At 36.0% G+C, this 57,671-nt stretch carries 53 protein-coding genes and 1 tRNA gene (2 of these 54 running past the window's edge); 11 read left to right on the forward strand and 43 right to left on the reverse strand.

Annotated elements, in window-relative coordinates:
* From NTY12_02935 to NTY12_03015, 17 genes are all read right to left on the reverse strand, one after another.
* Window positions 1-639, reverse strand: partial view of an alanine--tRNA ligase-related protein gene (locus tag NTY12_02935; protein ID MCX6792957.1) — the 5' end (the start) only. 1,218 nt of this gene lie to the left of the window's left edge; 639 of the gene's 1,857 nt are visible here — the first part of the coding sequence; the start codon lies at window positions 637-639; the stop codon falls past the left edge of the window.
* A 10-nt stretch (window positions 640-649) separates the two neighbouring features.
* Window positions 650-1,234, reverse strand: a complete 585-nt coding sequence (locus NTY12_02940; GenBank protein MCX6792958.1) for a thermonuclease family protein — start codon at window positions 1,232-1,234, stop codon at window positions 650-652.
* A 370-nt stretch (window positions 1,235-1,604) separates the two neighbouring features.
* Window positions 1,605-2,750, reverse strand: coding sequence for a tRNA guanosine(34) transglycosylase Tgt (tgt, locus tag NTY12_02945; GenBank protein ID MCX6792959.1), 1,146 nt, complete (start codon window positions 2,748-2,750; stop codon window positions 1,605-1,607).
* A 218-nt stretch (window positions 2,751-2,968) separates the two neighbouring features.
* Window positions 2,969-3,397, reverse strand: a complete 429-nt coding sequence (locus tag NTY12_02950; protein ID MCX6792960.1) for a hypothetical protein — start codon at window positions 3,395-3,397, stop codon at window positions 2,969-2,971.
* Window positions 3,398-3,440: 43 nt separating this feature from the next.
* Window positions 3,441-5,387, reverse strand: a complete 1,947-nt coding sequence (locus NTY12_02955) for a hypothetical protein (protein ID MCX6792961.1) — start codon at window positions 5,385-5,387, stop codon at window positions 3,441-3,443.
* 27 nt (window positions 5,388-5,414) lie between these two features.
* Window positions 5,415-7,844, reverse strand: a complete 2,430-nt coding sequence (locus tag NTY12_02960; protein ID MCX6792962.1) for a DUF4012 domain-containing protein — start codon at window positions 7,842-7,844, stop codon at window positions 5,415-5,417.
* Window positions 7,825-9,015, reverse strand: coding sequence for a glycosyltransferase family 1 protein (locus NTY12_02965; GenBank protein ID MCX6792963.1), 1,191 nt, complete (start codon window positions 9,013-9,015; stop codon window positions 7,825-7,827). Before NTY12_02965 ends, NTY12_02960 begins: the two co-directional genes overlap by 20 nt.
* A 113-nt stretch (window positions 9,016-9,128) precedes the next feature.
* Complete coding sequence (locus NTY12_02970) at window positions 9,129-9,608, reverse strand: hypothetical protein (protein MCX6792964.1); 480 nt, start codon at window positions 9,606-9,608, stop codon at window positions 9,129-9,131.
* 521 nt (window positions 9,609-10,129) lie between these two features.
* Window positions 10,130-11,212 (reverse strand): prepilin-type N-terminal cleavage/methylation domain-containing protein, encoded by a 1,083-nt coding sequence (locus NTY12_02975; protein ID MCX6792965.1) that lies wholly within the window; start codon window positions 11,210-11,212, stop codon window positions 10,130-10,132.
* Window positions 11,193-12,287 (reverse strand): prepilin-type N-terminal cleavage/methylation domain-containing protein, encoded by a 1,095-nt coding sequence (locus NTY12_02980; protein MCX6792966.1) that lies wholly within the window; start codon window positions 12,285-12,287, stop codon window positions 11,193-11,195. Before NTY12_02980 ends, NTY12_02975 begins: the two co-directional genes overlap by 20 nt.
* The gene (locus NTY12_02985; protein ID MCX6792967.1) at window positions 12,274-13,332 is read right to left on the reverse strand and encodes a prepilin-type N-terminal cleavage/methylation domain-containing protein; all 1,059 of its coding nucleotides are present in this window, start codon (window positions 13,330-13,332) and stop codon (window positions 12,274-12,276) included. Before NTY12_02985 ends, NTY12_02980 begins: the two co-directional genes overlap by 14 nt.
* 2 nt (window positions 13,333-13,334) lie before the next feature.
* Window positions 13,335-14,372: a prepilin-type N-terminal cleavage/methylation domain-containing protein gene (locus tag NTY12_02990; GenBank protein ID MCX6792968.1), complete on the reverse strand. Its 1,038-nt coding sequence runs from the start codon at window positions 14,370-14,372 to the stop codon at window positions 13,335-13,337.
* 2 nt (window positions 14,373-14,374) lie between these two features.
* On the reverse strand, window positions 14,375-15,412 hold the full coding sequence (locus NTY12_02995) for a prepilin-type N-terminal cleavage/methylation domain-containing protein (protein ID MCX6792969.1): 1,038 nt from the start codon (window positions 15,410-15,412) through the stop codon (window positions 14,375-14,377).
* A 2-nt stretch (window positions 15,413-15,414) separates the two neighbouring features.
* Window positions 15,415-16,485, reverse strand: coding sequence for a prepilin-type N-terminal cleavage/methylation domain-containing protein (locus NTY12_03000; protein MCX6792970.1), 1,071 nt, complete (start codon window positions 16,483-16,485; stop codon window positions 15,415-15,417).
* A gap of 107 nt (window positions 16,486-16,592) precedes the next feature.
* Window positions 16,593-18,347 (reverse strand): glycosyltransferase family 39 protein, encoded by a 1,755-nt coding sequence (locus NTY12_03005; GenBank protein MCX6792971.1) that lies wholly within the window; start codon window positions 18,345-18,347, stop codon window positions 16,593-16,595.
* Between the two features lie 92 nt (window positions 18,348-18,439).
* Window positions 18,440-19,042, reverse strand: a complete 603-nt coding sequence (locus NTY12_03010) for a hypothetical protein (GenBank protein MCX6792972.1) — start codon at window positions 19,040-19,042, stop codon at window positions 18,440-18,442.
* Window positions 19,039-19,338, reverse strand: coding sequence for a Smr/MutS family protein (locus NTY12_03015; protein ID MCX6792973.1), 300 nt, complete (start codon window positions 19,336-19,338; stop codon window positions 19,039-19,041). Before NTY12_03015 ends, NTY12_03010 begins: the two co-directional genes overlap by 4 nt.
* A gap of 52 nt (window positions 19,339-19,390) precedes the next feature.
* Between NTY12_03015 and NTY12_03020 the strand changes: the two genes are divergently transcribed.
* Complete coding sequence (locus NTY12_03020) at window positions 19,391-21,280, forward strand: hypothetical protein (GenBank protein ID MCX6792974.1); 1,890 nt, start codon at window positions 19,391-19,393, stop codon at window positions 21,278-21,280.
* Between the two features lie 369 nt (window positions 21,281-21,649).
* Here NTY12_03020 and NTY12_03025 read toward each other — a convergent pair whose 3' ends face one another.
* From NTY12_03025 to NTY12_03125, 21 genes are all read right to left on the reverse strand, one after another.
* Window positions 21,650-22,795, reverse strand: coding sequence for a glycosyltransferase (locus NTY12_03025; protein MCX6792975.1), 1,146 nt, complete (start codon window positions 22,793-22,795; stop codon window positions 21,650-21,652).
* Window positions 22,792-23,934, reverse strand: a complete 1,143-nt coding sequence (locus tag NTY12_03030) for a glycosyltransferase family 4 protein (protein MCX6792976.1) — start codon at window positions 23,932-23,934, stop codon at window positions 22,792-22,794. The genes NTY12_03025 and NTY12_03030 overlap by 4 nt, the downstream gene beginning before the upstream one ends.
* A 1-nt stretch (window position 23,935) precedes the next feature.
* Entirely contained in the window at window positions 23,936-24,346 is a 411-nt protein-coding gene (locus tag NTY12_03035) for a hypothetical protein (GenBank protein MCX6792977.1), read from the reverse strand.
* Entirely contained in the window at window positions 24,336-24,686 is a 351-nt protein-coding gene (locus tag NTY12_03040) for a DUF2304 domain-containing protein (protein ID MCX6792978.1), read from the reverse strand. Before NTY12_03040 ends, NTY12_03035 begins: the two co-directional genes overlap by 11 nt.
* Window positions 24,687-24,696: 10 nt before the next feature.
* Window positions 24,697-25,359 (reverse strand): glycosyltransferase family 2 protein, encoded by a 663-nt coding sequence (locus tag NTY12_03045; protein MCX6792979.1) that lies wholly within the window; start codon window positions 25,357-25,359, stop codon window positions 24,697-24,699.
* A gap of 9 nt (window positions 25,360-25,368) precedes the next feature.
* On the reverse strand, window positions 25,369-26,394 hold the full coding sequence (locus NTY12_03050) for a GDP-mannose 4,6-dehydratase (GenBank protein MCX6792980.1): 1,026 nt from the start codon (window positions 26,392-26,394) through the stop codon (window positions 25,369-25,371).
* Window positions 26,395-26,402: 8 nt separating this feature from the next.
* Window positions 26,403-28,634, reverse strand: coding sequence for a S8 family serine peptidase (locus NTY12_03055; GenBank protein ID MCX6792981.1), 2,232 nt, complete (start codon window positions 28,632-28,634; stop codon window positions 26,403-26,405).
* Between the two features lie 5 nt (window positions 28,635-28,639).
* Window positions 28,640-29,908, reverse strand: a complete 1,269-nt coding sequence (locus NTY12_03060; GenBank protein MCX6792982.1) for a glycosyltransferase family 1 protein — start codon at window positions 29,906-29,908, stop codon at window positions 28,640-28,642.
* Between the two features lie 117 nt (window positions 29,909-30,025).
* Window positions 30,026-31,033 carry a rod shape-determining protein gene (locus tag NTY12_03065; GenBank protein ID MCX6792983.1) on the reverse strand — a complete coding sequence of 336 codons (1,008 nt, stop codon included), beginning with the start codon at window positions 31,031-31,033 and terminating at the stop codon, window positions 30,026-30,028.
* Between the two features lie 2 nt (window positions 31,034-31,035).
* Window positions 31,036-32,994 (reverse strand): DUF4012 domain-containing protein, encoded by a 1,959-nt coding sequence (locus NTY12_03070; protein MCX6792984.1) that lies wholly within the window; start codon window positions 32,992-32,994, stop codon window positions 31,036-31,038.
* Window positions 32,995-33,591: 597 nt separating this feature from the next.
* The gene (locus NTY12_03075) at window positions 33,592-34,848 is read right to left on the reverse strand and encodes an ABC transporter permease (protein MCX6792985.1); all 1,257 of its coding nucleotides are present in this window, start codon (window positions 34,846-34,848) and stop codon (window positions 33,592-33,594) included.
* A 145-nt stretch (window positions 34,849-34,993) separates the two neighbouring features.
* Entirely contained in the window at window positions 34,994-36,250 is a 1,257-nt protein-coding gene (locus NTY12_03080) for an ABC transporter permease (protein ID MCX6792986.1), read from the reverse strand.
* Window position 36,251: 1 nt separating this feature from the next.
* Window positions 36,252-36,968: an ABC transporter ATP-binding protein gene (locus tag NTY12_03085; protein ID MCX6792987.1), complete on the reverse strand. Its 717-nt coding sequence runs from the start codon at window positions 36,966-36,968 to the stop codon at window positions 36,252-36,254.
* A gap of 4 nt (window positions 36,969-36,972) precedes the next feature.
* Window positions 36,973-38,760, reverse strand: a complete 1,788-nt coding sequence (locus tag NTY12_03090) for an efflux RND transporter periplasmic adaptor subunit (GenBank protein ID MCX6792988.1) — start codon at window positions 38,758-38,760, stop codon at window positions 36,973-36,975.
* Window positions 38,761-38,768: 8 nt separating this feature from the next.
* Window positions 38,769-39,047, reverse strand: a complete 279-nt coding sequence (locus NTY12_03095; GenBank protein MCX6792989.1) for an AbrB/MazE/SpoVT family DNA-binding domain-containing protein — start codon at window positions 39,045-39,047, stop codon at window positions 38,769-38,771.
* Window positions 39,048-39,203: 156 nt separating this feature from the next.
* Window positions 39,204-40,145 (reverse strand): UDP-N-acetylmuramate dehydrogenase, encoded by a 942-nt coding sequence (murB, locus tag NTY12_03100; protein MCX6792990.1) that lies wholly within the window; start codon window positions 40,143-40,145, stop codon window positions 39,204-39,206.
* Between the two features lie 13 nt (window positions 40,146-40,158).
* Window positions 40,159-40,905 carry a class I SAM-dependent methyltransferase gene (locus NTY12_03105; GenBank protein MCX6792991.1) on the reverse strand — a complete coding sequence of 249 codons (747 nt, stop codon included), beginning with the start codon at window positions 40,903-40,905 and terminating at the stop codon, window positions 40,159-40,161.
* A 5-nt stretch (window positions 40,906-40,910) separates the two neighbouring features.
* Window positions 40,911-42,305: a UDP-N-acetylmuramate--L-alanine ligase gene (murC, locus tag NTY12_03110; GenBank protein ID MCX6792992.1), complete on the reverse strand. Its 1,395-nt coding sequence runs from the start codon at window positions 42,303-42,305 to the stop codon at window positions 40,911-40,913.
* 65 nt (window positions 42,306-42,370) lie between these two features.
* Complete coding sequence (locus tag NTY12_03115) at window positions 42,371-43,087, reverse strand: hypothetical protein (protein MCX6792993.1); 717 nt, start codon at window positions 43,085-43,087, stop codon at window positions 42,371-42,373.
* Between the two features lie 94 nt (window positions 43,088-43,181).
* Entirely contained in the window at window positions 43,182-44,282 is a 1,101-nt protein-coding gene (gene murG / locus NTY12_03120) for an undecaprenyldiphospho-muramoylpentapeptide beta-N-acetylglucosaminyltransferase (GenBank protein MCX6792994.1), read from the reverse strand.
* Window positions 44,251-45,444, reverse strand: a complete 1,194-nt coding sequence (locus NTY12_03125) for a WecB/TagA/CpsF family glycosyltransferase (GenBank protein ID MCX6792995.1) — start codon at window positions 45,442-45,444, stop codon at window positions 44,251-44,253. Before NTY12_03125 ends, murG begins: the two co-directional genes overlap by 32 nt.
* Before the next feature lie 159 nt (window positions 45,445-45,603).
* Here NTY12_03125 and NTY12_03130 point away from each other — a divergent pair, with 159 nt between their 5' ends.
* Window positions 45,604-48,231, forward strand: a complete 2,628-nt coding sequence (locus NTY12_03130; protein MCX6792996.1) for an AAA family ATPase — start codon at window positions 45,604-45,606, stop codon at window positions 48,229-48,231.
* A gap of 159 nt (window positions 48,232-48,390) precedes the next feature.
* Here NTY12_03130 and NTY12_03135 read toward each other — a convergent pair whose 3' ends face one another.
* Window positions 48,391-48,840 (reverse strand): hypothetical protein, encoded by a 450-nt coding sequence (locus tag NTY12_03135; protein ID MCX6792997.1) that lies wholly within the window; start codon window positions 48,838-48,840, stop codon window positions 48,391-48,393.
* A gap of 14 nt (window positions 48,841-48,854) precedes the next feature.
* Window positions 48,855-49,592: a hypothetical protein gene (locus NTY12_03140; GenBank protein MCX6792998.1), complete on the reverse strand. Its 738-nt coding sequence runs from the start codon at window positions 49,590-49,592 to the stop codon at window positions 48,855-48,857.
* Between the two features lie 237 nt (window positions 49,593-49,829).
* Between NTY12_03140 and NTY12_03145 the strand changes: the two genes are divergently transcribed.
* The gene (locus tag NTY12_03145; GenBank protein ID MCX6792999.1) at window positions 49,830-51,197 is read left to right on the forward strand and encodes a hypothetical protein; all 1,368 of its coding nucleotides are present in this window, start codon (window positions 49,830-49,832) and stop codon (window positions 51,195-51,197) included.
* A gap of 1 nt (window position 51,198) precedes the next feature.
* On the forward strand, window positions 51,199-52,008 hold the full coding sequence (locus NTY12_03150; GenBank protein ID MCX6793000.1) for a class III extradiol dioxygenase subunit B-like domain-containing protein: 810 nt from the start codon (window positions 51,199-51,201) through the stop codon (window positions 52,006-52,008).
* Here NTY12_03150 and NTY12_03155 read toward each other — a convergent pair.
* A complete protein-coding gene (locus NTY12_03155) occupies window positions 51,899-52,264 on the reverse strand; it encodes a hypothetical protein (GenBank protein MCX6793001.1) in 366 nt (121 codons plus the stop codon). The two genes, NTY12_03150 and NTY12_03155, sit on opposite strands and share 110 nt — an antisense overlap.
* Before the next feature lie 78 nt (window positions 52,265-52,342).
* On the opposite strand from NTY12_03155, the gene def reads away from it, so the two are divergent.
* From def to NTY12_03190, 7 genes are all read left to right on the forward strand, one after another.
* Window positions 52,343-52,819 (forward strand): peptide deformylase, encoded by a 477-nt coding sequence (gene def, locus NTY12_03160; GenBank protein ID MCX6793002.1) that lies wholly within the window; start codon window positions 52,343-52,345, stop codon window positions 52,817-52,819.
* A complete protein-coding gene (gene fmt / locus NTY12_03165; protein ID MCX6793003.1) occupies window positions 52,816-53,751 on the forward strand; it encodes a methionyl-tRNA formyltransferase in 936 nt (311 codons plus the stop codon). The genes def and fmt overlap by 4 nt, the downstream gene beginning before the upstream one ends.
* 109 nt (window positions 53,752-53,860) lie before the next feature.
* Window positions 53,861-53,932: transfer RNA gene (locus tag NTY12_03170), tRNA-Glu, on the forward strand.
* Window positions 53,933-54,030: 98 nt separating this feature from the next.
* Window positions 54,031-54,654: a hypothetical protein gene (locus tag NTY12_03175; protein MCX6793004.1), complete on the forward strand. Its 624-nt coding sequence runs from the start codon at window positions 54,031-54,033 to the stop codon at window positions 54,652-54,654.
* 20 nt (window positions 54,655-54,674) lie between these two features.
* Complete coding sequence (locus NTY12_03180; protein MCX6793005.1) at window positions 54,675-54,848, forward strand: hypothetical protein; 174 nt, start codon at window positions 54,675-54,677, stop codon at window positions 54,846-54,848.
* Window positions 54,849-54,858: 10 nt separating this feature from the next.
* Window positions 54,859-55,089 (forward strand): 4a-hydroxytetrahydrobiopterin dehydratase, encoded by a 231-nt coding sequence (locus NTY12_03185; GenBank protein MCX6793006.1) that lies wholly within the window; start codon window positions 54,859-54,861, stop codon window positions 55,087-55,089.
* A gap of 85 nt (window positions 55,090-55,174) precedes the next feature.
* Window positions 55,175-55,543 (forward strand): endonuclease domain-containing protein, encoded by a 369-nt coding sequence (locus NTY12_03190; GenBank protein MCX6793007.1) that lies wholly within the window; start codon window positions 55,175-55,177, stop codon window positions 55,541-55,543.
* 353 nt (window positions 55,544-55,896) lie between these two features.
* Here the strand turns inward: NTY12_03190 and NTY12_03195 are convergent, their stop codons facing one another.
* Together NTY12_03195 and NTY12_03200 are read right to left on the reverse strand one after the other, a co-directional pair.
* Window positions 55,897-57,183, reverse strand: coding sequence for a UDP-N-acetylmuramoyl-tripeptide--D-alanyl-D-alanine ligase (locus tag NTY12_03195; protein ID MCX6793008.1), 1,287 nt, complete (start codon window positions 57,181-57,183; stop codon window positions 55,897-55,899).
* A 21-nt stretch (window positions 57,184-57,204) separates the two neighbouring features.
* On the reverse strand, window positions 57,205-57,671 hold the 3' portion of the coding sequence (locus NTY12_03200; protein MCX6793009.1) for a penicillin-binding protein 2. Its footprint extends 1,630 nt past the window's final position; only the last 467 of its 2,097 coding nucleotides appear in the window; its start codon lies beyond the right edge, outside the window — the gene reads right to left on this strand; its stop codon occupies window positions 57,205-57,207.

A 57,671-nucleotide genomic window follows, 5' to 3' on the forward strand; every position in this document is an offset into this window, starting at 1 on the left:
ATCATGAATCTTGCCAGTATCAAAAAAAGTTTCTGAGTCGGGTCCACCTAATTCACCAACCGCATCACCTCTTTGCCACCAACACTTTTTTTCGTAAGCAAAAATCCTATAATTGCTCATGCCCAATTTCAAGTCTTCACTAGGTCCGGCGTCAGCATCAAAATCAGGTGCCTCATCGGCATTAATGTCATATTTATCAAAAATCTGTAACATAATCTCAGCCGACTCGGTATCGCGTGGGATATTGCCGTCTTCACTACCAATATAAATTGTTTGAAATAGTTTTTTTGGGTCAATTTTTATTTCCTCAACTAAAAATTCATACCACCAATTTAATTGTTCGCTTTTCCAATAGCCTGAACCTAATGCCCAGTTGCCTAACATTTCAAAAAAAGTATGATGCCGGTTATCTCCAATTTCATCAATATCTTCTGAGCGAAAAGATTTTTGACTATCAACTACACAATTACCAGCTGGGTGTTTAGCGCCTAGTAGATACGGCACCAAAGGAAACATGCCAGAGTTAACAAATAGTAATGTTGAGTCGTTTTCAGGAATTAAAGAAGCGCTCGGAATAATATTATGTCCTCGAGCCTTAAAAAATTCTAAATACTTTTGTCTAATATCAAATGAATTCATGTTTTTAAAATTATTTACATTTACCCCAAAGGCCTAATTTATTTGCTTTTGCTTCTTTTTCTATTTCCTTAAATAGACTAGCTTTAGCTGTGTCAGGCTCGAAGGGCGCCGCAATGGCAAAACCATTTTTAACTAATTCCATATTTACAAAGGTTCCGTCTTCTAAATAAACATAACCAAGTAAACGACCGAATTTATCACGCTCCGAAATATCTTTTTCAATTCTAATTTTTTTACCTTCAACTAAACGCTGATTTTCGTTAGCTGCTTCAAGGGAAAAACAATCAATCTTTTCGGTTTTATTAAGCTCAGGAGCATCGACGCCGATATAACGTAATTTGTCATTATTTTCTAAGATAACAGTTTCACCATCAAGCACCTTGGCAACCCTTATAAAGCTTCCATATTGATAGGGTTGATCTTGAATCGTGGTATTTATTTTATCAGAAACTAGTCCCACTAAAGATAATGCCTTTTTACCTAAGTCTGATAAAGCCAGGGGTTTTTGCTTAAAAATAAAAATTACAACTATTACAGCAATAATTCCTAAAACAATAAGGGATCCGATGAATTTTAGTAATCTAAAATGTAGCATATCTAATTATATTGTCACTTTTTAAAGCGATTGACAATAGCTATAAAAGCGAATAATATCAAAATATTAGTTTAGTATTGTTCTTTCGAACCTTCCACAGGTCGGTGATTTCTAGGGGTCACTTATCGAATAAGCTTTATTCTTTGTTTTGAAAAATGGGGTTAAGTAAAGGGATCAGGGCAAATCATCCATTAAAGCTACCTAGAATAACAATTTTTTGCAGGAAGAATCTCTTCGGAGTGTAAACTGCTTGTTTGCCGGGAAACATCTAGGCTTATAAACACGTTACTTTAACTACGGTTATACGTGGATACGAATTGTTATTAAAGCGTCAGACAAACATCATCTGGCGCTTTTTTATTTATTCAAACTAAATCGATTTTCTTATCTCAGTCATTAAGTCAAGATAGAATTCTAAATTATTTAAAGTTGCCAATCTCTTGCCTAAAGGTTCATTTATTTGAAATAGATAATGCAAATAAGCTAAAGATAATTTACGTAATTCAGGAATCTTGGAATTTTTATTTATTAAATTTTTATCATTAGCATATTTAGCGTTGGTGATCGTAATTGTTTTATAAAAATCTTTTGTCGCTACTTTCTTAGAAGCTAGAAGTTGTTTAATTTTTTTACTAGTATCTTTATCAAAAGAAAATAGTCTACCGTGGCGCCCTTCACGAGTTGGAATAACACAATCAAACATATCAACTCCCCTCTTAACGGCTTCAATAATATTTTCTGGATAACCAACACCCATCAAATATCTAGGTTTATCCTTTGGTAAAGCATCGGTTAAGTAATCAAGGACTTTATACATCTCGTCATTAGTTTCACCAACCGCTAAACCGCCAATATTATAACCATCGAATTTAAGCGCGCTTAATTCAGCTGCACTTTTTAAACGCAAATCTTTCTCAGTACCACCCTGAACAACCGCAAAAATCAATGGTTTATTATTTTTAATCTTTTTTGAGTAAATTTTTGTGCGTTTGGCCCACTCAGTTGTTAAATCGACTGAATGTTCTAAATATTTTCGTTTAGCAGGTAAGGCCACGCATTCGTCTAAGACAACGGCGATATCAACACCTAAGTCAGCTTGAATCTGCAAAGATCTTTCAGGAGTTAAATAATGCTTTGAGCCATCAATATATGAAGAAAATTTAACACCCTGTTTACTTAATTCAACTAAGCTTTTACCGCTTTTAGTTCTATCAGCAGCTAATGAGAAAATTTGAAAACCACCGGAGTCTGTCAGAATAGCACCATCCCAATTCATGAATTTATGCAAACCACCAAACTTTTTAACATACTTTTCACCAGGTCTCAACATTAAATGATAGGTATTAGACAAAAGAATTGGTGAACCAAGTTCACGAACATCATGAGTTGAAGCAAACTTAATTGTCGCCTGTGTTGCCACCGGCATAAAAAAAGGCGTTTCCAAACTGCCGTGGCGAGTTTTTAAACTACCACGGCGGGCTAGATTATATTTATTTGTTTTCTTCAATATGAACATCTTTTATTTATGATTCTTTTAACCTTTTTAGGGGGGGGTCTTTATCTATAAACTGTGGAAAAAGAGCCTAATGCCACTATTTTGTGCTAATTTTATGCTAATATTAAACGATTGACTTTTCACTAAAAACAGTATATAATAATAATGTGTTCATGAAGCGAAAGCTTTATTCAGCTAAGGAATCTCCAATGCTGAAAATGAGCACATAAAAGAACCGCTTACAAAGCGGTTTTTTTATTTTTTTCATAAACGCTGTTCTTTTCTCGAGCCTTCATAATACTATAAAAAGTTATCTCACCATCTCCTATTTTTCGCAAAACTACTGTAACTATTGGACTATTATTCCCTACACTTGCCTTTAACCCCCAAAACTTTGCGTACTTTCCTTCTTGCTTCAAATATCTCTCTTCGTATTTAAAAATACTAACAGCTTTCTTAATCACAGGAACTGCCAATGGCAATAAATTTAATCTATATATCTGCTCTTTCTTCAATCTCTCATGGCCCGCCCCATTGTATCTAAGATGATAAAAGCCCTTAGAATTAAAGTTAACCATCGCCTGAAGAACTTGACAAAATACTGGTCTTAAAGTTTTGTAGTAAGCCCTTCTTTCTTGGATGAATTCTTTGTGTGTATCTAGCGACATGCAATTATGCTAACAAATAAATAATAGAATTACAACATTAAAACTATTGCACAATTCCATCAGTTTCAGCAATATCATCTTTTTCTAACTTAGTTGTTTGTGCTTTTAAGATTTGAGAAATTGGAAAACTAGTTGTATTATCAGTGCCCGTTAAGGTGGTTCCAGAAACCAAAACTAATAACTTGTTTCGATCAGTCGCCCTTGGCTTTATAGAAATACTAAATTGACCTTGAGTGTGAGCAGCTGACAAAGGCAATCGACCGATATCCCAGGTAACTTCATTAGTATCTTGGTTATAGCTCAGAGTTCCAACATCAGCTTGATCCTTACCGTCCCAAGCAACGTAGTCAGGCAATTTTGTTTTAATTTTAATATCTCCGAGCTCGTGCAAGGAATTTGAAAGATTCCAATAAATCTTAAAGGTTGAAGTCTGACCAACCTGCGGCGGCAAAGGTCCGGTTCCGACAGCAATATTATCTTGATCAAAATAGCGAACCGCTTCATCAAGTTTAGTGTCACTGTTTAATTTAATAGTTAACTGATTAGAGCGATTAACCTCATTAGTTTGCGAAAGTTCTTCAGCCTTACCACTGACAGCAAATTGAGCATAACTTTTAATTTCATAAGTTCTAATTAGGCCAGCTTCAGATACATCTCGCACAGGAATTGAGAAATCAATACTTCCGGTTTGATCCTTGGCTAAAGATTTTAATTCTGGAATTTGATCTTTAGTCCAAGTGATAGTTCTACCAGTGACACTACCATCATTTTTATCAAGCAATTTTCGCCAATCAAGCGCTTCGCCATCCAAGACCGCCATAATAATAACATCGTCCATTACTTTTTCTCCCTTATTAACATATGAAATTGAATAATTAATCGTTTGACCAAAATCAATACCTTGATCAGACGGTTGGCCATTAGCAACAACGGTTAAGTTAAGAGAATTTTTAACAACTTCAACCGTGAAAGATTTTTCATCAAAAGAATAAGCTTTCTCTGAACCTGTCGGCTGATATTCAAAATTAACCTTAAAATCTTCAGTGTCATTTTTCTTATCAGTAAACTTAAATTTGATGCGTAGCTCCTGATCAGTGTTGGTTAAATTACTGATTGCATAAACTCCAGGACTAACAACTGTGACATCCTTGCCATAATCAGCTGTTGGGAAACTAAGATTATCTAATGCAGGGAAACGAATATTAAAATGGTCCAAGAAGTTAGTATCAGTTGTCTTAAACTTAACCAGCAATTCAGAATCTTGCCCAACCATTATACTAGTAGGAACCACGGCGCTTAAATCTAAACCAGATCCGGCTAAAACAGTATCCAAGCTGGTTGATTTCTTAAACTCGCTACTAATATTTATTGGCTTATAAGTTAAATCAGCAAACATTACGTTAGAAGAACCTGTCGGAGATATTAAGCGTCCCTTAATTTTTACTTGGCCACTAGAAAATTGACGCAAATCTTCTAAGCTCCACTTATTGTTATCATTGCTTGCAGTTGGAAAACTTGATTCAAAAATAAAGTTATCGGGATAAACCACGGCTAATTCAAGATTGCCTAGTGCAACTTTATCTTTATTTTGATAATCAATCACATACTCAAATTCCTGATTAGCAATTAATTTTTCTGGGGCAGAAATTTTAAGATCTACTGAAGTTGAATCTGCATTACGACTAATAAACCAATAATAAGCTCCGGCTGTTATGGCTGCCACTATCAATACATAAATCAAAATAATACCCAAACGAACAAAAAATCCCTTCTTGGGCTGGATATCAACTTGTTTAACGTTAATTCTTTTGCCTCCATCATCTTGATAAATTTCCGAAAGACTTTCATCTATCGTGCCTTCATCCAAGCCTTTTTTTAAATAACGATCAAAACGTTTAGATTGATTGTCGGTCGGCAAATCACGTGCTACAAACTGAGCGACTTGCGAAGGTTCACGTTTAACATTACTGTTCGTTTTATTTTTTGGCATAATTTTAGCTTTGTTTTATGGTTTGATTTAATTTTTGTTGAATAAAACCGTGGCGTATAAATCAGTATTTAGCGAACGACTAAGTGTCCAGCCGCTTTCATTTACTTGTAAGTCATCAGGATATTTCCAAAGAGTTTTCCAACCGCGATCAATTACTATTTTTGAAACTATACTCGTTTGATTTGCGCCCGGCTGTTTCTGAACTAATAAACTAAATTTATTCGAGCTGTCCGGGAAAATATATTTTTTTATTTTACCAATTAAATTCTTTGGTTCTTCGTTAGCTTTTAAAGTAAATGGCAAACGATATTTTATTTCAATCGTCGCAGTCTCTCCTGGATCAACCATGGTCCAATTAGCAAATACAGTCTTGTTATTTTCTTTGTAAATTTTTGTGCCACTTGCTGGATCAGTTATCGCTTGTCTTTCGTTAGCTAAATCAACATCAAGTTCCCATTTTGGATCAGGTTTTTCAAAGTAAGATTGCTCTGGTGTTCGCCAACCAGTTGCAGAAATTAACTTACTATCTTCTGGCACATAAACTCTTAACCAATCAACATTTCTAAAACCAACAAAAGTTTGATTTTTCGGTGCTGTGTGCTGTCTTGTAATAGTAAGATTAACAATAATTTGACCGTCGGGCAAGATTTCTGCGCTATGATTAAGCGTTTCTATAATTGCGCGATCGCTTTTTTGTCCACCAAGATTTGATGAGACTACCATTAAATAATCATGATCAGTTTTTTTAATCGCACCATCCCAGCCAAAAGCTTTGGCCGAAGTCTCAAGTGTTGAATCATTAAAATACAAAAGGATCTGTTTCTCGTTCAAGCTTTGTTCCAAGACACCAACTAAAGCCAAGCTTTTAGCTAGGTCAAGATTCTTTGGCAACTCTTCCATTAATTTTGACATTAAGTCACCAATAATCTTTTTTGGCTCCTTTGTCACACTTGGTTTCTGTTCAGAAAAAGTTTGCGTTGTTTCCCAAAAATTATCAGCTGTAATTGTAACGCCATAATCTTTTGTCATGTCGACTGGGCCATGAACACGTAATAAATTCTCAATCACTGTTGGAGTCAAACTAACTACACCATCGACGGTTGAACCATCGCTTTTTTCATAAAACCATTCTAATTTTTTAGCCGTGGTTGGCCAATCAGGCCACCAGTTAGCATCCCAAAAATGCCACAAAGGATTTAACAACCATAGTGGCTCAGGCGCGACAACGCGAGTATATAAGCCAGCTTCGGTGTCATAGCTACCACCTTTTGGCACAGTTAAATTTTTCATTTCGCCTTTACTAAAATCAACGATTGCGAAACTACCGATAAAACCGCCGGAAGCTCGTTTCTCGGAATTGTTTTGGAAAACTAATAAATATCTTTTGTCAGTTTGTTTACCAAGAAAACTAGCTGCTTGTTGAGACAAATCAATAGCCTCTCTTAATGATGGTGCTAAAAATTCTGCCTGACTTTTTAGTTTAGTAAACTTTTCCTGATATTCAGTTGGTAGATTACTTAGTTTTATTTTATTAAGTTCATCCGACAAAGCAGCTGCTTCATCAGCTGCTGGAATTGCATGTTTTACGAAACGATCCAAATATGAACCTAAATTTGAATTAGCGACCGGCGCGACCGCTGCCGCAAGTTCAGCTCCAATACTGGCTGACAAAGAGCCAGCCTTTAATAAATGTTCACTTTCAGAAGCTAACTTGAATTTTTTATCAGGCACAAGTCCGGCTAATTCTAATAAGCCACTATTAATATCTTTTAGGTTGGTTTGCGCTGTAACAAAGCCCTCCCCTGCTTTCTCAAAAGCAGTTTCTGCTCCAGAAAAATTCTTCTTTTCTATTAAATCTTTAGCAGAAAATAAACCAGCAAAAGCCTCGTTAGCCGAACTTATAATTGAGTTACGAGTTGGTTCTAATTTTTGCCAAATCGTGACTAGAAAAAATGGCGCAGCAATTAAACAAAGTAAAGCGGCGAAATTAAGAATTTGCCAAGAAAAATTCGGCTTCTGTTTGACGACTGGTTTAGCTAATATTTTTGACTCACGTTTCAACCCAATTTCTACTCGGTTTGTTGTTTTTTTAAATAAATTAAATATTCTTAGAATCAATTTTACGATTGCCCTAGGAATTATTAATATAAAATTAAAGATAAATAGAAAAAATCTTTTTAGTTTTATGCCTTGTTCAGCACCGGTATATTTTAAATTCAGAGCCAGGTCTTTAACGCCAAAAACAAGATCAACAAAAAACTCGGCTAAAGATTTTACTAATCTATAAAAAAGATCAAAAGCTACAATTACTAAACGCAATATTAAACGACCGATGAAAGTTATGATTCTAACGGCTGTTAGATCTTGCCAAGTTAAGGTTAAACGACTTGGCTTAGGTCTTAAGTCAATAACATTTTCAGGATTAATACCATGGTAATTATATGGTGGCTTGTTCATAAACTTCTTTGGTCTTATTAGCGCACTCCCACCAATCGTACTTTTTAACTTGCTCTAATCCTTTAGCGATTAAATCTTCGCGTAAAATATCGTCTTTAATAATTTTTAATATCTTATTAGTCATGTCTTTCTCATCATAAGGATCAAAGTACAAAGCGGCAGTGCCTAATATTTCTGGTAAAGAAGTTTTATCAGAACTAACCACTGGACAAGCACGTGACATAGCCTCTAAAGGCGGTAAACCAAAGCCTTCATATTTTGAAGGAAAAACATAAGCTAGGGCGCGCTTGAAAAGAATTTCTAATTTTTGGTCTGGCACATAGCCAGGAAAAATAACTGGCGTTTTGAAGGTTTCATTATCAACCGAAGACCACAGGCCTAGATCTTTAGCATAATCTTTAAGACGAGAATAAAAATAATCATCGCGTCCAACTAAGACTAATTTAATTTCTTTTTGCTGAGCATGAATGTCTTTAAAAACTTTAATTAAAGATTCAAGATTTTTATGAGGATAAGCATTGCCAACATATAGCAAATAAGGTTCGTCGATTTGATAGTCAGACAGAGTTTCATCGGGATCCAGTTTTGCCGCAAAAAGTGAATCGTTGCCGCGAGCTAAGTTAGCCGCTCCTTCGTAAGTCACAACAATTTTTTCTGCTTTAACCTTAAACTGTTCAATTATATCTTGTTTAGTAAATTCTGAAATGGCAATAATTTTTTTAGCGCGCCAAGCAGCATGTGAAATTATTATTCGATAAAATAAATTTTTTACAAAGTATAAAACTGGTCCTAAGGTCGTAGCCCGCATGGTCGGGAATTTTGTCAAAATTAAATCATGAATTGTCACAACAAATTTAGTTGGACAAAAAACTGGCACATTAAAATGCGGAAAGTGCATTAAATCTAAACGCTCACGAGCAATTAAAAATGGCATTACAAATTGTTCGGCTAAACCATACCAGCGCACATCGGCTAAAACTTTTTTAACATTGCTTTGTTTAATCTCTAATTCGTCAAAATTTTCCTTGCCTAGAAAAATAACATATTCATTTAACTGATCAATTCTAAGAACATTATCAACCACTTCTTGGGTATAACGACCAAGGCCCTTGCCTAAAGGACCATAAAAACGGGCATCTATTCCAATGCGATGAGGTTTGTTATTTTTCATAAATGATATATTATATTATACCATAAACGCTGAAAAAAAATTGTGTAAGAAAAAAGGCTTGAAGCAGTAATAATAAATACTTCAAGCCTTAACGATATTTCAATCAAACTTATTTATCCTTCTGTTTTGAAAAACCTTATACTGTAACCTTCATCTGAGTTTACATCCGAAGGTTTTATCTCCTCATAGGATAAATTGAAATACTTCATCATAGGAGAAAGAATGAGACCCCAGTAGTAATGGAAGTTCATATTCTCAGCTTTACTTCCCGGACAAATAAACTTTTCGTAGCCGATAACCATTGTCGCATTCGTGAGGGCAAAAAATATTACTTTTGAAAAATAATCCAAATAAGTATCATTTTCTCCCGCAGAGAAATCAATTACCATTTTTTCAGAAATTTTTTCTTGCAGTACTTTAGTAAATGCCGGTATGGTTTGTTCTTTTATTGCCTGTTTAATTGAGCTGATGAGTTGCTCTTTCTTTCTTTTCATTTCTTCTTCTGCTTTTCTAAAAAGCATTGAGAGAGCTTCTACGTTTTCTTCTACGTCTTCATACTCCGCTAAACTTACGGGAAAATTTTTTGTGTTCATCTTTCTTAACCTTTCTTTTTAATTTTAATTAAGTTGTTTTTTCTGACATCCTCCTAGAAATCAAAAAGAACAACTTAATATATTTATTAATGAGCAGTTTATTTTTATATCATAAAACTTCTAATCTGTCAAGTAATAGTGACAATGTCTATGCGCATATTGCACTTTCTTATGACAAAAACAGCCATATACTGAAATGCCTCACCCCTTCCCCTCTCTATTCTACCCTACCCCCAACCCCTCCCCGCGCAGAGCGTAGGGAGGGGTGACCTGTATTAACGTAAACACTGAGATAGATATTTATATAGACTAAGAACTATTAGGGTATTAAAAACATCAAGGGGTTGGGGGGGGCTGAATCGAGCGCCGTGATTGGCTATATAAAAAGTGAACAGAAATACTAGCGAGTTGAAGCCCCCAAAACTTTTGTTACTTTTAGTTATAAAAGTAAGCCCTAGCGGCAGCGTTTATTAAAAAAGTAGAATTTCTAAATAAGAAATTCTACTAAAAATAATGCTAATTTAATCCTTAAGGCAACGTACCGCAAAACTCCAACCTTGAGGTTCATATGATCGTCCGACTGTATTAAGGCCTAAATCTAATGAACGATACCAAGCGCTACCACCAACCATTGTTGATGTCCAAATAAATGCAGTGCCTAAACGATAATAAAATGTTGCCCCATCCCAGTAAGCTCGAATTCCTGAAAGAGGTCCATTATAACCAGATGATGCGCATGAAGTTCCCCCGCTACAATCTGCAAGCTTTTTTAATTTATCTCCCTCACTATGCGTTCCGCGGGCAAGCGTAGCATCTGCTTCAGCTTGACTCATACCTAAACTCATTTCTAATATTTTATAATCAGCATCGCTCGGTAAATGCCAACCAATAGGACAGATACCCTGCGCACCCGCTACAGTAGAATTATTCATAGCAACAGGCCATGTATACAAAGCTCCATCACTAGTACAATTTGCCTCTACGTTACTATAACAAGATCTACCCAGAGTGTTATCAGCGATTGACGCATCTGGACAGTTGGAATTTATACAATTTCCATTGGGATATTTTTTTGTTCTAAGATTTGACCCCATCCAGCACTGACCACCGATTTGTACTGTAGTATAAGAATAACCATCTAAGTCGGTAATTGACTGACCACAACTAAACAAACCATTTGGTGAATAAGAGGCTAGACCAGCATTAATATTCGAGTTAGCTGAACCCAAACAAGCGGAAACTGAAAAGAATGAATTATTACTATTAATAGAATATGCGTAATCATTCGTACCACAATTTCCTTCATTTCTAGGCGTAGGATTACTGGGTATCTTACCCATATAGGTCTTAGTACCGTCTGGTGATACTAAACTATTACCTGGTGTAATAATAGTAGGATAGCTATTATTATCGGCGTAGTATAATTCTAATGCCGTACTTATTTGTTTTATATCGGCCACTCTTTTAGTGTCCCTGGCTTTAGTTCTTGCATTACCCAAAGCAATTATTGCCATGGTTGAGAGAACACCAATAATTGCTATTACCACTAGTAGTTCTATTAAGGTAAAACCAAATTTAAATTTTTTACGGCTTAGAGGCATCATAGATTGCTTTAATTTCAGTGTCAGATAGAGCACGATTATATATTCTAACATCATCTAAGTATCCTCTAGAATTGACCCAACTACCTCCACCAATAAATAAATTAGATTCATTGTTTATATTTCCAAAGCCACTTAACGAATCTGGCGTGCCCGACACAGCACCATTCAGGTATTTGATGTAATTATTTGATACCCTATTAGTAACAAAAGCTACATGAACCCACTTATCGATATACGAGTTTCCGATGATTACATAACCACCACCCGAATTAACTCCGTCACCTATTCTATTGGCAATAATTAGATTTAAGTCACCCTCCATCCAAAGATGGAAACCGGGGGCAGTCGTGCTCATGCTTTTATTAGCAATAATGTCACCTCTAGCGCGAGCAGCTAAATTTACCCAAAGTAGTATTGTGAAACTTTGCATGCCAAAGGCAGCCGGATAATTTGTGTAAACGTAATTTCCTCCAGGGTTAGGATAATCTCCGTTGAACTGTCCTGAATAAGAGCCTATATTTCCTGGCCCATAATATGGAGCAGCTCCTGTCCAGGTGCCATTGTTATTATTTCCAGACGAATCATACGCCGTAGTACCAGAACCTTCATCAAATTTATACCATGCAACTAAACCTGGAGCGGTGCCTACACCAGAGCTAGAGGCAGAATTAATTCCAGATGGAGTAGAACTAACATTGTTACCAAGACAAAAGTTAAGGCTATAGTTTGTATTATCTGGAGTTGAAGCATAAGTATAATTATTGTTACCACAGTTATTATCATTTCTAGGTGTTGGGTTATTAGGTACAGTAGCCATATAAGTTTTCGTTCCGTCAGGTGAAACAATACTATTACCTGGAGTAATAATAGTAGGATAGCTATTATTGTCTGCGTAATATAATTCTAATGCCGTACTTATTTGTTTTATGTCAGCTACTCTTTTGCTATCTCTAGCTTTAGATCTAGCATTACCTAAAGCAATTATTGCCATAGTCGATAAAACACCGATTATCGCGATGACAACCAGGAGCTCAATGAGGGTAAAGCCTAATTTTAGTTTTTTATTTTGCGGCATTGTATAAAGCTAGAATTTCAGCGGCTGAAAGCGCACGATTATATATACGCACATCATCCATTAAGCCAGGCAAGAAATACAAACTTAATGGAGAGTATGCGCCTAGCATATGATTATTTGTTACGACATTGCCTATACTGCTAATATTTGTCGGCGTACCACTGACAGCTCCATCAACATATGTTTGACCATTGCCAGCTCGACTAAAAACAGCTCCGACTTGATGCCAATTACCATCACTTATACCAGGAGAAGAGTAAAAACTTAAAGCACCAACACCATCATTTAGATATCCATAAATTCTTCCGCCAGATAAATAAAACTGCCATAAACCAGTACCAACACCAGCGCATAATTCGATTACTGCATTAGAGCTAGTTTTTACCCAAGCTAATATAGTCCAATCGCTAGTAGCCATGCTTAAAGTGCTACTTGATCCAAGGGCAATCCGGTCATCTGTTCCGTTAAATTGACCTGCATAAGCTCCGGTCTTTCCGGCAGTATAATGAGTTCCAGTTCCATACCAAGTACCGGTATTATTATTGCCAGATAAATCAGTCAAAGAAGACCCCGTTCCCTCGTCAAACTTCCACCAACCAACTAAACCAGGAGCGGTGTTAAAGCCAGAACTAGAGCTTGAGTTGATACCTGCCGGAGTAGAGGCAACATTATTACCAAGACAGAAGTTAAGACTGTAATTTGTATTATCAGAAGTAGAAGCGTAAGTATAGTTATTATTACCACAGCCTGAGTCATTTCTTGGGGTAGGATTATTAGGAACACTGGCCATATATACTTTAGTACCATCTGGTGATGTTAGGCTATTACCTGGAGTTATAAGAGTAGGATAGCTATTACTATCTGCGTAATATAATTCTAATGCTGTACTTATTTGTTTTATATCGGCCACTCTTTTACTATCTCTTGCTTTAGCTCTGGCATTACCAAGGGCAATAATAGCCATGGTAGAGAGTACGCCAATAATTGCTATTACTACTAGTAGTTCGATAAGGGTGAAAGCTTTTTTGTTGTTATAACGATTCATTGCTAATTCTTAATACATCGTAACGAAAGATTAAAACCACTTATAGTACCTCGTGCTACAGTTGCTCCTGAACTTATCCCTCTATAAACATATCCGGAAGATGACCAAAATATCGTTTGGCCATTTCTATTAGCAAAAGTTGTGCCATCAGGATTTCTATAGCCTGCTATAACAGCATTAAAACCAGATGAGCCACTTAGCTTTAACTTCGTTCCCGCAGCAGAACACTCCCAAGCTCCATTACGTGAAGAGTTACAAGTTTGTCCAACGTCAGTTAAATATTGATCTAAAGTATTCTGTTCCGAATCTGTTGGAACATGCCAACCATTAGGGCAAATACCTTGAGCACCCTCTGTGACAGAACTATTCATAGCAGATGTTAAAGTGTAAAGCGCTCCATCAGACGTGCAGATAGATTCGGCATTGTTATAACAAGCTCTACCCAAACCATTATCCGAGCTAGATGCATCTGGGCAACCAGGATTTATACAATTTCCATTAGGATATCTTTTAGATCTCATGTTTTGTTGCATCCAGCATTGTGTACCAATCTGCACAGTGTTGTAAGTGTAGCCGTCTATGTCTATGACAGTGGCTTGGCCACAAGCAAGAGGGCCGCTGTTGTTCGCTGAAAAAAATGCGCCAGCACTCATGTTACCAGAGCCAGAACCAAGACAAGAGCCTAAGCTATAGTTTGTGCCAGTTAAAGAAGATTGGTAGCTATAATCTATATTACCGCAGTTACCATCGTTTCTAGGTGCTGGGTTAGATGGAATAGCTGCCATATAAGTAGTATTACCATCTGGTGATCTTAGTGATTGGCCTGGTGTTATAATCGTTGGATAAGAATTGTAATCTGAATAATATAGTTCTAGTGCGGTAGATATTTGTTTTAGATCCGCTACTCTTTTAGCGTCTCTAGCTTTAGTACGTGCATTACCCAAAGCTATTATTGCCATAGTAGAAAGTACGCCAATAATTGCTATTACGACGAGTAGTTCGATGAGGGTGAAGGCTTTTTTGTTATTGCAAATATTCATAGCTAATCTTTTATACAACGAAGAGAGAAAGAAAATGCGGAGCTATATGCTCGTCTATCAGTAGTTGTAAGACTCGTGTATATTGCACGCGTTTTAAAGCCAGATGAAGACCAAAAATAGCTGGACAAAGTTCTCTCTGCTAATGTCGATCCATTACTCATTCGAGCACCCGTTAGAACCCCCTGGAAACCACTAGTTCCGCCTATTTTTAATTTTGTTCCCGCAGAAGAACATTCCCATGAATATGATCTAGAGTTACTACAAGAGCCAGTTCCGTCCCATAAATAACTTTCTAAGGTATATTGTTCCTCATCGGTAGGCACATGCCAACCAGCCGGACAAATACCCCTTGCACCTGGAGTTGCTGAGCCATTCATGACCACAACACCAGTGTATAAAGTATATCCCGCATCACAATCAGCTTCCGTGCCTCTAGCATTTGCAGCTGAAATGCAATCTCTTTCAGAACCATCAACAAGATTGGTCATAGCAGTTCCATTTGGCTTAGTTTTAGTTCTTAAATTCTCTTTGATCCAACACTGTGTACCAATCTGAACAGTGTTATAGCTGTTGCCGTCTATATCTACGACAGTGGCTTGGCCACAAGCTAGCGGTCCACTATTGTTAGAAGTGAAAAACGCACCAGCACTCATGTTACCAGAACCAGAACCAAGACAAGAGCCTAAGCTATAGTTTGTGCCAGTTAAAGAAGATTGATAACTATAATCTACGTTACCGCAGTTACCATCGTTTCTAGGAGTAGGGTTATTTGGGATGTTCGCCATATAAACCTTGGTTCCGTCCGGAGAAGAAATACTATTGCCTGGCGTTATAATCGTTGGATATGAATTATAGTCAGAATAATATAATTCTAGGGCTGTGCTTATTTGTTTTATATCAGCAACACGCTTAGCATCTCTAGCTTTTGCTCTAGCATTACCCAAAGCAATAATTGCCATGGTAGACAAAACTCCGATTATTGCAATAACAACCAAAAGCTCTATTAAGGTAAAGGCTTTTTTGTTTTTATAAAAAAACATAATTAGTTTTTGATGCATCTTAAGGATAATGAATATATTGGAACAAAAGAATCATGATAGCGAAGTATAACGTCAGATGAAAAATATATTCTTCTAAAAATAATAGGACCACCAACCCAGGAGCGAGATGAAGTCCAGGCGTAATGGCTCTGGCTATTTTCTCCAAATGATACTCCATCAGTGCTTCTTACTCCATTTAAAATAAAATTTAACGAGCTATTTCCTCCTACTTTTAGCTTTGTCCCAGCGCTCGAACATTCCCATGTCCCCATTCTAACAACATCACAGGCCTGTCCGTTATCAGTAAAGTAACTTTCTAAAATCCCCCAATCTCCATCACTTGGGACATGCCAACCAGCAGGACAAATTCCTTGTGCACCTGCAGCAACAGAACCATTCATTATAGCTGGCCAAGTATAAAGAGCTCCCTCTGTTGTACAGATTGATTCAGTATTATTACGGCAAGCTCTGCCTAAATTATTATCAGCTACTGAGGCATCTGGGCATGGCGGCGACTGCCCGGCGTTTATACAGGTTCCATCAGGTTTTGATTTTGTGCGCAAACCTAATGCCATCCAGCATTGACCACCGGCTTGTACGGTTGGGTAAGAATAACCATCTAAGTCAGTGACAGATTGGCCACAATTAAACAAACCATTTGGCGAATATGATGCTAATCCTGAATTTATATTGCTTGATCCTGAACCAAGGCAAGCAGAAACACTATAAGTGTTAGTAGCTGTAATAAAACTGTAACTGTAATCAATATTTGAACATGAGCCATCATTTCTAGGTGTTGGATTAGTTGGAATCTTTGACATGTAAGTTTTAGTACCATCGGGTGATGTTAGGCTGTTCCCAGGAGTGATTATTGTAGGATAAGAATTATTGTCAGAATAATATAATTCCAAAGCCGTGCTAATTTGTTTTATATCTGCAACACGCTTAGCATCTCTAGCTTTAGTACGTGCATTACCCAAAGCTATTATTGCCATAGTAGAAAGTACGCCAATAATTGCTATTACTACGAGTAGTTCGATGAGAGTGAAGCCTGATTTTTTAAACTTGGGCATAATAAAAAAACACAATATCTTGCGTTTTAATTATAACATAAATTAAGAAAGTAATAATTTGTTGTTAGTTGTTGGTTGTTGGGCTCCTAATACCTAACTACTAACAACTATTTTCTCTTCTTTACCTTATCTTTCTCAACCGTAACTTGATTTAACTTATACAAACTGAACCTATCTGTTATTGGCTCAACTAACTTAAGAGCTATTCCATGCTCTTTTAAAACACCGTTATTCAAATAATCAACATCCTCAGGCTTATAGGAAAAATTGTAATAATAGGTTGGAATTTTTTTAGCAAGTATTGCGTATTCAGCGATCATATTTTTATCATCAAATAATCCAATGATAACTTTTCTTTCTGGAAAAAGTAATTTGTCACTATAACGAGTTATGATAACTGAATTATTTTCAGTAACATCTAAAATCTTAGCCCACTCGGATTTAGCGTCTTTCTGCTTCTGTATAGATACAGCTAAACCTTCTGCCGGATCAAGCCAAACAAACTGAACAGATAAGGTAGCTAAGACTGCTATAAGTGCCATTCTAAGGCCCCAAATGGCTGCTGGACGCCTTAAAAAGCCTGTCAGGCGTATCAATGCTAGACTAACAAAAGGCAGAGCGCCGAAGTATAAAGGCAGCCAATAACGAGTATAAGAATTACCAATCGTAAAGCTTTTTGGATCAGGATTATCATAAAATACCCAGCTGCCATAATAGATAACCAGGACGGCAGACAAACCAAGCCAGCCAATCAAAAATAGCCAGCGACTTTTTTTATAATCCTTGAAATAAGCTAGAAAGAAAACAATGCCAACTCCCGTTGACCAAAATAGCCAGGGGAACATATTTCTAACATAAGCATTAAACATTTTATAACTCTGAGCTAAATTAAAACCGAAATGAAAAATAGTTTGTTTAATGCTAATAAGAATACTTTTAAGCTCAACAAACTTTCCGCCAACGACGTTCGATGCTAAAGAGCTTCCGTCTTTACCTAAAGAGAACAAAGAACTATTTAATTCTGGATAACCGCTTGAAATAAAAGAACCATACAAAACATTGTTCCAGTAAATTATTGGCATGAAAGCCATAAATATTCCATACAAGAAAATAAAAGGCCGAACAATACCAAGGCGCTTAATATTAAACAACCATAAAAAAACAAGTAGCGGACCAAGCCAAAGTAATTCTGATGTTCTAACCGCTAAAGCAATACCAATAAATAAGCCTGACAAAAAAGTAAATAAAAAGCCAAAGCCATTACGTTTAAAATAATTTTTATGCTCATCATTTCTATTCAGAATATTAACCAAAAAATACAGCCCAATAATTAAAGCAACCATGAACAAAACATTATGAAACATGCTGCGCGAAGAATAGTAAGTATAAATCGGAAAAACGCTAGCTAATAAAGTAGAGATTAAAGCATTAGACTGACCAAAAATATTCTTGATTAGAAGATAGAAAAATATCAAACCAATAGCAGCAAACAAGGGTGTGAGGTAAGGCAAGACAGTAATGCCGAATATGTCAGCGATTGTTCCGTAAATAATTGGTAGGCCCAAAAAACTAACTGGTTTAATTAAACCCCAATCAGAACGAAAGCTACGAGGATGAATAATATCCTTAACCAATAAATTATATTTTTCAAAAAAAGCTAAACTACCAGTCTGAGCGTAAATTTTAGAAATTGTATAGTTAGCTGTTTCATCAGGCGATAACCATTTAACAAAATTGCTGGATTGACTTAAGTAGTTAAAACTAGAAGTAAAAACAAAAAAACCAATAGCTACTGGAATAATAATAAGCCAGGGCCATTGATTCTTGAATAGTTTATAAAAAATGTCTTTGGTTAATTTCATAGCTTCTTTATGTTAGCAATGAAAACAATATTTTTCAAATATAAAAGGAGTTGCTAATTTCTGAAGCAACTCCTCTTATTAAAATGAACATTTTAAGCGATGCACTTGTATGCACCCTTTAAATCTGTACTGTAGTCAGGTATTCCTTGCTCATTAATTATTTCTAATAAGCCACTCACTACTTTGTCTTTTGTGTGTATGCCGAGACCCAATTCGTACTTGTACATATCATCATCTTTCAGGAATGACCATAAAATTGTAGCAAGGGCAGCAGTGTAGAAGAGATTCCACTCTGCTGGGCTATAGCCGCAATTACGATGTCCTGGTTTTAATGAAATGATCTTTTTATCTTGATCTTCATTAAATACCTTAACACTACCGTTCTGAAGATGATCATAAAGTGCGAAATGGCTTTTTACAACTGAAAGAGCTTTCATAAAATCTCTCTCAATTAGAGCGTTGCAAAAGTATCCGTTTTTCGAGATGTCTATTTCAAGTTTCCTGCCGGAATATGGCGACCAAAACTCAAAAATAAAGTCATGACTTTTTAGACCAAAAAGTCTACTAATAATAAAGTCTCTGATTAATGTCATTACTGACTCCTGTTTTAATTTACTATAAAAGTTATTTGAATTGTAAGAACTATCTTTGTTTTGATTATACCTCAATAAATCATTTTTTGAATAAATTGTCAATAGAACTTCACGATCAAAGCCCCCTCCCCACCTTCATTAATTTTCGCGTTTTTATATGAATAGCCATAGTCTGCTAGTTTACCAACTACAAAAGCTCTTAAGACTGCTTTACCGTCAGGTGAATTCCAACCTTTGCCAACAATAATCTTTACTGTTTGCCAGTTCATTTGCTCAGCTTTTAATAAAAAGCTATCTAACTCAGGCTCAGCCTCTCTTTTGGTTAAACCATGTAAATCAAGCTCAGCCTCGGGCTTAGCCAGAAGTCTATTAAGTGAATGTTTAGCTAGTTTTACCATATGGTTCTAAAAGTCATTTATCTGCTATTATAATAATACAGCAATCGCGAATATGAACAAACTATTTCAATCAATTTTTATTTTCATTATTAGCGCCCCGGCGACGGTCGCGGTTATTGGAGCTGCCATCTATGTTTTTTATGGTCTAAATATTGCTGGCGTTTATGCCACAGCCTTACTGTCTCTAATAATTATTTCATTTTTAATAAAAAATAATTTAAACAAAGAAACGAATCATAATCTCAAAGAAATACCAAAAAATGAATGGCTAAGCTTTGCTCTCTTTTTAATAAGCTGGATAATCGCTTTATGGTTTTTATACAGTGGCCGCTCAGATCGCGCCATTATTACTCCTTGGCAAGTTGTTTCCAGTTGGTTTTTCCTGTTCTATGGTTTAGGAATTATTTGCATTTTTACTCTAAGTCGTTACTCATCAAAGTTGTTAGCCGCTGCCTTAGTGCTTCAATCTCTTTTATTGTTTGGCGTCGCCGCAGTTGTTTATCGCATCGGTTATGGCTTTGATCCTTTTATTCATGAAGCTGCCGTCAAAGCTATTGAACAATTAGGACAAATAAAACCAATCACGCCTTATTATCTTGGTCAATATAGCATCATTACAGTTTTGCATGGCTTAACTAATATTAGTTTGTCTTTTTGGTCAAAAATTTTAGTACCAGGCTTAGCCGCTTTAATGTTGCCGCAAATTATTGTGCGTTGGTTAAAGAATCATCACGGCGCTGAAAAAGCTTGGGGTCTAGCCGCGGTTAGTTTATTAATTTTACCAGCCACAATTTTTATTATCACCACACCACAAAATCTAGCCTATTTATTTTTGTTAATCGTTATTTTTTGGCCAAGCCCAAAACAAACAGTTAATGAAAGAGTTATTGTTTGGCTTTGCGCAATCGCGGCGCTCATCACGCAACCAATTGCTGGAATTCCTGCCATCTTACTAGTTTTAGCTGATTCATTTCAAAACAAAAAACTTGATAAGTATATTTATCCATTAATAATTTTAGCTTGCGCCACGGCTTTGCCTTTTGCTTTTTATGTATTTACAGCCCTTGATTCAAGCACCGCCGTGTCTTTAAGTTGGCCTAATCTTAAATTCCTGAGCATTTTAATTCCAACAAATCCTAATCAAGAAAATTGGTGGCTTAACTTTATTTATTTTTTTAATGGTCTTTGGAGTTTAATTATTTTCTTATTAGCTTTAGCCGGGGCTTGGCTAACAATTGTTAAGAAAAATCTAGAGCTTAGACGTCGTTTCTTCTGGCCAGCCGTGGCTTTAGTAGTTGCTGCTATTATTAGCTCTTGTATTAATTTTCATTTTTTAATTGATTATGAAAGGTCTGATTATTCAGAACGACTTATTATAACAGCTATTCTTTTTGCTTTGCCTTTAATCATTAACGCTTTTAGAGAGCTAGCGATTCTAATTGAAAAATCAAATAAAGTTATTATGATTAGCTGTCTACTAATAATTGTGCTAGCTTCAGTCGCTTCAATTTATTTATCTTATCCCCGCTTTGATCATTATTATAATAGTCATGGTTATGCTAGTTCTAAAGCTGATGCTCTGGCCGTGAAATGGATTGAAGAAAACAGTAATAATGAACCTTACGTGGTTTTAGCTAATCAGCAGGTTAGCGCCGCGGCTTTACAAGAATATGGTTTTAAAACATATTACAAAGATAATATTTTCTATTATCCAATTCCAACTGGCGGAGAACTTTATCAAAACTTCTTAAGCATGGTTGCAAAACCAGATCTAAAAATAATAAAAAGCACCAGAGATTTAACTGGCGTAAAAAGAGTTTATTTTGTTTTAGATTCTTATTGGTGGGAATTTCCTAGAGTGGCAGCTGAAGCAGCTTTCATTGCCAATGAAACAAAAAATATTGGCGATGGCCAAGTCATGGTTTTTAAGTTTGAGAAATAATAGAAGCCTTACCTCACCCCCTTCCCCTCTCCATCTTTGATGGAGAGGGGTGTCTTGTATTCACGTAAACACTGATATGAATAAGTTAAATAGACTAAGAACTATTTCGGTGTTAAAAGAGTCATGGGGTATGGGGGCTGAATTGAGCGCCGTGATTGGCGATATAAAAAGTGAACAATGTAATAGCGAATTGAAGCCCCCAAAACTTTTGTTGCTTTTGGTTACAAAAGCAAGCCCCGCGGCAGCGCTATAGATAAAATGCTTTAATTATTAAAAAGCTAAACACAAATGTGCTTAGGTGAATAACAGTTAACAGTCCTTGTGCTCTGCGTGGGGAGGGGTTGGGGGTAGGATAAGACTTAAATGGTTTTAAAAACTAATCCCAACTATTTTGCCGATTGTTTCAAGATAAGAATCAGTGTTAGGAATATTAATTTGTTGTCGCGCATTTGCGGCAACTTTTTTTAATCCCTCTTTGTTAGTCAAACACCAATTTAATTTTTCCATTAATGATTCTTTGTTTGGTTCAAACAATAAACTATCATCACCGATCGCCTCAGGAATGCCGCCTAGATTAGAACCGATAACTGGCAATTCAGTATTTGCTGCTTCTAGCGCCACGGTTGGTAAATTTTCATAACAAAGTGATGGCACAACTAAACAGTTAGCATTCTTAAAAGCAATTTCGGCTGATGCAACTTTGCCTAAAAAAATAATATTAGAATTGGTCTGATACTTAGTCTTCAATTCCGTTTCCATTAATCCAGAGCCGGCGATAAGTAACTTAGCGTTTGAATTGTCCAATAACAAAAATGATTCAATTAAAAGCTCAATCCCCTTGTGCTTTTCTAACTGTCCTAAATATAGAAAATTAAATGTTTCATTTTTCTGTTCAGTTTTTATGACAGATTTATGATCCATTGGATTTTTCAAAACAAGACTATTTTTTGGCAATAAATAATACTTACTATAAATTGACTTGAGCCAATTTGAAGGAAAAACACCTAAAGCAGATGCCGGAAAAACGAGCCGAGAAAATAACTGATAAAGTTGAGATGAAAAATTATCAAGCCTAGCTTCTTTTCCATAAAGCATTAAGCCCGAAGGATGTAGTAATTGAATATCATGGAAAGTGTGAATTTTTTTGGCTTTACCTAAAAACTTAAATGACAAAAGATTAAGACCAACTAAATTATGTGTCCAAACAAGATCAAACTTTTCTTGTTTAATAATTCTCCCTAAACGTTGAGTGCTAATAATATTAAAAAAACTAAAAAAATGAAAAAACAATTTATATAAAGTTGATTTGTTTACTAAAAGAGAATACTTACTAGGTAAATAAACATACTTTAAATTAGCAGTTGTAGAGTTAGCTACACTAGTTTTTAAAGCGCCGGAAATAATTGTCAGCTCATGACCTTTAGTTAACAAGTTATTAACCAATCGTTCAATAACTTTTTCAGCTCCACCGCGCGCTGACTCGCCATAAATATTATTTACAAAACAAATTTTCATGATATTTTTTTAGGCACGTATAAAACTCTAAAATAGGCGGCTTCTAATCTTTCACCTACCTTTTCCCAGTTATAACGTTCTTCAATAAAGTCACGAGCAGCCTCGCCCATCTTACGAGCTTCTAGTGGATTCTCAAGGATAAATGATATTTTATCAGCCAAAGCAACTGCGTCGTTAGGTTTAATTAAGAAACCATGTTCTTTGTTTTTGAAAACATTTCTAACGCCGGGTAAATTCGAGGCAACAACTGGCGTAGCGCATGACATCGCTTCAAGCAGAACTAAACCAAAGGCTTCACTTTTATTAATCGAAGGTAACACGGAAACACTAGCCTGACGATACCAATTAGCCAATTCCTCGTCTGATGCTTTGTTTACGATTTGCAATTGTTTCTCAATCTTATTCTTAACAGCTAACTTATAATAATATTTTTCTAAATCTCCTTTACCAACTAAAACTAGTTTAGCTAAAGGATTTTTTACTGAAACAAGAGCAAAGGCTTCAATCAGTTTTTCCACACCTTTGAAATAGTGAGCCTTATCAAGCGCACCGACAAATAAAACAATTGGTTCACGATCAGATGCTCCTGGGTAGAAACGATCAGAATCGACGCCAAAAGGAACCTCTATGAAAAGATTTTCATGGTTCACAAAAAAAGCATCTAATTGAGAATGTCTAATATAATCGATTGAGGCACAAGTTATAGCATTAGCTAAACGAACAACAACCGGCAAGAAGAAGAATGAATAAAACCAAAAAATTGCACCTTTCCAACCACGAGTCACCGCGTCCATATGATAATGAATCACTAATTTTGTCTTTCGTAATAATGTAAGAATAGCGACAATATCAGCCGTGCCATAAAAAGGATAATGAAGATGAACAACATCAAAGTCTTTAAGTAAGTAAAAAAGCTGTGGCAAAACCGCCGCGTTGCCAATGGACAATAGTGGTTTAAGTCTGACAACTTTTGTATTTTCGCCAATTGTTTCTTCGCCAGGTGTAAGACCATTATAAGCAGGTGTAAAGACAACGGTTTCATGACCGCGCTTACCAAGTTGAATTGCGGCGTGAAACACGCTGTTTCCCATACCACCTTTATACGGCGGAAACGTACATATAACTTGAGCTATTCTCATATTATCTTGCTCTTAACCATAAATATTTATGCCAAGCATAAACAATAGCTAAAACAACAAGCGCTTGAATAATATCAAGAGCATCTACCCCTGTATCTGACAAGGCAGCGACAAGTAAAATCGACAAGGGGCAAGCAAAAACAACTAATTCAGCTTTCATTTTATCAGCAAACGTAAGGTTGAGAGTTCTTAAATCCATTCCGTTGCTTTCCCCTCTTTTCTTTTCATTGTTAGTCAATTGTAATTTAAAAGCCAAGACAGCAAGAAGAAAAGCAATCGGCCAGGCTGAGCGCAAAAAAATCGCAAATTCAGAAAAGCGATTGCCTTGAATAAAAAATAAGATTGCTCCACCAACTAATAAAACAAGAAATGCTAAATAGAGAAAGTTTATTATCAGTTCTTTAGGAGTCATATTTTTTACTATTTTCTACTACCGTGTTAAGCGCCACGGCTTGAGTTATTTTTGTGATATCCTTTTCCAAAGAAGCAACCTTAAGTCTTAATCTAAATATAAAATAAAAAATAATAGCTACAGCGACGTATAATAGCAACTGGATACCAGAACTAGAAAAACCGAAACGAGCGGCTAATTGGTCAATTGTTTTAATAAACAAAACTAATAAACCAGTAACAAACCAAAAAACTAGCCAAAAAATAAACTGATTCTTAGGAATCTGATCTTTATAAAATTGCCAACCAAGTCTTACTAGAAAAAATAAGACGACGGCTAAAGCGAGTAATTCTTGAAACATAAAATAAAAATTAATTATTCATTTTAGCTAAAAATAGGTCACGCAAAATCTTAAATCCCCCGCTAAAGCGTTGACCAAAATCATGATACAAAACTGTAATTGGAACTTCTGTTAGTGGTAAGTCTGATCTATGGGCTACAACAAGTATTTCACTGCAGTGTGCCATTCTGTCTTGACTCCAATCAATCTTTTCGGCCGCTCGACGGCTAAAGGCTCGAAAACCACTTTGTGGGTCAGATAATTTAATATTTAAAAACACGCGGTTTACCAAACGAGCCAAGGGCATAATAACTTTCTTCTTAAAACCAGGCATTTTGGTTGTGCTATCAAGAAAACGGGATCCAAAAACGATATCTGCAATTTGGCTACGAATTGGCTCAATTACTTTTTCTATATCCTCTACTCTAAATTGTCCGTCTGCATCAAAGTGAACAATGATATCAGCTCCGCTTCTAAGAGCGTGAATCGTGCCTGTTCTTAAAGCTGCACCCTGACCTCGGTTTACCAGGTGACTCAAAACATCAACCGGTAAATCACTCAAAACATCTTTAGTATCATCATTTGAACCATCATCAACAACAACAATCTGATCAACGACGTTTTGAAGGTCATTAACCACTTTTGCTAAAGTCGCAGCGTGATTGTAAGTTGGTATAACGCAGGTAACTTTCATGATCTAAAATTATACTTCGTATCCACCAATAATACGTTTTACGCCTTTATTTGCTTGCAAGTCTCTAATTGTTTTAGCTAAACCGTCTTCTAAAGTAACTAGTGGCATCCAGCCGAGTAGATCTCTAGCTTTGCCAGTGTCGGGTAATCTTAACGGGGTCATGAAGAGCATCTTCTCAGCATAAACTACTTTTGATTTAGAACCAGTCAATTTAATAATTTTGTTGGCTAATTCAGAAACATTTACATCTTGATCGGAACCAACATTAATTGGACCAAATGAATCTGACTGCATCATTTTTGTAACCGCATCTAAACAGTCTGAGATATAGCAGAAAGATGAAGAGAATGATTCATCGCCATAAATAACTAAATCTTTATTGTCCAAGGCATCGGAAATAAAATCTGGCAACATATGACCTTGATCAAGTGGCATGCGTGGACCATAAGCTCTAAATAGTCTTACAATTTTAGCATCAATTCCATAAACATCTTTATAGGTCTTAACCATGCTTTCAGCAAAACGTTTTCCTTCATCATAAGAGCAGCGATCAGACAACATATCAACCACACCAACATTATCTTCTTTAACCAAGCTATTATCATTACTACGAGAACCATAAACAACGGATGAAGAGAATTGCATGAACTTAGCTTTATATTTAACTGCTAAATCAAGCGCGTTCTTTACTGCATAAGAGTTGGCCAACAAATTAGCAATTCTATTTTTTTCAAAATGAATCGGCGAAGTTGGACAAGCCATATTATATATTTCTTGCAATCCCTGAAATTCAATTTTAAATTCTTGTAATTCAGCAAATTTTTCTAAATCAATTGGTTCAGACATGTCATGACGAATGAAACGAAAATCTGGGTTAGCTAATAAGTTATCAATATTTTTTTCTTCGCCTGAAGAAAAGTTATCAATACAAATAACTTTAGCTGACTGAACTAATTCGTCACACAAGTGAGAGCCGAGGAAACCAGCTCCACCAATGACCAAAACATTTTTTTTATCAAAAATTGCTCGTTTCATAATTTATGTTAATTATTAGTTAAAAATACCGTGCCCGCTAAGCCATGATTATATTCGGGTGGATATGGATAAAATGACCACTCGAAATCCCCTCGATAGTTAAAGACTCTAACATGAGGGCCGCCTCCAGAGACCGGTATAGTAATAATATCGGTAAATCCGTCTCGATTCAAATCTACAGCAATAACATTAACATTTCCGCTAAAGGGCGAGGAATAAGCTGACCACTGACGACGTTTGGCTCCTCTGAAATCATAAGCTCCAATAATTGGCGCTCCACTCTGGCGGCTAATAATAATTTCGGATTGCAGGCGTCTTGGATTACCGTCTAAATCCCCTAATGCTAAATTAAAACCAAAATTTTCGTTACGTGCGGCCACCATAAAATCGTTTAATAAAATACCTTGGTTGGAGAATATTTTAATTTGGGGAATGCCGCCTTTTCCGGGAGCTGTAACAATTTCATTTTTTTTATCATCGCGCACATCGCCAACAGCTATTGAAACTCCACCTTTAAATGTTTTAGGATAAGCTAAGAATGAACGGACTAATTTTCCATTTTGTTCAAAAATTTTAACCATTGGTTCAAAGCCGGCTTTTGGCGCTGTAACAATCTCAGCCTTACCATCACCATCAATATCAGCTGTGGCAATATTTACTCCGCCTTTATAGGTATAAGGATAGGCTAAGAAGTTACTTAACATAACACCATCGCTGTTAAAAACTTTAACATTAGCTTCCATATCCTTTACTGGAGCCACAACAATGTCTTGGTTACCGTTACCAGTAAAATCTCCAGCCGCCAAGCTAAGCCCACCTAAAAATGATTCATTATAAACTAAGAATTCTTTTTCTTTATTTCCTCCACTATCAGTAATTCTAACAAGTGGCTTTTCTCCAATAGTTTGTGCAAAAGCAAACTGAGCGCGACGATTTTTGATTTTCAAGGCGGCTTCTAACACGGCTTGAGCAAGATTAACTCGTCCAGCTCCTAATTGACTAAGATACTCTGGATTAAGCTGATTAATATCATCAGAAGTAGATAACAATATATCAATAACTTCTTGAGCAGATAAATTTGGGTTGGTTCCTTCAATTAAAGCCAATGCTCCGCTGATGATAGGTACAGCCATTGATGTACCAGACCAATAACCATCGTAATATTGATTGAAGAATTTTCCTGCCGCAGATTTATCAGGCGCATAAACGCTGGTTGAGAAAAAACTAACACCAGGCGCCGCAATATCAATACAGTTACTTCCATAACCAGAAAAGTTTGTTTTTTGATCTATACCGTCAGTCGCTGCTACACCAATTACTAATTTCTTACCGGCTTGGTCATGATAACAAGCTGGGTAAACTGGTTTTTGATTTAGGTTAAGTCCGTGAACCGAAGCTTGTTCATTGCCCGCTGGGGCGACGACAATTACGCCAGCTTTTTTTGCACGAAGCAAAGCTTCTTCTAAAGCTCGACTATAATTAAAACCAACAAAACTCAAATTAATAATGTTAGCGCCTTTAGCTACAGCGTAATCAACAGATTTAATAACCGCTGACATATTGCCATTGCCCTGATCATCCAAAGCCTTTAAAGCCATTATTTTTGTTTGCCAGGTCACGCCAGCCACGCCCTGGTTGTTATTTCCCGCTGAGGCTGCAATTCCGGCAATAACCGTACCGTGAATAGCTCCGCCTTCAGTAAAACCTTTTTTAAACTTCGGTGATGGATCAGAAAAATTATTTACAAAATCCCAGCCATTTATATCATCAACCAATCCGTTCTTATCATCATCTTTGTTGTTGCCAATAACTTCTGCACCATTAACCCAAATATTTGGCTTTATATCTGGGTGCAGTACTTGTACGCCAGAATCAACGATAGCAATAATAATAGTCTGGCTTTTGTTATTTATGTTCCAAGCGTCTGGTGCATTAATTCTTTTCAAATACCATTGGTTAGTAAAATAAGTATCAGACGGAATCATTGATGCTCTAACAATATAATTTGGCTCAGCATATTCTACGTTAGCAAGACTTGAATAATATGCCAGCATTTTCTCAACAGTTTGCTTTTTTGTTAAAACAATTTCTCTAGCATTTTTTTCATTACGAAATTTAACTATTATTGAGTTAGTACTCATATCAGGGTTATTTGTTGCTGCTGAAGTTTGATCAAACTTAAAAACAGGCACAACAAGCACCATGATAATTAAAGCAATAAAAAATTTATAAAATTTCATAAAAACTAAACGATGGAACTAATAAAATCCAAAGTCTCTTTCGCACATTTTGACCAACTATAGTTAGTAATTCTCTGACTACCTTTTACAATGAGATCTTTTCTTACATTTTCATCACTCAAAACATTGGCTAAAGCATCGGCCATATCAGACGGACTAGCAGGATCAAACAAAACTGCGGCGTCGCCGACCACTTCTGGAATTGAAGCAGCTCGCGAGGCAACAATCGGAACACCTGAAGCCATAGCCTGCAATAAAGGAATTCCGAAACCTTCGTAATTAGAAGGGAAAATAAAAGCAGTGGCGCAATTAAAAATATATGGCAAATCATGCTCTTTAACCCAACCAGTAGTAGAAATAACATTTTGTAAACCAAAACCATGAATCGAATATTTTATATCATCAAAACCAAAACTTGCGTCACCGACTAAATATAATCGGTGTGGTAAATCAGTGTGATGAGTTTTAAGAATATGGAAAGCTTCAATCAATGTTGCGATGTTCTTCTTTTTTTCTAAACGTCCAACATAAAAAATGTAAGGCTGTTTAATACCATACGAAGATAAAACTCTTTCGGCCTCAGGCTTATTACTTAATGGTTTATATAAATCGCTTGGATAACCATTATAAATAACTTTGATTTTTGTATTATCAGCTTTATATAATTCCTTAATTTCATTTTTAGTAAACTCAGAAATAGTGATAATGGCTTTGGCGTGCTTAAGTGAAAATTCAGTTGACCAATCAAGATAATCAAAACTATTTGCTCCAAACTTACCTAAAGTTAAGCAACGAACCAAAAAATCTATCACGGCTTGATAGGTATTTCTTTCAGCTCCAATACCGGATCTTTCGTAAAGTTTTTCTTCACGCTTAAAACCAATATCATGAATCGTAACTAATGATTTTTTAGGATGAATAATTGGTAAAGCATGAGCTGGCACAAATAGAACATCTGGTGAATTAAATAGCATTTCCAGTGACAATCTGCCCTGTGTCCAAAAAAAAGTAAAAGGCCAAGCTAAAACCTTGGCTTTAAAATTATTATGTGGACTCTTAATAACTTGAAAACCTTTCTTAAAAATCGGAGACTCGCAGTCTGTTTTTTCTGAAGACAAATCAGACAAGCCACCCAGTAGCGGTTTGTCAGTGTATAATATATATTGATTTTCTTTATCCAGCTTAGCTAACTCTCTAATAATGTAATAGGAATACCATTCAGTTCCACTTTTATGAGAACGATTAGCTCGACTGGCATCAATGCCAATTAACATAATTTTATAATTTTATAGTTCTTAATTTTATAATTAATTTTTAATAACTAAATTTTTTAATTGAAATTAGAAAATTCAAAAATTAACTAAAAATTACAAAATTAAAAACTATAAAATTTACTTAGTAGCGAAAATACTTCTCTTATAAGAATCCAAATTTTCTAAAGCGATGCCCGTACCCTTGGCCACGCATAAAAGTGCTTCGTCAGCTACATAAGCCGGTACATCAGTTGTACGATATAAAAGTTGATCAAGATTTCTTAGCAAAGAACTTCCGCCAGATAAGACCATGCCTTTATCCATAATATCTGACGCTAATTCTGGCGGTGTGTCTCGCAAAACATTTTTAGCAGCCGCAATAATCGCTTCTAACTCATTTTGAATTGCTTCGGTTACGTCATCAGATGAAACAATAATATTTCTTGGTAAACCAGTAATAATATCGCGACCACGAATTTCCATGGTTAGCTTGTCTTCTAAATACAAAGCGCTACCGATGCCGATTTTAATCTCTTCGGCCGTCCGTTCACCAATAACTAAATTATATTTACGTCTAATATAATCAATAATTGAAGAATCAAATTTTGTACCACCAACACGAACTGAAGTTGAAGTTACAACTCCACCTAAAGAGATAACCGCCATTTCTGCTGTTCCGCCACCAATGTCAACAATCATATGACCGGATGGTGAACCAATCGGAATATCAGCTCCAATCGCGGCAGCGATCGGCTCTTTAATAATGTAGGCGGCTTTAGCACCAGCCGCAATTGTTGCGTCAATAACCGCACGACGTTCAGTTGAAGTAATTCCAGCTGGCACCGCGACCATAACTTCAGGACGGAACAAACGAACGCCAGACAAGGCTTTGTTAATAAAATAACGCAGCATGGCTTCAGTTGTATGATAATCAGCAATAACTCCATCTTTCAATGGTTTGATCGCAACAATATTTCCTGGAGTTCTACCAAGCATGTCTTTAGCTTCATTACCTACGGCAATAATTTTTTTATCGCTCATTGATATGGCGACGACTGATGGCTCATTAATAACAATTCCGCGACGCGGAATATGTACTAGAGTATAAGTTGTTCCAAGATCGATGCCGATCCGTTTAATAAACATAATTAAAAGTTAACAAAATAACTGCGATCTATTCTTAAATCTCCGCCGGCTTTAAGCTGTTTATGGTCTTTTGTCTCAGAATAGAAATTGGCTGGACTATAGGATTTTATCTCATTTTTGAAGACTAAGTCAACGGCCAGCTTATTAACCTGTCTTCCTGGCTGTTTTTGAATTGTTAAGCGGTAATTATTGAATTTTTTCATGTTTTCCATGACTGAGTTCGGTAGCTCATATTCGAACACTAATTGGCCAATTTGACCAGGTTCAACTGACAAGAAAGCGCCAAAATAAGTTTTACCAAATTCTTCTCCTGTCGTTACCTGATCTTTTGTAAAACCAGAAGCCGTAATTAACTTAGCACCAGCCGGAACATAGACTCGAGTATATGTTCGATAACGAGTTGTCTTCCAATCAAAACCACCACTATGAGAATAACGAATTACTAATTTAGCTTTTAGGACATTGTTTTCTTCAACAACTTTATAATCAATTTGACGATCAATCACGGCATCAGTTTTCAAAGCCGCCATGTTAGCATCAACGACCATAACAAAATCTCCCCAGTCATGTCTGATTTCGCCAGACCAACCTTGTTCAACAATAATTTTTTGTAGGTCAGGATTACGAGAATATAGTAAAACGTTTTTACGCGCCACGTTATCGGAGATCAATCTAATTAAAGCTGGCCACTGACTCAAGGGCATATCTAATAAGCGCTGTTTCATGGTTTTAGCAATTTCACCAATCACCTCTTTTCGCTGCCAGGAAGAAGTTCCTAATTGAACATAACCTTTTTCTACTTTGTATTGTAGAAGATCAACAAAATTTTGCGCTGTATAATTTTCTTTATCAACTGTCACCGGACCAGTCAAAGTCATTAAGTCTGTAATCAATTCTGGTGTAATAGCAATCACACCGTCAAAATTAGAAATTGGATCCGGCTTATCCATCTTGGAATTTTCTTGTTGGTAGAACCAAAGAATTTTTTCAGCACTTGTTGGCCAATCAGGTGACCAATTAGCATCACGCATATACCATTTATCAACGCCGAGATATTTTTTAATTGGATCTGGTGGAGTAACTGATACTTTATCTTTAGTTGGCATATCAAGATGATAAATATCGTGCGTTTCAAAGCGTTCAAAATCTCCATCTTTAGTTTGAATAATTCCGTAAGTACCAATAAAGCCACCAGTCGGTCTTAATTCATCACTATTTTGTAGAATCAAAAGATAATGTGCAGTATTCGGATAGCCTAATAGTGAAGGTAAGAGTCTTGTTAAAGGCGAGGCTTCTTCAATCGTGCTACGACTCGTCTTAATCTTATCTTTCAGTTCTTCTAATCTTGTACTCAAAGGACCAAACCAAGTGAAAGAAGAAATGCTATTCAGGTTTGAAAAACTTTCTTCTAGCTTTTTATCTAGACCGCTTAAGGTTGAATCAGCATTATAAATATTAGCTAAGATTCTTTGACGCTCAGTAATCGGTAATTGAGAAAAAGAAGTCGACCCCTTACTGGCAATAATTGCGCCTAAACTAGAGCCGTAAAGAGTGCCTTGATTCATAGCCTCGGCTAATGAGCCGCCAGCCGTAACCAAATGCTCAACATCGGTCTTATAGGCATTGGCTAAGGGAATATAAGCCAAGGGGCCCAAGCGAATCTTTTTAACCTCAGCCAAAGCATCAGAAAAAGATTTGACGGCTAACTTCGCTTTATTATTAGCATCAGTAAATTCAGTTTTTTGCGCCAAGGTTAAAGATTCCTCTAAATAAGTTTTTCCCTGATTAACACCTGAATAAACACCTGAAATTGGTTTAAGATTAAAACCAAGTAGAATTAAAGCAATCGCTAATACAACTAAACCGATAATAAAAATTACCCACAAAAACTTAGCAATTAAGCTTAAAAAGCTAAAACGCTTGGGAGTCCTTGCAATTGGCTGGTTAAATTCATTGAGCATAGTAGTCTATTGACAAATTCATAATTATTATAACATAATGAAGGAAAATTAAATAATTTTGAAAATATATTAGGAGAACAGCACTTTGGAAAAAATAATTAAAAAATCTAGCGACAGACTTGTCATAGCGACGATAATATTCGGCGCTATAAGCATTATCGCAATCATAATAATGACCACAATAACTGGTTCTTATTCAGATCTACTTTATGCTGATACATTCTTAGCTAAGAACAAAATCTTGGGATCAATTTCAGTTATTAGCATGTGCTTATTTCTGTTATGCGTATTTTGCTTCATCATTCTAAATGGAAAAAGTACCATGCTAATCATAAGACATGACTGGAGCTATAAAACAACTCTCAAGATCATGGCTGCAATATGCAGCTTACTATTGGTCGATGGATTTGCTTCTTTCTTCAACATGAAAGACAATATTATCTCTTGGTTAATACTTATTGTAAGTTATTTAATAACATATTACATTCAAATATATTATTACAAACTGAGGATCGCTGTTGTTAAACAAGCAGACGAAAAATAATTAAAAGGGAGACTATTTAATAGTCTCCGCTTTTTTATTTTCTGAATATAAAACTATTCTGAGCGTAAAGCTTCAATTGGATCTAACTTAGCTGCGGCGCGAGCTGGCGTTACTCCAAAAACAATACCAAAGAAAGCACTAAAAGATATAGCAACAACAAAAGCTCGAATTGGGATTGAAAATGCCCAAGTAATACCAAAGGCTCCGGCTGCCAAGCTTATTAAATAAGCCACAACTGAACCGAGAATACAGCCCACAACCCCGCCTAAAATAGTTAAAAGAATAGATTCAATTAAAAATTGCTGCATTATATTGCTGCTGGTTGCACCAACGGCTTTGCGTAATCCAATTTCCATGGTTCGTTCAGTGACTGATACATACATTACATTCATAATACCAACTCCACCAACCACTAAAGAAATCATTACAATTGCTAACAATAAAAATGTTAGAGCATTTGTAATTGTATTCAATGTTGCCATAGCTTCAGCCATGGTCGTAACTCTAAAGTCATCACGCTCTGGATCGCTTATATCATGATTACGGCGCAATAAATCTTTAATATCTTCCGCTGTTACATCGGATCTAGACGTGTCGCTAACTTTACTAATAATAAAGGAAACATAATCAATGCCCATCAACTTTTTTTGTAAGGTTTTAGTTGGCATGTAAATAAAATCATCAAAGTTCATAAACATGACCGCACCCTTAGGCTTAGCAATACCAATAACCGTAAATCTTTCTTGACGTAAACGAACTGATTTGCCAATGGCGTCAGAGTTGCCAAACAACTTATCTTTAATGCTTGATCCTAAGACTATAACTGGAGCTAAAGAATTTTCTTCAGCTGCCGTATAAAACCTGCCTTCAGCAATTTCTGTTTTATCAACATCTAAATAAGTTGAGCCAACGCCGTAAATAAAAGCTTTTCGAACTTCATTGCCGTAGCTGGCTTGTTCCTGACTTAAAACTCCGGCGTAACTTGTAATAATATTTGGCAAACGGTTTATATCTGCCATGTCGGATAAAGTCATGGTCGTAATCTGCACACCAGTAGCTAAGGCATTGCTTGATTGACTGTCGCTCGCTTGACCTTTTTTGTTATTCGGCACTTTTACTTCTGTGTTAATTGCATCAGTTCCAAAAGATTCTACTTGGCCCATAACTAAACCACGAATTCCTTCACCAGCTGAGAAAACAATAATAACAGTTGTGATACCAATAATTAATCCAAGCAAAGTTAAACTAGTTCGCATTTTATTGGCGAGCATTAAACGCAGAGAATTTTTTACAGAAGAAATAATTGTCATGTTAATAATTTTATATTTTTTAATTTTGTAATTTTATAATTAATTTTTAATGTCTTAATTTTTAGTTCTTATTTATTAATCGGCAAATAAAAATTTAAAAATTGAAGCATTAACTAAAAATTAAAAACTACAAAATTATAAAATTCTATTCATAGCGTAATGCTTCGATTGGATCTAACTTACTGGCTTTGGCAGCTGGATATAAACCAAAGATTAAACCAATTGCCATAGAAACTGACACAGCTAAAACTATCGCTAGAAAAGAGAATGAAAATGGCCAGGCATAGCCCAGCTTTTGAGCTACCAGTGCGATCAGTACTGAAAATATTTCTCCAATAGCAATACCGATTATTCCTCCTGATAAAGTAATAGCGACTGATTCAGCTAAGAACTGAGCCATAATGTCAAAACGACGAGCACCAACGGCTTGGCGTAATCCAATTTCACGCGTTCGTTCAACCACACGAATTAGCATAATATTCATAATACCAATTCCTCCCACTAACAATGATAACGCTGCCATGGCTGCTAGAAAAAATCTTAAACCGTTAGTAATGGTAGTTAAAATATCTAACGCATCTTTAGCGCTACGAACCGAGAAGTCATCGTTCTCACCAGTCTGATCTTTTATATTATGACGATTTCGTAAAGTTATTTCAACGTCACTAATAGTTTGATCAATATTAGCTTCTTCATCAACTTTAAGACGCAACAAACCAAGATGATGTACGCCAGCAATGACCTTTTGCATGGTAGTGATCGGCAGATATACTAAATCATCATAATTTTGAAAAGCTACTGTCCCCCGCTGTTTCATAACGCCGATGACAGTGAAAGCACTATTCTTTAAACGCACACTTTGACCTACTGGATCACTTTGTCCAAAAAGTTCATTTTTAACAGTGTCACCCAAAACGATAACACGTGCTGTTCCATCAACTTCCTCTTTAGTAAAAAATCTGCCGCTAATCACTTCCCCGCCTTCAACATTAATTAAATCTGCACTTGTTCCATTAAAATTAGTATCATAATTATTATTGCGCCAAGACACACTACCTGCTCCGCGCGTGAACGGCGCCACGGCAACAGCATGCGGAACATTACTTTTATTAGACAAAGCTATGGCATCGTCTAGAGTTAACGTAGTAATAGCCACGCCGAAAACACTGGCTGGCGGACCGTTCTTTTCAGATTTACCTGGCAAAACTCCAACTAAATTAGAGCCAAAGCTTTGGACTTGAGATAGGATCAAAGATTGAGCACCAGCTCCAATAGCAATAATAACAATAACCGCGGCGACGCCAATAATAATACCAAGCATCGTCAATAGACTACGACGACGATTAGCATTTAAGGCGCGAAAAGCACCTAAAGAGACATTAAGATAATAATCTTTTCTCATGCTATTTAAGTATTGAATCCTCTTTGGCAAAGCGACGATGAGCTACTGGATTATCGCTTATAATATTTCCATCACGCATGACAATTATTCTTTTGGCATGCTCTGAGGTATAGGTTTCATGAGTAACTAAAATAATCGTATGCCCTTCTTCGTTAAGTTTTTGCAAAATTGCCATAACCTGAATACCAGATTTAGAATCTAGGTTACCGGTTGGCTCATCAGCAAATATAACTGCTGGATTATTTATCAAAGCACGAGCAATCGCTACGCGCTGTTTTTCACCACCAGAAATTTGATTTGTAAAATAATGCAAGCGGTGACCAAGCCCAACTTGTTCTAAAACTTCCTTAGCTCTTTTGCTGGCATCAATATCTTTATTATGAGAATAAAGCAAAGGTAACTTAACATTTTCAAGCACTGAGGTGCGAGGCAATAAGTTAAATGATTGAAAAATAAAACCAATTTTTTCATTACGCAAACTCGCTAATTCATCGTCACTTAAAGAAGTAACGTCGCGGTTAACAAATTTATAGCTACCGCCAGTTGCACGGTCCAAAAAACCAAGGATGTGCATAAGAGTTGATTTACCAGAACCAGATGGGCCCATTATAGAAACAAATTCTCCTTCTGCAATAGTGAAAGAGAGGCCATGTAACACTTTAGTCACAACCTCTTCGTTTATATAATCTTTTTTTAAGTCTTTCGCTTCAATCAACATAAAATTACTTTTTGCTACTGTCTTTTACAAAAGTAACAACTTTATCGCCTTCTTTTACTCCGGAAGTAACTTCAACCATACCATTGTCTCCAGACAAACCAACTGCAACATCAGCTTCGCGCACAACATTGTTTTCTAAAATTCTAACAATATTTTTACCATTTTTTTCAATCACGGCACGAGCTGGCATAATCAAAATATTTTCTTTCTTATTCGTCATGATAATTGCGCTAGCGGTCATACCTGGTTTAACATCACCTTTGCCAGCTGGATCAAAACTAACTTTAACTTTGTAGTAAGTTACACCCTGAATAATAGTAGCGGCTGGCTCAACAAAATATACTTTACCTTCAAATTTAACATCGGGGCCTAAGGCGTCTAAAGTAATTTCGGCAGTATTGTTAAGTTTAACTTTATCAATATCAGTTTCTGAAATATCAACTTCAATTTGATAATTATTTTCTGTAAGTACTGACAAGAAAGCTTTAGCAGGCGTAACCTGTTCACCAACATCATAATTTACTTTAGTAATAATTCCTTTAATTGGTGATTTCAAAACATTGTCTGAAATTTGATTAGCGACTAAAGCTAAGTTTGCGCTAGCTTGCCCAACTTGTGCGCTAGCGACACCAAGATTAGATTGAGCATTATCAATTCTAGTCTGGGCTGAGCTTAATTGCTGATCACGATTTACTTTTGAGGTATTAACCGCGTTTCGCGCCGCAATCAATGCATTATCATAAGAAGCTCTTGCCTGGCTAACACTTTGCGTGGCTGATAAAACATTAGTATCATAAGATAATTTAGCATCATCTAAAGCCTGATCAGCTGACTGTAATGCAGTAATAGAAATTGAGACAGAATTTATCTGACCTTCAATGCTAGCTTTAAAAGCGTCTAACTGAGCCTGACTTAAAGTTGAGGAAGTAATAGTATTTTCTAAAGCACTAAAAGCTAAGTTGCAAGCTGAAAAAACATCAGCTAAGGCGGACTGGGTGGCAATATTAGCAGAGTTTAAGTTTTCTAGACTGCGACTATTTTTTTCAACTGTCAGAGCGGCATTAGCTCGAGTAACAGACTCTTTGGCTGCTGTATAACTATTTCTAGTTTGATTTAAGACACCACTATTTTTTACGCTAAGCGTTGGCTTAAGATTATCATCGTTAAGAACGCGATAGACTGAATCAAGGGCAGTATTAGCACTCGATAATTTATTATCAATTGTTGACTGCAAAGAATCAAACTTATTATCAACTATTCTTTGATAGGTTGACTTTGTACTGGCAAGATTCGAATCAGCGGTGCTTATAGCTTGTTCATATGTAGTAACAGTGCTTGGTCCAGTATCACTAAGGTCATGCAAAGTTTTTTCTGCTTGTTTTACATTCTCGGATAAAGAAGCTGACAACTTATCATATTCACGACGGGCAGAATCAAAAGCAGACTGAGCTTGTCTAACATTAGCATTAGACACATTTACGCTCGCCATGGCTTCTTGTTGTCGAATAGACAGATTAGAAAAATCAACTTCACCTAAGACTTGATCCGGAACCACTTGATCACCAACTTTTACATTTACTTTAGCTAACTGACCTGAACTAAGAAAATTTAATTCAATTTCTTTAGCCGGAGTTATAGTTCCAGTTTCACTGACGGTTTGTAGTAAAGTTCCTTTAGTAACATCAGCGGTTGTATATTCAATTTTGGCTGTTTTTGGAGCAAAGAGATACCAAGCTCCAGCCGCTACAACAACGACGATGATAGATATAATTATAATTTTTTTCTTTGTCATATTATTATTTATTTACCAAGCCGTAGCTTTAGCGTAGGCTGGTTTTTTGCTTTACCAACCACCTTACGCATAACTGAAAGTTGCTCAGATAAGTGAGAGGCAAATTCTTCAAAATTTGAAAGTTTCGACAAAACAATCATTCCATCTCCGGGGCTAAAGACCATAAGCTTTTCACCTTTTCTAAGGTCCATATCAGTACGAGCCTCAGAAGGAATAACTACTTGGCCTTTTTCGCCCATAGTAGTTGTACCAAAAAACTTATGATGATGACAATATTTTTTTTGCATATTTATTAATTAACCCCTTCCCCATCCCTTCCCCTTTTTATTAAGAAGGGGAAGGGTGCCCGAATCGTAGATGAGGGCGAGATAGGGTTATACAATTCCTAAAAGTAGGAAAAGTATGTATATTCCTATTATAGATTAAACCTAAGAAATTGTCAATCAAAAACCAAGGTACTGTACCTCCTCTTTTAGCTCAATATTAAAGGTTTTTTTAACATCCTGCTTAACTTTATTGATTATAGCTAGTACGTCATCAGCTTTAGCTCCATTCTTGTTGACTATAAAATTAGCGTGTTGCTCGCTTATGGCTGCTCCTCCGCTACTAAAACCTTTTAATTTTAGAAGCTCGATTAAGTAACCAGCTCCGACTTTACCACCTCTAACCTTATCAGCTTGTTTAATTTGTTCGGCTAATTCTTTATTAGCTATTTCAATATCGCTAATAAAAAGATTTTTAAAAATACAACCGGCGCTTGGTTCTTTAGGCTGACAATCCTGACGATACTTTCTGTAGTTATCTACGGCTTCGGTAATAACTTCTTTATTACCTGGCGTTAAAGACAAAGTGGTCTGCCAAATTATAAAATGAGGTTCTTGCTTAAAATAACTGTGACGATATTCAAAACCACATTCTTCATTTGTAAATTCTTGCCACTCATTTTTTTCAGAATCAAAAGCTCTAACTAATTTAACGATTTTATCAAAAGAACCGCCGTGGGCTCCTGCGTTACCACGAACGGCGCCGCCAATTGAACCCGGAATACCAATCGCCCATTCCATGCCAGACAAATTATTATCAACTGCCAATTGCGCGACATCCCAAACATTGGCACTAGCACCACAAATAATATTCGTGGCATCTACTTTTACTTCTGTGTTATTCAATTTTATGACTAAACCTTTAACTCCCTGATCAGATACTAAAATATTACTACCACCACCTAACAAGGTAACGGGCAAATTATTTTCTTTAGCCCAAAACCAAGCATCTTCGGCGTCGTTCTTTTCACTAACAGTTATAAAATATTCAGCTGCTCCACCAATCTTAAAAGTTGATAGTGGCGCTAAAGGATAATTGGTTTGTAGTTTGTCTTCTATCATAAAATACTTAATATTATTTCTTAGTGGCTAATATGATAGCCTCCATTCTTTTTCTAAAAATTGTTTTAACATTATCAAATCCCAATTCTTTAAGAATAGCCTTTTGTTCGCCTTCCTTGATCTGTATTTTTTCATCTTCATGATAATGCTTTGTCCACTCTTCTTTTATATCAGGTCGATTAATTTTGTCATAAATATTAAAATCTTTAATCTGCTCTTCAAGATCTTCCTTCTGTTGGCTTTCATCATCTCTAGCGTATTTGTCGGCGTTTATAAATAAGCCGCCAGACTTAAGGACTCTAGCTATTTCTTTAAAAAATTTCTCTCTATACCCTATTGGCAAATTATGAATAACATAAGCTGAAGCAAAAATATTTGCTGAGCCATCTTCAACTTTTTCTAAAGCAGATAATAGATCGTCTTTTATAAAGTCAATTCTATCTACTTTATCTTTCAATGCTTCTTCTGCTTGCTTTAATGTTTTTTCTTCGTTATCAATAGCAATAACCTTAATCCTTTTATCTGCGTCTAAAATCCTAATTGTAGTAATGCCTGTTCCGCAACCAGCGTCTATAGCTTTAAATTCCTTTGCTTCATCATTCAAAGAACAATAATTGGAAATAGTTTCCTTTATTGTATTTTGAAGTTCTTCGTGCCATGGAACTGATTTTTCAAACAAATTATAATCAGACCCTAAAATACCAGAGAATCGTTCGTTATAGTCGATTTTTTCTTTTTTAAAATCTTCACTATTCAACATATAGATTAAGAAATTAATTTTTCTCCAATTCTAAACACATCCCCTGCACCCATTAAAATAATTACATCTTTCTCAGTCGCTGTATCGCGAAGATAATTTTCCGCCTCAACTAAAGAATTAACAGTCATTATTTTTTGTTTATCAGTAGAATTAGTTTTAATTGCCGCAGCGACGCCCTCGTTAGTTATAGTTCCATCTTTTTCTCGGGCTGAAGAATAAATCGGCAACACCACAACTTCATTAGCTTTCTTAAAACTCTTAGCAAAATCAGCTAAGAAACTTTCGGTTCTTGAAAATGTATGGGGATGAAAAATTACTCGAATATTTTTATTGGGCCATTTCTGCTTAGCGGCTTGCATTGTGGCTTGAATTTCTGTTGGATGATGAGCGTAATCATCAACTAAAATTGCGCCTTTGAATTCACCTAAAATCTGTAAACGTCTAGCCGTACCGGTAAACTCTTCTAAAGCGCGTCTAATTAAATGAAGTTCAGCGCCTAGTTCAATGCTCGCTGCAATCACGGCTAAGGCGTTTAAAACACTGTGCTTGCCGGGCAGAAGCGTAGCAAAAGTACCTAAATCAGATTCGCCTTCTTCATCTTTTAATCTAACTTTAAAATATTGCTTTTGATTGTTCCAGACAATTTCTGAAGCAGAATACATGGCATCAGCTGAAGTACCATAACTAATAACCTTAGCTTGGCAATTTGTTTTAGCTAAACGCTTAACAATCTTATCATCAAAATTAGCAATTAAAGTTCCTGACTTTGGTAATTTTTTTATAAACTCGGCAAAAGCATTTTCATAGCTTTCTTCTGTTGGATAAAAATCAGGATGATCATAATCAATGTTATTTAACAAAATCATTCTAGGATTAAAGTACTGTAATTTATTTTGATACTCATCAGCTTCGATAACTAAATAATTTGATTTGCCGGTTAAGCCAGCGCCATTAAACTGTGGCACTTGTGCACCAACCATAACATTTGGTTCTAAACCAGTTTTTTCCAAAACAAACCCGAGCCACGCGGTAGTAGTTGTTTTGCCGTGTGAACCAGCCACGGCTATACCGTGACGCAAATTAAAAATCGCGCCCAAGGCTTCAGCAAAAGTAACTAACTTTATTTTTTTCTCTTTAGCCAATTTTAATTCTTCATTATTAGTTTCGTTATAAGCTGTTGAATAAATAATCAAATCAAAATCACGAGCTAAATGTTCAACTGAAAAACCTTGGTTAACTTTTATTCTCGCTCGTTCGAGGACTGCGTCAGTCATAAAAGTTTCACTGGTATCAGTACCAGACACAGAAAAACCTTCGTGCGCCAAAAACTCAGCTAGCATTGTCATGCCAACTCCTTTGATGCCAATCATGTATATTTTCTTGATTTTTGAGAAATCCATAGCTTTAGCCTAACAAAAAAAGCCCTAAAACACAAAAGTGTCTCGGGGCTTAATATTATTAATAGCTATTTCTGATAACAAGCTATTACGTAGAAATTTTTTAGTTTAAATGCTGAAGCAGCGCCGTTAGCATAATCTTTAAGATATAAATATTTATCATTGATCTTAGTATGCAACAATGCTACACCACTACTCTCTGAATTATCAAATACATGAGGGGCGGCAATATGTATATCATTTGGTAGTTTATGCTTACACATAGCATACAATTGACATAAACCTTGTGGTCCAACAATCATGCTTTTTTGATTTTCTAAAAAATGAAAAATCTCATAGAAGTTTGTATATCTAGTGATTATCTTAAATAATCTAACTCTATACATTTTCCTGGGCAAAAGTTTATCAACCTTTTTGCTATAGATACTATCTGTAATAGCACTACTCTCTCCAGACTTGCTAAAAAGCTCTGGGTAAACCGACCGATAACGTCCTAGGGTATTTTCATGTTTATAAATGCCGTCAACGTAAACATCAAACTCGTATCTCGATGCTTCAAATTTTTTATCCAGTGAAGGGATTATCGGATATGGGTTGATACCAAAAACTTTTTTAACCAACTCTATCTTTTGGTTTGTACTTGCCTCTAACATGGCAGACAATACCACTATATCAAAAGGTTGATTGCTGCTAAATGCTTCTGAAATCTTTTCTGTCAATTTTGACGCTAAATCCAAACTAAATCTTGGATTTATGTTGTAAGGTAATTCTCTTAATTCTTTCATTTTTAAATAACTCACTTTCTTCCGGTTTTGTGCCGGACCACATTTTTTTGTTTTTTCTTCCGATTACTGTCGGACCAGATATAATAAAATATCACTATTTAAGCATTCTGTCAATGATATGAACTAAGCTAGCATTGGCATTTCGCTTCATGGCTTTAGCCATAGCATTGGAAAAAGCTAGCATCAATTCTTTTTCAGCTAATAAATTACTAATTTCTTTAACCAGTTGTTTAGAGTCTAATTTTGTTTGATCGAGCACGAGGGCGGCGCCGCAATCCTTAAAATATTTAGCATTATCTTCTTGGTGTGAATTTGGAATTGGAATAATAATAGTTGGCTTTGCTAAAAATGACAGTTCAGATAAAGTTCCTAATCCAGCGCGAGTTATAACTAAATCAGCTTCACTGATTGAACGAGCAATGTGAGCCGTGCCAAGCAAATCATAAAAATAATAGTTATCTACTTTTTCTCGATTCAATAATGGCTTTTCATTATGTTTGCCAGTAACATGCACAACTTTAGCAATTTTAGTTAAATCATCAAGTGACTCAACGATTAAATTATTAATTGATTCTGAGCCAGTTCCACCACCTAAAACTAAAACTGTTGGCAAATCACCGACTGGTTTAACCTGATTAATATTTTCATAATCTTTAAACTCTTTTCGAATCGGATTTCCAATCCAAATAGATTTCTTTTTATAATCGAGTAAGCTCTTTTCAAAAGCTACGGTAATAATTTTGGCAACTGGCGCCATTAGTTTATTAGCGAGTCCTGGTCTAATATCTTGCTGATGAACTAAAACTGGAATCTTGAAAAACCAAGCCGCATAAGCCACTGGCACAGAAACGAAACTACCAGCAGTAATAATTATTTGCGGTCTATAAGCGGCTAGAATAAACAATGATTGAAAAAAACTAATGGTTAGGTTAAATAAATCAGTAATATTACGAACAGAAAAATAGCGACGCCATTTAGCAGCTAAAATATTACGATATTCAAAAGGATAATTAGCAACCATGGTTCTTTCAACGCCTTGCGCAGTACCAATCCAGAGCATTGAAACATCTTGATCATAATGAGCAATTAACTCATCAGCCACAGCTAATAATGGTGTAACTGAACCACCGGTTCCACCACCACTTAAAACAATTCGATATTTATTATTTTTCCTTAACTGTTTTAGTTTTTTCATGATTATAAATTATTTCCCAATATTTTTTTAAAAATAACTCATAGTTAGTTTTATGGATTGGACTAACCGAACGAATTAGATCTTTGATATTAACCCATTTGTAAGCTTTGTGTTCATATTTATCAAGCTTAACCGCATTGCGTTCTCCATAATACCGCATAATAAATAAAGTCTGCCTTTGGCCTTTATAGCCTCTGTTTGTATAATGCTTTGGCCAAACGTAGGAAACAAGACTATCAAAGCGACCAATAATTTGTAAATTTTTAAGCCCGGTTTCTTCAAAGGCTTCTCGTTCAGCTGCTTTAGCAGCTTTTTCTCCAGCGTCAATTCCGCCTTGAGGCAAACCCCAATAATCACTCTTACCTAAACGATTCAAAATTAAAACTTCATCAAATTGATTAATTATTAAGGTTACAACATTGGGACGAAATTGAAAACGACGAATCTGCCAAGCCAAAACTGTAAAAGTAAAAACTACCACGGCGTTAAAAATCCTTTTCCAGCGCCACGGTTGCATTATTAATCGCCATAACCACTCTATGCCCAGCGCCTGAAAAACTTTTGGTGCTCGTTTTATTTTACCTGTTATAAAATCAAAGCTACCACCAACTCCCATAGCAATGCCAAGACGAGGAATATCACGCAAAAGATGTTTGCGAATAAAATTATCTTGCCAAGGAGCACCTAAAGTAACAAACACAACATCAGGCTTAAAAGCTCTTAAATACAAGACATCATATTTCTGATATTCACGATCAATTGAACAAACCAAAAATTTAAGATGAGGAAACTGTTTTCTTAAAGCTTGATTAATATCTTCGTCATTCGACAAACCATCTTGTCGATTTATAACCGCCACGCGTAAATGTTTTTGATTAGCTAGGCTTAAAAGGAACTTAACTAAATTAGAACCAGCATAACGGTGGATATTAACGCCCTTCAACCAGCCAGCAAACTTTAAGCCAATGCCGTCCGGAATAGACAAATCAGCCCGATTGAGTACGGAAAAAAATTCCTGGTTATCTTGAGCCAGGAGAAGAAATTCTGGATTAGGAGTGACAATATGGCCGCGGCGACGATTAAGTAGTTGCAAAATCGAGCGTTTTAGCTCTGAAGAGCTTAAAATATCAATTGTGACTCCGAGAATATGGATCTTTTTCATAACAGCCGTAGAATTAAAATCAGCGTATTATTGCTTAATTTAATTATACTTTAGGCATACTTATAAGGCAATGTTGACACAAAAAGGCTAGATATTGTATATTAAATTAGCAATCTAGCAGTATGACTGCTAAGTTATTCAAAATTTACAACTATTACTATGCTCGACAAATTTACACATAAATCACAAGAAGCCATCATTAATGCTCAAGTCATTGCACAGGAATATGGCCAACAATATATAAATGCTTCACACATGCTTTTGTCTTTATTAGAACAAACTGAAGGCTTAGTTCGCCCCCTACTTGATAGTTTAAATATCAACACTGACAACCTACGCGAACGCATTGAGGTTGAAATTGAAAAATTACCAAAGATTGAAGTCACCGCCAATATCGGCATGGTTCAAGGCACAACTGAGATGGCAACGATTATTGAACGCTCTGTTAAAGAAGCTAAGCAAATGGAAGACGAATTTGTTTCAACTGAACATATTTTGCTAGCCATCTTAGAAACTAAATCAGATGTTCAAAAAATTCTTACTAGCCACGGTTTGTTAAGAAAAAATCTTTTAGAAGCTATTAAAACCTTGCGAGGCAATAAACGAGTTGATAGCCAAGAACCAGAAACTCGTTTTAGAGTTATTGAAAAATACACTACCAATTTAACAACCATGGCTCGAGAAAATAAACTTGATCCTGTTATTGGTCGTGACGAAGAAATTAAGCGTGTCATGCAAATTCTATCTCGCCGCTTAAAGAACAACCCAGTTCTTTTGGGTGAAGCCGGTACTGGTAAAACGGCTATTATTGAGGGCTTAGCTCAAAAGATTGTGGCTGGTGATGTACCAGAAAGTTTAAAAAATAGAGAATTGATTTCCTTAGATCTCGGAGCTTTAATTGCTGGAGCTAAATTCCGTGGTGAATTCGAAGATCGTCTAAAAGCTTTAATCAAAGAAGTTGAAGCTAATGAAGGTAGATTAATCTTATTTATCGATGAGTTACATACAATTGTTGGTATGGGTTCGGCTGATGGTTCGGCTGACGCGGCGAACATGTTAAAGCCAGCTTTAGCTCGCGGCACAATGCGTGCTATTGGCGCAACCACCACTAAGGAATATCAAAAATATATTGAAAAAGATACAGCTTTAGAACGACGTTTCCAGCCAGTTTTCGTTAGCGAACCTGATGAAGATGATGCAATTTCAATTTTGCGTGGTATTAAAAATAAGTATGAATTACATCACGGCGTTAAAATTGCTGATGAGGCGATTGTCGCCGCGGTTAAACTTTCTTCACGCTATATCAGTGATCGATTTTTACCTGATAAAGCCATTGATTTAATGGATGAAGCAACTTCTGCTCTACGTATGTCGATTGATTCTTCACCAGAAGAGCTTGATTTATTAAACAAAGAAATCCGTCGCCTAGAGATTACTAAAGCCAATTTAATTCGTGATAAACGCAATGATGCCAAACTGAAACTAGCTAGCAAGGATTTGTCAGATTTGAAAGAAAAAGCAGCTCAACTTGAATCACGTTGGCAAAATGAGAAAAATATTATTGGTCGTATTCGTTCCTACAAGAATAAAATAGACGAACTTAAAGCAGAGGCTGAGACGACAGAACGCCGCGGCGACGATTTAACTAAAGTGGCAGAAATTCGCTATGCTGGAATTCCTGATTTAGAAAAGAAAATTAAAAAAGAAGAAACCGAATTAAATCGCCTTAACAACACTGGCAAAAGAATCTTAAAAGAAGAAATTGATGAAGAAGATATTGCTCGCGTTGTGGCGCGTTGGACTGGAATTCCGGTCGCTAAGATGCTTGAATCAGAAGTTAAAAAACTCGCTCGCGCTGAAGCAGATTTGAGCACTCGTGTTGTTGGTCAAAGCGATGCTATTTCAGGTGTAGCTCATGCTATTAGACGCTCACGCGTAGGAATTAATGAAGAGAAAAAACCTATGGGCTCTTTCCTTTTTGTTGGTCCGACTGGTGTTGGTAAAACTGAATTAGCTAAAGCTTTAGCTGAGTTCATGTTTAATGATGAAAATTCTTTAATTAGATTAGACATGAGCGAATATATGGAAAAGCATAGCGTCAGCAAAATGATTGGCTCCCCTCCTGGCTATGTTGGTTATGAAGAAGGCGGACAATTAACTGATCGCGTGAGACGAAAACCTTATAGCGTAATTTTATTTGATGAAATTGAGAAAGCTCATCCAGAAGTTTTCAATGTCTTATTACAGATCTTAGATGACGGACGTTTAACTGATGCTAAAGGCCGCGTGGTTAACTTTAAGAATACAATTGTTATCATGACTTCAAATCTTGGTAATGAAGTTATTCGCCAATACTCAATTGGTTTCTCAGATCACTCAGATGCCGAAAAAGTAAAAACTGTTCAACAAACTGAAATGAAGGAAAAGATTGATAAAATTTTGCGTCAACACTTTAAGCTAGAATTCTTAAACCGTATTGATGAAATCGTTGTCTTTAAGAGTTTATTAAAAGAAGACTTAGCTCATATTGTTGATCTTGAATTAGCTAAAGTTGAAACCAGACTAAGAAACCAAGACATTAAGATTAAAATCGCCAAAAATGTTAAGCAACTGTTGGCAGATAAAAGTTTTGATCAAACTTTTGGCGCTCGTCCTCTAAAGCGTATTATTCAGAATATGATTCTAAATGAATTAGCTTCTAAGATTGTTGGCGGACAAGTTAAGCATGGCGACAAAGTAAATATTACGCTTGATTTAAAGAATAATATTTCATTGTCGGTAAAATAAAGTCAGAACCACAGATACCACAGATTTTCAGATAAAACACTGATACTTTGCAAAACTATCAGTGTTTATCTTTTTCATCAGCGCAATCTGTGGTTCAGACAATTAGCTTAAATAAAATCAACCCCACGAAAAGCTTATTGCTTTGCGCGGGGTGTTTTATTACTTAAGACAATGTCTTATTCTTTCTAATGCATTGGAAAGTGCATATCTAAAATCAGAATATTTACTGAAATTAAAACTATAGAATATATTCATACCATTAATATATCGTGGTATACCTGCATTGTACTGTAACATTAAGATGATTGGAACCTTAGCATCGTTGGCTAATTGAAGTATGGCTCCACCTTCCCATGAAAACGTAAAATCAACCGCAATCACAAGCGAAGTAGTATAACGAATTCTATCGCTTTCGTATTGATAAATTTCTTTAGACGTTAAGGCTGACTGCCAGTCTAATTGCTCATGTGGAAGATAAGCTCGTTCTCCTAGCATGGTTTTACAGATATCAGCAGCAGTAATATACAAAATTTTTGCTTCTTCTTTCTTATCTTGACTTAAGCCGTCTAATAGCCCAAGAACATAAGGTGTTTTATATCGCTTTACCAAAACTACTCCTTAATTTATTTTTCAAAAACTTTTTTAAGTAAATCCTTTCTGTTCTTTTCTCTTCCATCACCGAGCTCGAATATTTCTATTCCATCCTTTTTACGATCACTCTTGTAACCAGGACTGGACACTATTTTTAGAATCTCCTTGTCTGTGACGTAATGATGAAAATATTCCCAAAGATTAACACCTCTGTTCATAAACAGTTTGACATAAAACCATTTCTTACCGCCTTCAGTAAAAATCTTCAGTTGCTGATCCAGTTTTTCTGAGACCTTAAATGAACTCATTTTCGTAGTAAAACTATCCTTATGATGTTTCTTAACCGGGATTCTTCTCGATGTAAAATAATCCTTGACTGCTTCTAATTCAGTAGCCCAAAAACTTTCAAGCTCTAAATCATACTTACAAACTACTTTCATTCTTGGATTAAGAAACTTTTTATCGATGGTATCGATTGCGTGACACATACGTTCTTTACCACCTCTAAATTCATATACCAGATCAAGCTTACCGTTGTCTTTAATATGAATATAGATACTTTTGCCGGTCCGCAAACTTGAGACCGAAAATATATACAAATCTTCGCAATAATCAGCTGCGCCACACATATTTATAGTGACAAGCTTTTTATCAATGAGGTCCTTCATCGCCTTTTTTAGTTCCTCGAGGGCCTTTTTAGCAGCAAAATTAAACAGTCTTGTTAACGTATCTTTTGCTCCATTTAAGTTAATTAGTTTAACAATTTCCATGACTTTAATAATATTTAATTTAAAATAGGTTAATTGCTAAATTCGCTTAAATAAACGTGCTTAGCAATTAGCCTATATAAATGATTTTTTCAAAGATCTATTAATAGCCTATTAAATCATGTTTATCGGCCATGTGTCAACACTCAGACCATAAAATTAAATACGATGAAATATTGATAAATGAACCCTTTTACTGTATACTATTAAAACTAATATTCATAATTATATAATAGATAAATGACATATTTTAAACACGCTTTTACAGGAATAATAGCTTTAACCGCCTTCTTAATCTTCTCGCCAATCGCTAGGGCTGAATTCAACCCCGGTTATATAATTGGTGACCAAGAAATTCTTGACGATCAATCAATGACTCAAGAAGAAATTCAAAACCTCCTTGTTGCCCAAGGTGGCTTTTTAGCAACTTATCCGGTTGTTAATCCTGATGGTTTAACCATGACTGCAGCGCAAGCAATTTATGATCGTGCTAGAAATAACCACGTAAATCCAAAATTCATTATCGTGCTTTTACAAAAAGAACAAAGTTTAATTGAAGACAAATCCCCTTCTCAAGGCCAGCTTGATCGAGCAACTGGTTACGGCTGTCCTGATAGTGGCGGTTGTAATGATCGTTGGAAAGGATTCTGGAAACAAATAAATAGTGCGTCATTACAGTTTCGTGACTACATGGACAATCCTCAATATTATCATTTCGTGGCTGGACAAACTTATACAATTGCTAATACTGGGCGTGACCCAATGGTTGTCACAATTGTAAACCAAGCGACAGCAGCTTTATATAATTACACACCGCATGTTTATAATGGTAATTTTAATTTCTGGAAAATTTGGCAACGTTATTTTACTCGCGAATACTTAAACGGATCTTTACTGCAAGCCAAGGGTGATAAAAATATTTGGTTAATTCAAGATGGACAAAAAAGAGCTTTTTCTAACATTGGCGTCCTAGCGTCACGCTTCGATGTTTCTCGTATTCAAATCGTTAGCTTAGCTGACCTTGATAAATATCCAACTGGTGAAACTATAAAATTTGCTCAATACTCTATTGTTAGAGTTCCAAATGGACGTATCTATCTATTAGTTGATAACAACAAACGAAGAATTCTTAGCCCAGATGCATTTAAGAAACTAGGCTTTAACGCCGCTGAAATTATTCAAGCTGCCGACGCTGATTTAGCTTCCTACACAGAAAGTACACCTTTAACCGCTGCTTCTAACTATCCAACCGGCGCCTTATTGCAAGACAAAAAAACTGGTGGAATCTATTGGATTAGCGAAGGAACCAAATCTCCGCTCTGGGACGCTGTTTTGCTAAAGACTAAGTTTAAAGGCAAAAAGATTATTCGCACAACAACAGCTGAATTAGCAAACTATCAAACGATTGATCCAATCAGGTTAACAGATGGTGATATTGTTAAAACTAAAAACTCACCCGCAATCTATATTATAGAAAATGGCTTAAAACGAGCTGTTTGGTCAGCTGAAGCATTCATTAAATTAGGTTATAAATGGACTAACGTTATCACGGTATCAGATAAATTATTATCACTACACGCTGACGGCGATCCAATTATCTTAGAATAATATGGCACTTGTATTTGCGGCAGTCATGCCCCATAGTCCTCTTCTAGTTCCAAATATTGGCAAAGAACACACTGCTCAATTTAAAGCTACAATTGATGCTGGTGCGGGTTTGCTCAAAGAATTAGAAGCTAACAAAGTAGACTCAGTTATTGTTATAAGTTCTAAAGGACAAGTTTTTCCCAATGGAATAAGTATTAATATTGCTCCTAACTTCAAAGCTAATCTAGAAATATTTGGTGATTTGGTTACGCGCTGGGATTTTAACGGTGATATTGCTCTAGCCGGCAGACTAAGAGAAAATTTAGAAGAAAAACATAATATCATGTTAACAACAGAAACCGGACTTGATTATGGAACAGCGATCCCGCTTTATCTATTAAGTAATAATTTTCGTGAATCAATTGTACCTTTAACAGTTGATAATGCTATTGGCATTGAAGAAATTATAAAAACAGGCAAAGACATGCAGGCAACGATTATTAATGATCAATCAAGAATTGCTATTATTGCTTCAGCTGATTTGTCACATCGCCTAAATAAAAAATCGCCCACTGGCTATTCAGCCAAGGGCAAAAAATTTGATCAAAAAATAATCGAAGCTCTGAAAGAAAAAGATGAAGCAACTTTAATTGAATTATCAGCCATTAGTGAAGAGGTTGCTTGCGAAGATTTAGCAACACTGGCTTTATTTGTTGGCTTACTTAATGACGTTGGTCTTGAACCTCGTCTTTTGTCTTATGAATTTCCTTTTGGGGTTGGTCATGCAATGATTCAGTATTCTCAGTCTGGTGACTTGTCGCCAAAGTCTTAAAAAAATAACGCCACTGTTCTCCGCTCTTACAAAGTTCTTTAGTATCAGCTAAACAACGTTCGATTACTGAGCGCGGATAATCACGGCACGCTTTGAAAATAGAACTGCGCTTAAAAGGCGGAATGCGTAATTCTTTCTGAATGCGCAAAGCTAAATCCTGCCAAGCGTAAGCTGGTGGTTTTTTTCCGGCAGTCTTAGTTTTTAAGATGTCACCGAATGAGACTGGTTCTTCTTTTTTAACTTCATTTTCTTCCATATAAGAGCTATTCTAGCATGTAAAAGAGTCAACCGCTAGCTTGATTTTTTTGGCAATTTAATGTATATTAAGGAAAATATGACAACAAACCTAGCCCTAGTTATAAATCCAGATCCGCGCCTTAGACAGCGCTCTAAAGAGATTAATCCAAGTGAAATCTCTACTTTTGTTGATTTTGCCAAAGATATGGCTGAAGCAATGCTGGTTTATGACGGAGTTGGTCTAGCTGCCGTTCAGGTAGGCAAAAACATTAGATTAATCATTGTTAATAGCGAAGATGGCACACAAGCCATGTTCAATCCAGTTATAGAGAAGAAATCATTAATTAAAGTTTGGGGCGAAGAAGGTTGTTTGTCAGTTCCAGAAACTTTCGGGGACCTTAAACGTTATAAGAAAATTCGCTGTTCATTTATTGATATTAGTGGAAAGAAAAGAACAATTGATGCTAGTGGTTTAATGGCACGAGTTATTCAACATGAAATTGATCATCTAGATGGTATTCTTTTTATTGATAAAGCTAAAAATATACATAAGGTTGAAGCTGAAAACGTATGAGTAAATATAAACTAGCTTTTGTTGGAACTCCAAAATTTGCCGTCCCCTGTTTGACGGCTTTATTAAATGATTCACGTTTTGAAATCAAAGCGGTTATTAGCCAACCTGATATGCCATCAGGTAGAAGTATGGAATTTACACCAACACCAGTTAAAGTTGTAGCCGAGGCTAATAAAATTACAGTTTTCCAACCACAAAAAATATCACAAATTGTTGATGAGCTTCGCGCCATGGAACTTGATGCGATTGTAGTTGTAGCTTATGCGCAAATTATTCCTGAGTCAGTTTTAAGTTTACCTAAATTTGGTTGTATTAATGTGCATGGTTCATTATTGCCAAAATACCGCGGAGCCAGTGTTTTACAAGCTCCAATTTTAAACAATGAAACAGACAGCGGCGTTACAATAATGTTAATGGATAAAACACTTGATACTGGTCCAATTCTTAGACAAAGAAGTGTTAAGCTAAGCGCTGAAGAAACTGCCGAAACTTTGGGTGAGACACTATCGTCTTTAGGCGCCGAAATTTTACCAGATACAATTGTTAGTTATTTTAGTGGTGACATTAAAGCTGTTGAGCAAGATAATAGTTTAGCAAATTATGTTGGTCGCCTTGAGAAAAAAGATGGTATAATTGATTGGTCTCAAGACGCTAAAAAAATAGAATGTTTTACAAGAGCCATGGCACCTTGGCCTTCAGCTTGGACTTGGTTAGCTGGCAAACAATTGAAAATCTTAAAGGTTGATGCTTTAATGATTCCAATCAATAGCCAAAAGCCTGGTAAAACATTTATTTATAACAGCAATTTAGCAGTTCAATGCGGACACGATTCTTTAATTGTTAGAAAGCTGCAGTTAGAAGGCAAAAAACCAATGGCAGCCGAAGAGTTCTTAAGAGGTTATAATGATTTTATAGGAACGGTTTTAGGTTAAAAAATACTGTCATTCCAGCGCAAGCTGGAACCTAGGAGTAGTCGGTAGATTCGTGTTTTTACTTATTAACCCTGGATCCTAGCTTACGCTAGGATGACAAAAATAATACGGTCCCATCGTCTAACGGTTAGGACGCCAGGTTCTCATCCTGGTAATAGGGGTTCGATTCCCCTTGGGACTACTATCAAATAAAAGCTTTTATTTATTCTATACTCACAGGGTAATGAGTCTGAGCGGAAGCGAAGGCGAGGCGGAATTCCCCTTTGGAACTACAAATATATGTTTAAAGAAAATAAATTGTCAGAAATACCAATTAATGAAGACCTGCATAATGAAGATGTACGTCAAACTATTCTTGAATCTGGATCAAAAACAGAAATTTTAAGATTAAAAAAATTTCTAGGGAAAAATGTTTCTGATGAAAAATTCAGACTTCTCGAATATTTCGCTAAATTGAGAAAAACCACCATAGATAACATGGATAAAGAAATAGAAAATCGCAGAAAAACAAATCCAGTAGCCAATGAAAAAGAAATGAATATGGGAGCATACATCGAAAACATTGAACCTCAAGTTCGAGCAACTGTTTTAAACCTCAGACAAAAAGGTTATAACACCTATGAATCTGGTTTTGATATTGACAGACAAAAAATTAGTTTTGAAGATAAATACTCATTTCTTTCTAAAGACTTCTTTAGTGACTTATCCATCCCTGATATAAAGATAGAAAACTCTGACCAGTCAATCACGTTCGATTGTGAAGCTGAACTGTCATTAGAAGAGTTAAAAAATGCATGGGAAAAAATTGAGAAACATTTACCAAATCTTAATGAAACTGCGAAGCCAAGCCAATTATCTCAAGCAAGATTATTCAGAAGTAATCAAGCGGAATTAAATAAATAACACAAATTTATTTTTAACATATGTCAAACAATCAAGGATTTTTAGGCGGGGTTTATGGCTTAGCTTTTATTGGAGCTGTTATTTACTACATCCAACATTCAACTACTTTCTTGATGGGCGTGGTCGGCGTTCTTAAAGCAATCGTTTGGCCAGCGTTTTTAATCTACAAATTTTTAGAATATTTTAATATGTAATTTAGCTACTATGTGGCACGAAAAAAATAACCAACTAATCAAAGAATTTACTTTCAAGGATTTTAACGAAGCCTTTGCTTTTATGACACGTGCGGCGCTCGTCATCAACGAAGCAGATCATCACCCTGAATGGACTAACATCTATAACAAAGTCATTATAAAACTTTCCACGCATGATGCTGGAAATATCGTAACTGACAAAGATAGAGAATTGGCGAAAAAGATTGATGAACTAGTTTAGGTTTTAGTCGCGAACTCTACCCCCAACCCCTCCTCACGCTAACGCGTAAGGAGGGGTGACTTTTATTATCGAATATATCATTTACATGTCCTACATAAATAAACTTATTTTAGCTCGTGAATTCAGGAATAATCCAACTCAAGCTGAAAATAAATTATGGAGATTAATAAATAGAGATAAGATATTTGGTTATAGATTTAGACGACAATACGTCATGGCTGGATATATTTTAGATTTTTATTGCCCAGCCTTGAAGTTAGGCATAGAAGTAGATGGAAAAATTCATGATTTAAGAGATAATATAAATTATGATATAAAAAGAGAGCATATTATAAAACTCTATAATATTGATATTATCAGACTCACTAACAAAGAGATTGAAGATGATATCTTATCTGTGCTAAAAAAATTAACAAACTATATTAAGAATATAGAGAAAAAGTATTATCTCTAGTCACCCCTCCTTGTGCTTTGCACGAGGAGGGGTTGGGGGTAGAGTTTGTGAAAATAAAAAAACGTCATTCAACTGTTGGGCTGAATGACGTAATATTTTAAGCTATTGCGATATATAATGAACCAATCAAAAATGAAACTATACCGGCAAGCGTTCCGAATATGAAACTTTCTTTAGAAGGCCTTGTTCCTTTGAACAGAGGAACGATTAACCAATTACCAATTAGCACTCCTAATGCTAATACAAATAAAAATGATAAACTCATTTAAATTCCTTTCAATTTTTAATAACACTTTTTATAGGCTTGATAATAACATTATTTGATATTTTTGTCAACGGACCCTAAAATCACCCTATTTATCCCTCCACTCCTCCCCTTGTCTGGTTAACAATTCACTAGCTCTAGCCTGATCTTTCATTAAGCGTTTAACAACCTTTTCCATGCGCATTGATTGAGAACCTTTTATAAACAATAGATCACCAGCCTTAATTTCATGCTCTAAAAAGTCAGCGGCTTCTAGCGAATTATTAAAATGATAAACATCTTTCAAGCCAGCTTTTGAAGCGGAATCTAGAATGATTTTGGCTTGTTCACCAACCGCTACTAAACTGTCAGCCTTTTTAGCTACAGCCTTACCAACATCTTCATGCCCTTTATCACTTAAAGCGCCTAATTCTTTCATATCGCCTAATACTGCCCAAACTCTTTTACGTAATTCCATAGGAATTTCTGGTATAGCAGCTAAACCTTCTAAAACTGAGTCTGGCGAAGAATTATATGTATCATCAATAATTAAGGTGCCATTTTTACCATTGATTAATTGTAGGCGACCAGCTGGCTGGCGAACATTTTTCAATGCTTCTGATATTTCTAAACCATTTAAGCCATAGCTTAAAGCCACAGCCGCGGCGGCTAAAGCTGAATAAATCGGAGGACGACCAATCACGCCAGGCAAGAAGACTGGAATATTTGAACCGTCTAATTTCATCTTAAAAGAAATACCTGCTTCAGCCTGGTTGATCATACCTTGTGAAGTAGAAATATTTTCTGCCATAACATCAGCACCTTCTGAAAATCCATAACCAAGAGACTGGCGGGGTAATGTTTTAACGATGTTTCTTAAATTTTCATCATCATAATTATAAATAATCCAACCTGTCTCAGGTAAAGCACGAGCTAATTTCATTTTCTCAGCATGAAGTTGATCAAGAGAATTAAAAAATTCTAAATGCGCTTGACCAAGCTTGGTGATAACCGCGCGAGTCGGACGAATTATACTAAGCAAATAATCCATATCATTTGGTCGATCGATTCCCATTTCTAAAATCAAAAACTCTGGATAGTCTAATTTAGACTCTTTGTTCATTAAGGCAAAACTACGCTTAAATATTTTGAACCAGGCAAATATATTCTTGCCAGCTGAAACTGCACCAAGAACTGTCAATGGCAAGCCGATTTCATTATTATAATTTTTATAGGCGCCGCGAACTTGAAAGTTTTTTTCTAAAACTTTTGTGATTGCTTCTTTAGTACTGGTTTTTCCGACAGAGCCGGTTACGCCAATAATTTCTGGTTGACGAGCCAAAATTACTTTGCGAGCCAACATGGCTAATATCTTTTGTAGTAAACTTTTAAACATATTAAATGATTAATGATACTATCATTTTTTCTTAGGAGTTTCAATAGGGCGGTCTTGTTTAATCTGCCAATGATTTATCAAAAATTTACTGATATCATGAGCCAAAGGCACAGCCGTTGATTCAGCATACATGGCGGCAGGATTATCCAGTTCGGTCAATATAACAAACGAAGCATTATTAGCTGGCGCAAAGCCAACAAAGGTATGATCTAATTTGCCACCATATCCACCACCATTTTCTGATGCCACCTGAGCAGTACCGGTTTTACCAGCTACATAATAGCCTGGAAACTGCATGCCTTTGGAGTGACCGTTTTCCACTACATTAACCAACATACCTGATAAAATGGCCGCTGTACGCTCAGAAATGACCCTACGAGTGATTGAAGGCTGTGTTGTGAGGCGAGTACCATCAGGGGCAATAACTTCTTTAACGATATATGGTTTCATTAAATTTCCGCCGTTGGCAATAGCAGCGTACGACATTA

This window comes from Candidatus Falkowbacteria bacterium, assembly GCA_026396835.1.
In the GTDB taxonomy this organism is placed as follows: domain Bacteria; phylum Patescibacteriota; class Patescibacteriia; order Patescibacteriales; family Patescibacteriaceae; genus Patescibacterium.

Bases quoted from the DNA above. Each gene is read 5' to 3' on its own strand.
- NTY12_03180 (MCX6793005.1), top strand. From the start codon at position 54,675: ATGTCAAACAATCAAGGATTTTTAGGCGGGGTTTATGGCTTAGCTTTT.
- NTY12_02990 (MCX6792968.1), bottom strand. From the start codon at position 14,372: ATGAATATTTGCAATAACAAAAAAGCCTTCACCCTCATCGAACTACTC.
- NTY12_02960 (MCX6792962.1), bottom strand. From the start codon at position 7,844: ATGAACAAGCCACCATATAATTACCATGGTATTAATCCTGAAAATGTT.
- def (MCX6793002.1), top strand. From the start codon at position 52,343: ATGACAACAAACCTAGCCCTAGTTATAAATCCAGATCCGCGCCTTAGA.
- NTY12_03145 (MCX6792999.1), top strand. From the start codon at position 49,830: ATGACATATTTTAAACACGCTTTTACAGGAATAATAGCTTTAACCGCC.
- NTY12_02985 (MCX6792967.1), bottom strand. From the start codon at position 13,332: ATGAATCGTTATAACAACAAAAAAGCTTTCACCCTTATCGAACTACTA.
- NTY12_03070 (MCX6792984.1), bottom strand. From the start codon at position 32,994: ATGCTCAATGAATTTAACCAGCCAATTGCAAGGACTCCCAAGCGTTTT.
- NTY12_03150 (MCX6793000.1), top strand. From the start codon at position 51,199: ATGGCACTTGTATTTGCGGCAGTCATGCCCCATAGTCCTCTTCTAGTT.
- NTY12_02965 (MCX6792963.1), bottom strand. From the start codon at position 9,015: ATGAAAAATAACAAACCTCATCGCATTGGAATAGATGCCCGTTTTTAT.
- murG (MCX6792994.1), bottom strand. From the start codon at position 44,282: ATGAAAAAACTAAAACAGTTAAGGAAAAATAATAAATATCGAATTGTT.
- NTY12_02950 (MCX6792960.1), bottom strand. From the start codon at position 3,397: ATGTCGCTAGATACACACAAAGAATTCATCCAAGAAAGAAGGGCTTAC.
- murB (MCX6792990.1), bottom strand. From the start codon at position 40,145: ATGATAGAAGACAAACTACAAACCAATTATCCTTTAGCGCCACTATCA.
- NTY12_03075 (MCX6792985.1), bottom strand. From the start codon at position 34,848: ATGACAATTATTTCTTCTGTAAAAAATTCTCTGCGTTTAATGCTCGCC.
- NTY12_03040 (MCX6792978.1), bottom strand. From the start codon at position 24,686: ATGTTTCAAGAATTACTCGCTTTAGCCGTCGTCTTATTTTTTCTAGTA.
- NTY12_03025 (MCX6792975.1), bottom strand. From the start codon at position 22,795: ATGAAAATTTGTTTTGTAAATAATATTTATGGCGAGTCAGCGCGCGGT.
- NTY12_02970 (MCX6792964.1), bottom strand. From the start codon at position 9,608: ATGAACACAAAAAATTTTCCCGTAAGTTTAGCGGAGTATGAAGACGTA.
- NTY12_03095 (MCX6792989.1), bottom strand. From the start codon at position 39,047: ATGCAAAAAAAATATTGTCATCATCATAAGTTTTTTGGTACAACTACT.
- NTY12_03065 (MCX6792983.1), bottom strand. From the start codon at position 31,033: ATGTTTATTAAACGGATCGGCATCGATCTTGGAACAACTTATACTCTA.
- tgt (MCX6792959.1), bottom strand. From the start codon at position 2,750: ATGTTCATATTGAAGAAAACAAATAAATATAATCTAGCCCGCCGTGGT.
- NTY12_02995 (MCX6792969.1), bottom strand. From the start codon at position 15,412: ATGTTTTTTTATAAAAACAAAAAAGCCTTTACCTTAATAGAGCTTTTG.
- NTY12_03085 (MCX6792987.1), bottom strand. From the start codon at position 36,968: ATGTTGATTGAAGCGAAAGACTTAAAAAAAGATTATATAAACGAAGAG.
- NTY12_03055 (MCX6792981.1), bottom strand. From the start codon at position 28,634: ATGAAATTTTATAAATTTTTTATTGCTTTAATTATCATGGTGCTTGTT.
- NTY12_03140 (MCX6792998.1), bottom strand. From the start codon at position 49,592: ATGGAAATTGTTAAACTAATTAACTTAAATGGAGCAAAAGATACGTTA.
- NTY12_03125 (MCX6792995.1), bottom strand. From the start codon at position 45,444: ATGAAAAAGATCCATATTCTCGGAGTCACAATTGATATTTTAAGCTCT.
- NTY12_02955 (MCX6792961.1), bottom strand. From the start codon at position 5,387: ATGCCAAAAAATAAAACGAACAGTAATGTTAAACGTGAACCTTCGCAA.
- NTY12_02975 (MCX6792965.1), bottom strand. From the start codon at position 11,212: ATGATGCCTCTAAGCCGTAAAAAATTTAAATTTGGTTTTACCTTAATA.
- NTY12_02940 (MCX6792958.1), bottom strand. From the start codon at position 1,234: ATGCTACATTTTAGATTACTAAAATTCATCGGATCCCTTATTGTTTTA.
- NTY12_03190 (MCX6793007.1), top strand. From the start codon at position 55,175: ATGTCCTACATAAATAAACTTATTTTAGCTCGTGAATTCAGGAATAAT.
- NTY12_03005 (MCX6792971.1), bottom strand. From the start codon at position 18,347: ATGAAATTAACCAAAGACATTTTTTATAAACTATTCAAGAATCAATGG.
- NTY12_03080 (MCX6792986.1), bottom strand. From the start codon at position 36,250: ATGAGAAAAGATTATTATCTTAATGTCTCTTTAGGTGCTTTTCGCGCC.
- fmt (MCX6793003.1), top strand. From the start codon at position 52,816: ATGAGTAAATATAAACTAGCTTTTGTTGGAACTCCAAAATTTGCCGTC.
- NTY12_03115 (MCX6792993.1), bottom strand. From the start codon at position 43,087: ATGAAAGAATTAAGAGAATTACCTTACAACATAAATCCAAGATTTAGT.
- NTY12_02980 (MCX6792966.1), bottom strand. From the start codon at position 12,287: ATGCCGCAAAATAAAAAACTAAAATTAGGCTTTACCCTCATTGAGCTC.
- NTY12_03030 (MCX6792976.1), bottom strand. From the start codon at position 23,934: ATGAGAATAGCTCAAGTTATATGTACGTTTCCGCCGTATAAAGGTGGT.
- NTY12_03130 (MCX6792996.1), top strand. From the start codon at position 45,604: ATGCTCGACAAATTTACACATAAATCACAAGAAGCCATCATTAATGCT.
- NTY12_03015 (MCX6792973.1), bottom strand. From the start codon at position 19,338: ATGGTAAAACTAGCTAAACATTCACTTAATAGACTTCTGGCTAAGCCC.
- NTY12_03000 (MCX6792970.1), bottom strand. From the start codon at position 16,485: ATGCCCAAGTTTAAAAAATCAGGCTTCACTCTCATCGAACTACTCGTA.
- NTY12_03045 (MCX6792979.1), bottom strand. From the start codon at position 25,359: ATGAAAGTTACCTGCGTTATACCAACTTACAATCACGCTGCGACTTTA.
- NTY12_03155 (MCX6793001.1), bottom strand. From the start codon at position 52,264: ATGGAAGAAAATGAAGTTAAAAAAGAAGAACCAGTCTCATTCGGTGAC.
- NTY12_03195 (MCX6793008.1), bottom strand. From the start codon at position 57,183: ATGTTTAAAAGTTTACTACAAAAGATATTAGCCATGTTGGCTCGCAAA.
- NTY12_03060 (MCX6792982.1), bottom strand. From the start codon at position 29,908: ATGTTAATTGGCATTGATGCCAGTCGAGCTAATCGTTCTCATAAAAGT.
- NTY12_03105 (MCX6792991.1), bottom strand. From the start codon at position 40,905: ATGTTGAATAGTGAAGATTTTAAAAAAGAAAAAATCGACTATAACGAA.
- NTY12_03090 (MCX6792988.1), bottom strand. From the start codon at position 38,760: ATGACAAAGAAAAAAATTATAATTATATCTATCATCGTCGTTGTTGTA.
- NTY12_03020 (MCX6792974.1), top strand. From the start codon at position 19,391: ATGAACAAACTATTTCAATCAATTTTTATTTTCATTATTAGCGCCCCG.
- murC (MCX6792992.1), bottom strand. From the start codon at position 42,305: ATGGATTTCTCAAAAATCAAGAAAATATACATGATTGGCATCAAAGGA.
- NTY12_03035 (MCX6792977.1), bottom strand. From the start codon at position 24,346: ATGACTCCTAAAGAACTGATAATAAACTTTCTCTATTTAGCATTTCTT.
- NTY12_03050 (MCX6792980.1), bottom strand. From the start codon at position 26,394: ATGAAACGAGCAATTTTTGATAAAAAAAATGTTTTGGTCATTGGTGGA.
- NTY12_03185 (MCX6793006.1), top strand. From the start codon at position 54,859: ATGTGGCACGAAAAAAATAACCAACTAATCAAAGAATTTACTTTCAAG.
- NTY12_03175 (MCX6793004.1), top strand. From the start codon at position 54,031: ATGTTTAAAGAAAATAAATTGTCAGAAATACCAATTAATGAAGACCTG.